We start from the raw sequence: 57,671 nt of genomic DNA on the forward strand, positions 1-57,671 counted from the left end.
GCGGCCGACTACGTCAAGGCGCAGAAGATGACGCGCTTTATCCTGCGCAACGTCGCCGGACCGAAACCGGACGTCTGCGACGGCAGCGTCAAGCCAAGCCGCGGCGGTTTCACCGTCACGCCGCGCCAGCTGGCCGAATTCCACAATGCCGTACAAGCCATGGCCGAGAACGAGCCCCTCGGCATTCCGGCGCTGTTCAAGGACAACCAGCGCAACCACTACAACAACGACCCGCGCTTCGGCATTTCAGGCGGCGCCGGCGCCTTCACCGAGTTCCCGCGCGAAGCGGGTATCGCGGCAGCGGCGCTCGGCACCGGGGACATGGCCCCGGTCCGCGCCCTCACCGATGTGATGGGAGCCGAGTTCCGCGCAGTCGGCCTGCGCGGGGTGTACGGCTACATGGCGGATCTCGCCACCGAGCCGCGCTGGTACCGCATTTCGGAAGCGTTCACCGAGAACGCCGACCTGAATGCCGACATCATGCGTGCCCTGGTCGGCGGCCTGCAAGGCGGTCCCCTGAGCCCGCGTTCCTCGGTCGCGCTGACGATGAAGCACTTCCCGGGCGGTGGACCGCAGGAGCAGGGGCTGGACCCGCACTATTCCTTCGGCAAGGGACAGGTCTACCCTGGCGGGAACTTCGGCTATCACCTCAAACCGTTCAAGGCGGCGATCGACGCCGGGCTGGAAGCGGTCATGCCCTACTACGGCGTACCGGTCAAGGTGACGTACGAAGGCGTGACCTACGACCAGCTCGGCTTCGCGTTCAACCGGCAGATCGTCACCGACCTGCTGCGCGAGAAGCTCGGCTTCAAAGGCTATGTGAATTCCGATACCGGCATCATCAACGAGCGTGCATGGGGACTGGAGGGCAAGTCCGTGCCGGAGCGCGCGGCGACGGCGATCAATGCCGGTGTCGACGTGCTGTCCGGGTTTAACGAGAACAAGGTCATCCTCGACCTGGTCGATCGCGGGCTGGTCAAGCAGGAGCGCGTGGACGAGGCAGTGCGCCGCCTGCTGCTGGTGCAGTTCCGGCTAGGCCTGTTCGAAAATCCCTACGTCGACGCCGCGGGTGTCGACGGCATCATCGGCAAGGCCGAGCACCGTGCGGCCGGGCTGCAGGTGCAGAAGCAGTCGATCGTGCTGCTGCAGAACCGGGAACAGGGCGCGGCCAGGCTGCTGCCGCTGGCGTCCGGAAAGCGCGTCTACACGATGGGGATGGGCAAGGCCGACGTCGAGGCTTATGGCTACAAGGTCACCGACGGCAATTACACGGCGCCCGGAGCGCGTCCGAGCGCGGCAGGCCACGACGTGGCGATCATCCGCGTCCAGGTGACCAATCCGATGAGAACCACGCTGGCTTACCGTACCAGGCAGATGGGAGCCGATGCGGGCAAGCTCAATCCGCGCACCGGCAAGGTGTGGGGCTTTGAAGATCCCTGCGTCAGCCATCCGGCGCACAACCCCAAATGCGTCGACGACATGGGGATGCTGTTCGGCGGTCCCTTCCCGTGGGAAGCCGACAGGCTCTCGTTCACGACCATGGCCGCCTCCGAGTCCTGGCAGATTTCCCCGTCGCTGGCGGACATCCAGGCGGTGATGCGCGAGGTCGGGGCGGAGCGCACGGTATTGGCGATCTATTTCCGCCAGCCGTATGTACTGGACGAGGCAAGCGGCTTCCGGAAAGCCGGCGCGGTGCTGGCGACTTTTGGCGTGACCGACCTCGCCTTGCTGGACGTCGTCAGCGGCAGGTTCAAGCCTCAGGGCAAGCTGCCTTTCGCGCTGGCCAACAAGCTCGAAGCGATCGTCAACAAGCAGTCGGATGTGCCGGGCTATCCGGCTGCGGATACCCTATACCCCTACGGCTTCGGCCTGGGTTACTGAGAGCGGCCATGGTTGACAGAAGAAGCCTCCTCGGCGCGCTTGCAGCGCCGGCATGCGCGTCTCCGCGGCCGCCGGTACCGCCGGGATGCGCGATTATTCTGTTGAACACGACTTTCCGGCCGATCCGATGGCCAGCATCAGCACCAGCTTGCATCATTTGAAACGGATCCTGACATGAGTTATCGACGCGTTTTCCACTGGGTTGCCGCATTGCTGGCGACCCACCTGCTTCTTGGCGCGGGCGCGCATGCGGCGCCGGTCGCCGGCGGAAGCCGGACCGCGACCCCGCTGGTCGAGGGCTGGCGCTTCGCCTTCGGCGCCCACCACACCGAGCAGTCCGATGCCAGCGGCTGGCAAGCCGTCACACTGCCGCACACCTGGAACCGGATCGGTGGCCATACGACCAAGGCGGCCGATGCCAACGACAGCCGCGGCCAGGGCTGGTACCAACTGAAGTTCCGCGCGGGGCAGGGGACGGGCAAGCCGCGCCGGAGCTGGCTGCAGTTCGACGGCGCCAGCATCGTCAGCGATGTGTGGCTCAACGGCGTGCGGCTGGGCCGGCACGCCGGCGGCGTGTCCGCCTTCCGCTTCGATGTCAGCGATGCGCTGCGTACTGGCGACAACCTGCTGGTGGTACGCACCGATAACACGGCGCCGGACACCAAGGGCTCCGTCACCGCCGAAACCCTGCCGATGGGCGGCGACTGGTTCATGTATGGCGGCCTGTATCGCAAGGTGTCGCTGATCACGACGGCGCCGGTGCACGTCGACCTGGGCGACCATGGGGGACCGGGCGTCTACGCCCGTACCGTGTCGCTCGAGCCGGGCCGCGCGCAGGTGGAAGTGGTGGCGAGAATACGCAACGATGCCGGCGCCGCGCAGGCGGTCAAGGTCCGCACTTCGCTGGTCGACGCCAAGGGCAAGGTCGTTGCCAGCAACACCCGGTCGCTCGAGATGGCGGCGGCGTCGCTGCACGAAGTGAAGACCAACCTGGACGTGGCGAAGCCGCGCTTGTGGAACGGCGTCGCCGATCCCTACCTTCACACTGTGCGCGTAGATGTGCTGGCCGGCGCTCGCACGGTCGACACGGTGGCGGAACAGTTCGGCATCCGCACGATGCGCTTCGATCCCGACAAGGGCTTTTTCCTGAACGGCAAACCCCTGGCCTTGCGCGGCGTGAACCGCCACCAGGAAACCGGGGCGAACGGCTGGGCATCCACGATTGCCGAGCTGGAGCGGGACTATGCCATCATCAGGGAAATCGGCGCCAACACCATCCGGCTCGCCCACTACCAGCACCCGAAGGAGGGCTACGCGCTGGCCGACCGGATGGGGCTGATCGTCTGGGCCGAAGTGCCCCTGGTGCTGCTGTCGGCCCCGTATGGCGAACCGGCGGCCACGCCCGGCTTCATCGCCAACGCCGAACAGCACCTGCGCGAGCTGATCCGCCAGAACTACAACCATCCGTCGATCGCGGTCTGGTCGATCGCGAACGAGCCGAACATCGCCAATGTCTGGATGCAGCCCAAGCCGCCCACCTTGCCACTGCTGGAGCGCCTGGCAGCGCTGTCGCGGGCGGAAGATCCGTCGCGTCCGCCGGTCCTGGCCAGCTGCTGCGGCACGCTGCCGGGAAGCCTGATGCCGACCACGCCGGGCAAGGGCCTCGATTCGCCGCCCGAGGCCGTCGATGTATTCGGGGTCAATGTCTATTTCGGCTGGTATTACGCCAACGTGGCAGACCTGAGCGCCTACCTCGACGAAGTGCACGCCTTCTACCCGAAGAAGGCGCTCAGCGTGACCGAGTATGGCGCCGGCGGCGCGCTGTCCCAGCATACCGACAATCCGCTCGGCGGCCCGATCGTCGCCGGCGGACGCCCCCATCCGGAGGGCTTCCAATCCTATATCCACGAGAAGACCTGGCCGCAGTTACGCGACAAGCCCTACCTCTGGGCCAGCTGGCTCTGGAACATGTTCGACTTCGGCACCGCAATCCGCATGGAGGGCGACCTGGTCGACACCAACGACAAGGGGATCGTCAGTTTTGACCGTTCGGTAAAAAAGGAATCCTTCTATTTCTACAAAGCGCACTGGAACCCGGAACCGATGATCTACCTGGCCGGGCATCGTTATCTCGACCGCGCCAGTCCCGTAGCCGACGTCAAGGCCTATAGCAACGCACCGAAGGCGCGGCTGTCCGTGAACGGCCGCGACCTGGGCAGCGTGGACTGCGTCGAGCGGATCTGCTTGTGGCGCAACGTGGTGCTGGCCAAAGGCGACAACGAGATCGTCGTGAGCGCCTCGCTCAAGGGTAAAGCCCTGCGCGATCGGGCCGTCTGGCGGCGCGCGGATGGCCCAGGCACCTACCGGGTGCTGGCAGGCCAGCTGGGCGTCATGCAGACCAGCGCCGGTCTTTACGGCTCGGACAACTTCTTCACGGGCGGGGAGGGCAAGCTGCTGAACGAGCCGGTGCGCCGCCCGCCGCCGCCGAAAGTCGTGCAGGGGGCCGCCGACCAGCAGATGTACCTGGGTTACCGTACCGGCCGTTTCAGCTACGAGCTGCCGCTGCCGGATGGCGAATATGAGCTGACCTTGCGTTTCGTCGAACCGGTCGACAAGCAGGAGGCGGGCAAGCGTGTCTTCGATGTGCGCGTGCAGGATCGCCTTGCATTGGCCGATCTCGACATTGCGGCAAGCGTCGGCAGCCTGACGGCGCTCGAGCGCACCGTGCCCCTGCGCGTCAGCGGCGGAAAGGCCCGGATCGATTTCGAGCCGAAAGCCGGCGAAGCAATCCTGTCTTCGTTCAGCGTGACCCCACGCTAAACGGCCCAGCGCCGGTCCCGCGCTTCAGCAGCGGTACCGGTACCAACATTCCCGAAGCGCGCTTTGGCCGCTGGTGCCCTCGCACACCAGCGGCGGTTCCGTTTTAGCGCATCCCCGCACGGTCGCTGTGCGCACAACTATCGGATTCCCCGATCTCGAGCATCCGGAATATCGATTGGACACGGCGAATGCACGGCGAATAGCATGACTCATCCGGTAATGGTACCGGTACCGAAGGAAAACGATGTCCAGTCCATCCAACGATATTTCCCGCAATGGCTCTCCGGTGGTCCGCGAGATGCGGGTGATCCCGGTCGCAGGCCGGGACAGCATGCTGCTGAATCTCTCCGGCGCCCACGGCCCTTACTTCACGCGCAACCTGGTGATCCTCACAGACAGCGCCGGCAATACCGGCGTCGGCGAAGTGCCAGGGGGCGAAGCCATCCGCCAGACCCTGGAAGATGCCCGTCCGCTGGTCGTCGGCCAGCAGGTCGGCAATGTCCATGCGATCCTCAACCGGGCACGCGCCGCCTTTGCCGGCCGCGACGCCGGCGGGCGCGGGAACCAGACCTTCGACCTGCGCGTCGCGATCCACGCCGTCACCGCGCTGGAATCCGCGCTGCTCGACCTGCTCGGCCAGTTCCTCGACCTGCCGGTATGCGCATTGCTGGGCGATGGCCAGCAGCGCGAGCAGGTGGAGATGCTGGGCTACCTGTTCTACATCGGCGACCGCAAGGCCACCGACCTGGACTACGTCTGCGACCTCGACAATGACGATCCCTGGTTCCGCCTGCGCCACGAGCAGGCCATGAGCCCGGAGGCGGTGGTAGCCCTGGCCGAAGCTGCCTATGCGCGCTATGGCTTCCGCGATTTCAAGCTGAAGGGCGGAGTGCTGCGTGGCGAAGAGGAAATCGCCGCCGTCACCGCGCTGGCCGAGCGCTTCCCCGATGCCCGCGTGACGCTGGACCCGAACGGCGGCTGGCTGCTCAAGGACGCGATCCGGCTGTGCCGCGACCAGCACCATGTGCTGGCTTACGCCGAAGACCCTTGCGGTCCCGAGAACGGCTATTCGGGGCGCGAGACCATGGCCGAATTCCGTCGCGCCACCGGTCTGCCGACCGCCACCAACATGATCGCCACCGACTGGCGCGAGCTCGGGCATGCGGTCCAGCTGCAGTCGGTCGACATCCCGCTGGCCGATCCGCACTTCTGGACCATGCAGGGTTCCGTGCGCGTGGCCCAGCTATGCAATGAATGGGGCCTGACCTGGGGTTCGCATTCGAACAACCACTTCGACGTCTCGCTCGCCATGTTCACGCATGTGGCTGCGGCGGCGCCCGGCAAGATTACCGCAATCGATACCCACTGGATCTGGCAGGACGGCCAATACCTGACGCGTAATCCCCTGCAGATTCAGGGCGGCAAAGTCGCCGTGCCGACGGCGGCCGGCCTCGGCGTGGAACTCGACATGGATGCCGTCGAGGCGGCGCACCAGGCCTACCGCAACATGGGCCTGGGCGCGCGCAACGACGCCGTCGCAATGCAATACCTGATCCCGGGGTGGAGCTTCGATCCGAAACGCCCTTGCCTGGTGCGATAGCGCACCGCGCCACCAACTAAAACTATTCAAACAGCAGCGCAATTGGAGGAGTCAACAATGAAGCATCATTCGTCCCGTCCCACGGTGAAGTGTTCGGTCATCGCCATCCATTCCGCACTGGCGGCGCTCGGCGCGCTCGCAATCTCTGTGCCGGTACATGCGCAGACCGAGGCAAGCGCTCCCGCCGCACCTGTCGAATCCCAGTCCCCTGCCGCCGTTCCTGCAGGGCCGTTGCCCGCGCCCGCCGAAGCCGCAGCCTCTGCAACAGGCGCGGTGCAATCGGTCGTCGTGTCCGCCTCCCGCATCGACCGAGCAGGCTATTCTGCCCCCACGCCCACGGTAAGCATTGGCGCTGCGGCCCTGGAACAGCGCGCCACCGTCAACATCGGCGACATCCTCAACGAGATTCCGTCGTTCCGGGGCAGCCAGACGCCTGCGGGCGGCGGGATCGGCAACACCGGCCAGACCCTTGCCGACCTTCGAGGCCTTGGCGCAACGCGAACGCTCGTCCTGCTCGATCGTCACCGGCTTCCGCAGACCAATAACGGCGCCGGGATCGACATGAGCATGATTCCAACCGTCTTGATCCGCACTGTCGACGTGGTGACGGGCGGCGCATCCGCCTCGTACGGGTCCGACGCTGTCTCGGGTGTCGTCAATATCGTTCTGAACGACCAGCTCCAGGGCGTGAAAGGCAACGTGCAATACGGCGCGACGCGCTACAACGACGCCAGGGACACCTTTGCCAGCCTTGCGTGGGGCGGCAGTTTCGCGGGCGGCAAGGGGCATGTGGTCGTTGGCGGTGAGTACAACAAGAACACCGGCACCGACATTTACAACGACGAGCGTGCGTGGGGCAGGGATAGCTACATCAACTGGGCGTTTCCCAATCGCGCGGCCGGCGTGCCTGCCAACATCATCGGCAAGAACGGGCTGGTGGGCAACGGCACGACCGGCGGTCTGATTCGCACCAACGGTCCTCTGCTGGGCCTGGCCTTCGTCAAGGCGCCGAATGGGGCCACGACGACTGCACGATTCTCGCAGGGTCAGTACGGCAATCTGCTCACGTCTCAGGATGTCTTCACCGATGAGGCCAGGGCCGCCAACGCGGCGGCCGGCATCACCCACCGGTATCCGCTCCAGCTTCGTCCGCAGCTGGAACGTGCCAACTTCCTGACCAAGGTAACGTACGAATTCAGCGATCGTCTCAGCGCCTACGTCCAGCCCCTGTTCTCACACACGCGAAGTGGCAATATCCTTATTGCACGACGTGATGGCGCCGGTGCCGGCCCTACGCTGCCCATCGCGCGCGACAATGCCTATCTGATGCAAGCCCTGACGCCGGCGCAGCTGGCACTCGTTCCTGCCACAGGTATTGCGATCGGCTATCTTGGCAATGACTTCGGTCCTGTGCAAAGGGACGTGTCCCACGATACCAGCTATATTTCGACCGGGCTCCAGGGTAAGTTCGGCGAGACTTGGGAATGGGACATTTCGTATCAGAATGGTCGCGACAAGGCTGATACAGAATATTCGAACAACATGATCAACGCCAACTTCCGGAACGCGATCGATGCCGTAACGGTCAACGGCCAGGTGGTCTGTCGCAACGCCGCGGCCCGCGCTGCGGGATGCGAGCCGTTGAACATTCTTGGCCAGGCGAGCGGCTCGCCAGGCGCGTTTAACTACATTCGGGGCACTTCAAGCGGCAGAACCGTTTCGCGCGTGAGCGAGTTCTCGGCCAACGTGCAAGGCGAGCCGTTCTCGAACTGGGCGGGTCCGGTCTCGGTCGGCGCCGGCCTCGAACGCCGCAAGGAATCGCTCGCGACGACGGTCGATCCACTTTCGCAGGCGGGCGGCTGGCTGACGGGGGCAGGGAGCAATTTGAATTCCGCGAGCGTCACCGTCAAGGAAGTGTATGCCGAGACGATCGTGCCCTTGCTGAAGGATAAGCCGTTCGCCAGGACGCTCGACCTCAACGGCGCGGTGCGCCGCACCGACTACAGCAGCTCGGGCATGGTCACCACGTGGAAGGGCGGCCTGAGCTGGGAGCCGAGTCCCGATTTCCGCCTGCGCGGCACCCGGTCGCGCGACATCCGTGCACCTAACTTGGTCGAACTCTACACGCCGGCTACGCCGAACCTGCCTTTGCCGGCCGATCCGCGCCCAGGCGTCGCGCCGATCACCAACGCGGCCGGGGTGACCGTCGGCGGAAATCCCGACCTGAAACCGGAAATTTCCAACACCCTCACGGTTGGAGTGGTGTTCCAGCCGACCTACCTGAAGCGCCTGAGTGTCTCGGCAGATTATTACCGCATCAACATCAACGGCGCGATCACCGCCACCCCCACCCAGAATGTGGTCAACAACTGCCTGCAGGGTGGCGTCTATAGCGGAAACGCGTATTGCTCACTGATCAGCTTCGCCAACAACGACACGGTGAGAGGCCAGATCACGGGGATTCGGGGAACGACCGCCAACGTGGCAGAGTTCCTGACCCGCGGCGTCGACATGCAGATGACCTACAGGCAACCGCTTGGCGAGTTGAGCTCAGCACTTGCCGGAACGCTCGCCGTCAATATCCAAGGCACGCGCGTCTTCGAGTACCGGACCTCGACGGATGTCTCGGCACTTTATCCGGAGGGGATCAATCGCGCCGGCCAGACCGGCGCCGGATTCGGAGGCCCGGCCGGCTTGCCGAAATGGATGTGGACGACGGCGCTCGACTACAAGTGGAAGCGTCTGTCGCTGAACGGCCAGGTACGTTTCATCAGCCGAGGGCATCAGAACAACGGATTCATCGGCCCGGACGAACCCGGCTACACCCCGGCAGCCGTCAACAGCGTCAACAACAACATGATTCCGTCCTACACACTCGTGAACGTGGGAGCGAGTTACGACTTCGGCGAGGATGCCGGACGCCGCGAGCTCTACTTCACCGTCAATAACCTGCTGGACCGCGCCCCACCGCCGCCGGCCAACCAGAACGCCTACTACGACCTCGCCGGACTGACGGTCAAGGCTGGTGTGCGGTTCAGCTTCTAGTCATCTAGCAGGGAGCCCGATCGTCAATGGTCGGGTTCCAGGCGATGGGATGTCGATACCAGGGACAGTAATTCAATCATGTCGTTAAGGTAGCTGGATGACGAAACCATTCAAGAAAATCCTGTTCACCGGCGCGGCCGGCAAGCTCGGCCAACGCCTGCGTGAACATCTGCATCAATTTGCCGACATCGTTCGACTGTCGGACATGGCCGATTGCGGTCCCGCTCGCCCGGGCGAAGAGATAGTCCAGTGCGACCTGGCCGACCGGGACGCAGTGTTCAGGATGTGCGAAGGCGTGGACGCCATCCTGCACTTCGGTGGTGTCTCCACCGAGCTCGAATTCGAGCCGATCATGCAGGCCAACATCCTGGGACTGGTCAACTTGTACGAAGCTGTCCACAAGCTGGGTATCCGTCGGGTGGTGTTCGCCAGTACCAACCATACCATGGGCATGTACCGGACTACCGATTCCGTCGACGCCACCATGCCCACCCGCGCCGACGGCTATTACGGGGTCTCGAAGGTTTTCGGCGAATCGCTATCGCGCTACTACTGGGACCGGTTCGGCATCGAGACCGTATGCCTGCGTATCGGCTACTGCTGGCCAGAGCCGACCAACTACCGGCAAATGGTGACCTGGCTTGGCCTCGACGACCTGGTGCAGTTGCTTCGCAGGTCGCTGATGACACCACGTGTCGGCCACACGATCGCCTTCGGCGTCTCGGACAATCCCGGCCGCTGGTGGGACGACCGGCACTCGCGCCATCTGGCTTACCGCCCGACGCAGAGTGCGAGCGCATTTGCCCACTTGATTCCCGAGGCCGTCGACTGGTCCGATCCACGCGACGTCACGTTGACGCACCAAGGGGGCGTGTTCCTGACAAATGGCCCCAGGTACAAGCCCACGTGATGACATCCGATACCAACAATCCGCCTGGACATGAACCCGGGCGCCGCCGCCGGCGTCACGGCGGCCTGACCCTACGCGATGTCGCCAAACTGGCCGGCGTGGCGCCAATCACGGCTTCGCGCGCGCTGAACACACCGGAAACCGTGTCGCCGGAGATCCTGGCGCGGGTGCGCGAGGCCGTCGAACGCACCGGCTATGTGCCGAACATCCTGGCCGGTGGCCTGGCGTCCCGCCAAACCCGGCTGGTGGCAGCGGTCGTGCCCACCATTTCCAGCCCGGTCTTCCTGGAGATGATCGAGGCCCTGACGCGCTCGCTCACCGCCGCCGGCTACCAGTTGATGCTTGGGCAGAGCGGCTACGCGGACTCGCATGAAGACGAACTGCTGGAAGCGATCATCGGGCGGCGCGCCGATGGCGTGGTCCTGACCGGGGTGATGCGCTCGCCGCTGGCCCGGCGTCGGCTGCTTGCCAGCGGCATCCCGGTGGTCGAGACCTGGGACCTGACACCGACACCGATCGATATGCTGGTTGGCTTCTCGCACAGCCGGCTCGGCAGCGCGGTCGCGGCCTACCTGCACGGGCGCGGCCGGCGCCGGGTGGCCCTCATCAGCGCCAACGACGAGCGCGCGCGCCAACGTAGCACCGCCTTCATCCAGACCGCGCAGGCACTCAAACTCGCAGGCCCGGATGGCCAGGTCCCGGCCTGCTATGTCGGGGCGCCAACGACGGTCGGGCATGGCCGCAGCGGCCTGCGCGAGCTGCTGGCGGCGCATCCCGACATCGACGCCGTATTCTGCAGTTCCGACATGCTGGCCATGGGCGTGCTGAACGAGGCGCACGCGCAGGGAATCGATGTGCCGGGACGACTCGGCGTGATCGGCCTGGGCGACCAGAGCTTCGCGCGCGACCTGCATCCGTCGCTGACCACGGTGCGCATCGACGGCAACGTGATCGGCGAAACGGCTGCGCATTTCATCCTCGAGCGTATCGCTGGGCGGCGCATTGCAGACCCCATCTGCGATATTGGATTCACGATCGTCGAGCGTTCCACTATTTAATTGAACCACATAACAGAAAGGACTCATATGCAGCGCTCGCCCAATGCTCTTTCCAGGACCATCCTCGCGGCGCTCGCGGGATTGCTCATCCTCAGCCCCGTCTGCGTCTTGGCGCAGACGGGCGGCACGCCGATCCCGGTGCCATCGGCGCCTACTGAAATCCGGCTCTATCCAGGTGTCGCGCCAGGATCGGAAGGCGCAACCCACACCGAACAGTGGACCCAGTTCGCGGACGGACGCAGGGCACGCAATGTCGTTGTTCCGATGCTCATTCCAGTGCTGCCCCCTGCCGGCAAGGCCAACGGGACGGCGGTCATCGTCGCGCCCGGCGGCGCGTTCCGACTGCTATCGATGGATAATGAAGGTCATCTGGTCGCGAACTGGCTCGCACAGCGCGGCGTGAGTGCCTACATCCTGAAATACCGCCTGGTGGAGACGCCGGCCAAGGAAGAAGACTTCATCCGGGCGCGGCAGCAGGGTGCGGCGTCAGGTAAACCCATCGGCACCTTTCCCCTGGCAGTCGAAGATGGCCGCCGAGCCGTGCAGCTGGTCCGCGAGAATGCCGCGCGCTGGGGGCTGCGTGCGGGGCGCATCGGGATGATCGGGTTTTCGGCCGGGGCAATGACGACGCTCGAGGTGGTATCGGGGCCCGGCGCCGCCACCCGCCCAGACTTCGCGGCGATGATCTATGGCCCGATGAGCGCACGGGAGGTCAGCGCCGATGCACCGCCGGTGTTCCTGGCGCTGGCGGCTGACGACCCCTTGTTTGCCAATGGCGATTTCGGCCTGGTGAGTTCCTGGAAAAAGGCTGGAAGGCCGGTCGAGCTGCACTTCTATGAGCGCGGAGGTCACGGTTTCGGGATGAAGAAGCAAGGACTGAGCAGCGATGTCTGGCCGGAGCAGTTCTGGACCTGGATGCGCATGCGTGGACTGGTCGACGGGTGAAACACTGGCCGGTGGGGCACGCCAGCCGGCCTTCGCGCCGACTGTTCAGGCGGACATGCGCTGGCGCGGCAGGGGATGGACCTGTCCTGCCGGCGCGGTCGCCATCGCAGTAGCCGACATGTTCCTGGCCGGTTCGGCGTCCGCGATCTCCAACAGCATCTTGCGCAGCCAGAGGTGGGATGGATCGCGGTCGAGGAAGCGGTTCCACTGCATGCACATTTCCAGCTTTGGAAACGCAATCGGCGGCGCAATCAGGCGGATCGGGTAATAGCAGGCCAGCATGCGCGCCAGGCGAGTGTGCATGGTCGCGATGCGATTGGTGCCGATCACGAAGTGCGGAATGCTGGTGAAATTGGTCGTCGAGACCTCGATCCGCCGGTCGTAGCCGCTGTCCTTGAGGAAGCTCTCTTCAAAGCTGGTCAGCGAAGTGCCGAAGCGTGAGGACACGTGGCCGAGCTGCATGTACTGGTCTACCGAAAGACTGTCACCGACCAGCTTGTTGCCGGTCCAGACGATGCAGGTGTAGGTTTCTTCGAACAGCGGTGCAGTCGGCTGCGACTCCGACAGGAACTTGCTTGGCAATATCACCAGTTCGACCTCGCCGCGCTCGAGCTGTTCCGCGGGCGTCGATGTCGTCGCCGAGATCTCGATGGAAATACCCGGTGCGTCTTCACTGATCCGGCGTCCGAGTTCGCCCAACAGGACGGTCGAGGCAAAGTCGGAGGCGAAGATGCGAAATTCCCGGGTGGCGGTTGCCGGGGCAAACTCCGGCTTGATCTCGATGGTCCGCTGGATCTGCAGCAATACGTCGCGCACCGGCTCGGTCAGGCTGACGGCCAGCGGCGTAAGAATCAGATTGCGGCCGACCGGCACCAGCAGTTCGTCCTTGAAATAGTCACGCAGGCGGGCCAGCACGCCACTGGTAGCCGACTGGCTCAGGTTCAGGCGCCGGGATGCACGGGTGATGCTTTTTTCGCTCAGCAGCGCGTCGAGCGCGACCAGCAAATTGAGGTCGAGGCGATTGAAACGCATGGTGTCTCCTTGTTCTCGGCGTGCGTGTCGTGCCGCAACGCTCTTGTTGGCCGATCATGCCACACTGACGAGGATACGTCACCGCTTTCTGCGCCCTGATCCTGGCCCTTGGGGCCGGTAGCGTCTTGGATTTTTCGATAGCAGCTATCGGCGCGGACGATGTGACACGGCGCCGGACTCGGTCTCGCGCAGCGCCAGCCGGTATTCCGTGGGCGAGACCCCCATCAGTTTCTTAAACAGACGGCTGAAATAGGCCGGGTCCTGGAAGCCCAGTTCGTAGGCGATGCTGGCCACGCCAGCCGGCACGTAGGTCAGTTTGCGGCAGGCTTCCAGTAGCAGGCGTTGCTGCGCAATCTCGAAGGCCGACTTGCCGGCCAGTTTCAGGCACAGGCGGTTCAGGCGGGTGGGCGAGATGTGCAGCACATCTGCGTATTGCCCGACCTGCCACTGTTCCTTGTAGCGGCGCTCGACCTCGGCGCGGAAGCGGCTGAACAGCTCGAAATCGTCGCGTCCGCCGCGGTCGGCGATGCGGTGCTCGGCCTGCACCCGTATCAAATTCAGCAGCACGCTGCGCGCCAGCCAGTCCAGCATCAGGGCGTGCCCGTGGCGTGGCCAGCTCGACTCCGCGACCAGGTGCTGCAGCAGCGCCTCGATCCGTGCGCGCATGTCGGGCGCGGCATCGAGGGCGATCGCGAGCGGCTGGACGAACAGTGAGGAGAACAGGTCGCCACCGTCGAACAGCAGGTTCTGGTCGATGGTCAGCACGTAACCATGGGCCTCTTCGGAGAAGTCGAAGCCATGTGCCAGCGACGGATGGATCGTCAGCGCCACAGGTCCTTCGCATTCCCACAGGTCGCCGTCGATGCTCGCCCTGACCTGGCCGCCCAATAAAAAAAGTACCTGAAACAGCCCCGCATGGATGTGGGTGCCGATATGCCAGTCGTACTGGCGGCTGCGCGTTTCAATCAGTTCCACGTGCACCCCTTCGGCATCCGCGCCCCGTGTGGACTCGCCGTACAGGGCGAAGATGGGAATCTCGGAAGGCGCAGCGTTGACGATCAGTGGCATGTGACGGTGACGGACTGAAAAATCGGCGTGTAAAAATAGTACAAGTATTTTCCGGTTTGATCCATTCTTGTCTGCGCAGACGAACACTACGATGGTCTCATACAACACACATCGGAGACATCGACATGCGTACCCAGGTCGCCATCATCGGCGCCGGCCCCGCCGGCCTTCTGCTTTCCCACTTGCTGCACCTGAACGGTATCGAATCGGTGGTGCTGGAGTCGCGCAGCCGGGCGGATATCGAATCCACCATCCGCGCCGGCGTGCTGGAGCAGGGCAGCATGGACATCCTCGACGAGGCCGGAATCGGCGAACGCATGCGCAAACAGGGCGCGCTGCACCACGGCTTCGAGTTGGCCTTTGGCGGCGGGCGCCACCGCATCGACCTGCTTGAGCTGACCGGCAAGGCCATCGCGGTCTACCCGCAGCACGAGGTGATCATCGACCTGGTGGCGGCGCGCGTGGCGGCTGGGGCGCAGCCGCTGTTCGAGACCAGCGAGGTGGCGCTGCATGACATCGATGGCGCGCGCCCCGCCGTCAGCTTCATGCACCAGGGCGAGGCGGGGCGCATCGAAGCCGACTTCGTGATCGGTTGCGATGGTTACCACGGCGTCTCGCGCCCGATGATCCCGCAAGGCGTGCGCGAGGAGTTCCAGCGGGTCTATCCCTTCGGCTGGTTCGGCATCCTGGTCGAGTCGGCGCCGTCCTCGAATGAACTCATCTACGCCCAGCACGAGCGCGGCTTCGCCCTGGTCAGCACGCGTTCGCCGACGGTGCAGCGCCTGTATTTCCAGTGCGATCCGAAGGACAAGGTCGAGAACTGGTCCGACGACCGCATCTGGAACGAACTGCATGCGCGCCTCGAACACAAGGATGGCTGGAAGCTCAATGAAGGCCGCATCTTTCAGAAGGGGATCATCGGCATGCGCAGCTTCGTATGCGCACCGATGCGCCACGGATGCCTGTTCCTGGCCGGCGACGCCGCCCACATCGTGCCGCCAACCGGCGCCAAGGGGATGAACCTGGCGATCTCGGACGTGAAGCTGTTGTCGCGCGCGCTGTCCGCGTTCTACCGCAGCGGACATCAAGGGCTGCTGGAGCGCTATTCGGAAGAGGCGCTCAAGCGGGTCTGGCGCGCCGAGTACTTCTCGTGGTGGATGACCCGGCTGCTGCACACCTTCGCCGACGCCACGCCGTTCGAGCGCAGGATGCAGCAAGCGGAACTCGAGAACCTGGTGGCATCGCGCGCGATGCGCACGGCGCTTGCCGAGAATTACGTTGGAGCGTTCTGACCTGGCTCCGGAGGCAGCAGGGCAGCCGGCGCCAGCCTGGCCAGCAGTTCCGCCATCGCCTTCTGGGTTTCGGTGGCGGGGCGGTGCGCGTGGGTAGCGATATACAGGCGCGAGGCAAGCCGTGGTTCGCCGATGCGGCGCATGGCGTAGCGTTCCGGATGCGCTGCCGTCAGCACGGCATGCCGGGTCAGGACGGCACAACCCGCGCCGTCGGCCACCAGGTCGAGGATCGCCGCCACACCGTCGATCTCCAGCGCGATGCGGGGCAGGACGCCCAGGTTGATCAATTCGTTTTCGACCTGCATGCGGATGGCATTCGGCCGGCTCGGGATGATCAAATGCAGATCCGCCAGTTCTGCCAGTCTGGCTGTCTTGCCTGCTGGTGCATCGGCGCGCCGCTGAACCAGCAACAGCTCCTCTTCCAGTAGCGGCACCAGGTGCAGGTCGGGCGAGGGTTGCGCATTGTGCAACAAGGCGATATCGAGCTTGCCGGACACCAGCGCCTGGGCCATCGGCGCGGACAGACCTTCCGTGATCGCCAGGGTCCCCTCCGGCATGCGGCTGCGAAATTCGCGCGAGATCGGCACCGTCAATACCTTGGACACGGTCGGCGGCAGCCCGAGCGCCACGCTGCCGGCCAGCGAACCACGGACCCGCGACAGTTCCTCGCGCAGGCGCTCGACCTGGTGCAGCACGCCGCGACTGTGCTCCAGCAAGACCTGGCCGGCCTCGGTCAGGGTCACGCCGCGGCCGTTGCGCACCAGGAGGTGCTGGCGCAGCTCGAGTTCCAGCATCCGCACCTGGCGGCTCAGCGCAGGCTGGGCAATGTCGAGCATCACGGATGCGCGCGAGAAACTGCCCAGTTCCGCGACCCGCACGAAGTAGGCGAGCTGTTTCAGGTCCATGCGAGCGTATCCATTAGTTCAAGGTAAGTACTGATGATATAGCAAAACGGCATAGCTGCTAGTGGATGCGGGCACTAGGTCCGGGCCGGAGCGAGGAGCACAATCCTTACCATCATGCAAAAGCCAATCCCTGCCTTGTTCATGCGCGGCGGCACCTCGCGCGGCCCTTTCTTCCTCGAGTCGGACCTGCCCCTCGACGGCGCCGGGCGCGACCGCGTGCTGCTGGCTGTGATGGGTTCGCCAGACCCGCGCCAGATCGACGGCCTGGGCGGCGCCCACCCGCTCACCAGCAAGGTCGGCATCGTGCGCAGGAGCGCGGTCCCCGGCGTCGACCTGGATTTCCTGTTCGCCCAGCTGCAGCCCGACAAGGACACGGTCGACACCACGCCGAATTGCGGCAACATGCTGGCGGCCGTGGTGCCGTTCGCGCTCGAGCGCGGCATCGTGCCGGTGCAGGGCGAGACCACGACCTTGCGGGTGCTGACCCTGAACACCGACATGCAGTGCGACATCACCGTGCAGACGCCGGGCGGCCGAGTGTCCTACGAAGGCGAGGCGCGCATCGACGGCGTGCCCGGAACGTCGGCGCCGATCAGCATCGACTTCCTCGACACCGCGGGTTCTGTGTGCTCTAGCCTGCTCCCGACCGGGAATGCGCGCGACACCATCGACGGCATCGAGGTCACCTGCATCGACAACGGCATGCCGCTGGTGCTGCTGCGCGCCGGCGACGTCGGGCGCAGCGGCTATGAAGACGTGGCGGAGCTGAACGCCGATACGGAACTGAAGGCGCGCATCGAGCGCCTGCGCATCGCATGCGGCCATGCGATGGGCCTGGGCGACGTCAGCAGCAAGAACTACCCGAAGATGACCCTGATCGCGGCGCCCCGGAGGGGCGGCAGCCTGGCCACCCGCAGCTTCATCCCGCACGTGTGCCACGACGCCATCGGCGTACTGGCCGCCGTTACGGTCGCCACCGCCTGCGTATTGCCGGGCACCGTGGCCGAGGGCCAGGCGGTGATGCCCGAGGGCGCCGTGAAGACCGTGTCGGTCGAGCACCCGACCGGCGAGTTCTCGGTCGAACTGGAACTCGATCCGCTTGACCCGCACAAGGTCGTCCGCGCTGCATTGCTGCGTACGGCCCGCCTGATCATGCGCGGTGAAGTGATGGTGCCATCGAGCCTGTTTTAATCGCTAAACAACAATCACATCCCATGAACAGCCCACTCATCATCGACATCCACGGCCACTACACGACCGCGCCCAAGGCGCTGGAAGACTGGCGCAACCAGCAGATCGCCGGCATCAAGGACCCTGCGGCCAGGCCGCGCGTCGCCGACCTGGTGATTTCCGACGACGAGCTGCGTGAGACCATCGAAGCGAACCAGCTGCGCCTGATGCGCGAGCGTGGCAGCGACCTGACCGTGTTCAGCCCGCGCGCCAGCTTCATGGCCCACCACATCGGCGACTTCGAGGTGTCCTCGACCTGGGCCGCGATCTGTAATGAACTGTGCTACCGCGTGAGCCGGCTGTTCCCGGACAGCTTCGTGCCGGCGGCGATGCTGCCGCAGTCGCCCGGCGTCGATCCGGCCACCAGCATTGCCGAGCTCGAGAAATGCGTGAAGGAGTATGGCGCGGTCGCGATCAACCTGAACCCGGACCCCTCGGGCGGGCACTGGACCTCGCCGCCGCTGACCGACCCGCACTGGTTCCCGATCTACGAGAAGATGGTCGAGTACGACATCCCGGCGATGATCCACGTCTCGACCAGCTGCAATGCCTGCTTCCACACGACCGGCGCACATTACATCAATGCCGATACCACGGCCTTCATGCAGCTGCTGTCGGGCGACCTGTTCGCGCGCTTCCCGACCCTAAAGTTCATCATCCCGCACGGCGGCGGCGCCGCACCCTACCACTGGGGGCGCTACCGCGGCCTGGCGCAGGAGATGAAGAAGCCGCTGCTGCAGGACCACCTGCTCAACAACATCTTCTTCGACACCTGCGTCTACCACCAGCCGGGAATCGATCTCTTGACGAAGGTGATTCCGGTCGAGAACGTGCTGTTCGCGTCCGAGATGATCGGCGCGGTGCGCGGCATCGATCCGGAAACCGGCCACTACTACGACGACACCAAGCGCTACATCGAGGCAGCCGCGCTGAGCGATGAGGAACGCTACAAGATCTTTGAAGGCAACGCGCGCCGGGTCTACCCGCGCCTGGACGCCGCATTGAAACAAAAAGGACGCTGAACATGACGACTCCCCACATCAACCTGCTTGGCATCGTCAAGCGCGCTATCACCCGCGCCGACCGCGCCGCCGCCGACACCCTCGGCCGGCTGGGCGCCGCCACCGTGCACGAAGCAATGGGGCGCGTAGGCCTGTTAAAACCCTATATGCGGCCGATCTACGCCGGCAAGCAGGTATCGGGCACGGCCGTCACCGTGCTGCTGCACCCGGGCGACAACTGGATGATGCACGTGGTGGCGGAACAGATCCAGCCGGGCGACATCGTGGTGGCGGCCATTACGGCCGAATGCACCGACGGCTATTTCGGCGACCTGTTGGCCACCAGCTTCATGGCGCGCGGCGCCAAGGCCCTGGTGATCGATGCCGGCGTGCGCGACGTGCGCGTGCTGCAGGAGATGGGCTTCCCGGTGTGGAGCAAGTCGATCAGCGCCAAGGGCTGCATCAAGTCGACGCTGGGTTCGGTGAACATCCCAGTGATCTGCGCCGGGGCCCTGGTCAACCCGGGCGACGTGATCGTGGCGGACGACGATGGCGTGGTGGTGGTGCCGGCAGCCGACGCCGTGCGCGTGGCCGAAGTGGCGAGCAAACGCGAGGCGCTGGAAGAAGAGAAGCGGACCAAGCTTGCGGCGGGCGTGCTGGGCCTGGATATGTACAACATGCGCGGCCCGCTGGAAGCGGCAGGTCTGCGTTACATCGACTGAACCATGAAGCAGGAAACCCTTTTCGAGAGGACGCCCGGCTGGCTGGACTGGTATTCCGGCCCGAGCAAGCCGGCCTACCAGCTGCCGGCGGGGGCAGTCGACGCCCATTGCCACGTGTTCGGCCCCGGCGCCGAGTTTGCCTACGCGCCCGAGCGCAAATACACCCCCTGCGACGCCAGCAAGGCGCAGCTGTTCGCGCTGCGCGACCACCTCGGTTTTGCCCGCAACGTGGTCGTGCAGGCCACCTGCCACGGCGCCGACAACCGCGCCATGGTCGACGCCTGCCTGGCATCGCAGGGCAGGGCGCGCGGCGTGGCCACCGTGCGGCGCTCGGTGAGCGATGAGGAATTGCAGTCCATGCACGATGCAGGCGTGCGCGGCGTACGTTTCAATTTCGTCAAGCGCCTGGTTGATTTTACCCCGAAGGACGAGCTGCTGGAGATCGCCGGGCGCGTTGCGACGCTTGGCTGGCATGTGGTGGTGTACTTCGAGGCCCAGGACCTGTCCGAGTTGTGGGACTTCTTCAGCGCGATTCCCACCACGGTCGTGGTCGACCACATGGGACGACCGGATGTGAGCAAGGACATCGACGGTCCGGAGTTTGCGCTGTTCCTGAAATTCATGCGCGAACACCCGAATATCTGGAGCAAGGTAAGCTGTCCGGAGCGGCTGAGCGTGACCGGGCCGAAGGCGCTGGACGGCGAGCGTGTCCCCTACCGCGACGTGATCCCGTTCGCGCGCCGCGTCGTGGAAAGCTTCCCCGACCGCGTGCTGTGGGGCACCGACTGGCCGCACCCTAACCTGAAGGACCACATGCCCGACGATGGCTTGCTGGTGGATTTCATCCCACACATTGCGCCAACATACGCGCTTCAGCACAAACTGCTGGTGGCGAACCCGATGCGTCTCTACTGGCCAGAGGAGACCGCCGATGGCGCTCGATAAACCCTACCGGGACGTCCCCGGCACCATCATCTTCGACGCCGAACAGTCGCGCAAGGGATACTGGCTGAACCAGTTCTGCATGTCGCTGATGAAGGCCGAAAACCGCGAACGCTTCAAGGCCGACGAACGCGCCTACCTGGACACCTGGCCGATGACGGAAGAGCAGAAGCAGGCCGTGCTTGCGCGCGACCTGAACTGGTGCATCCGCCTAGGTGGCAACATCTACTTCCTCGCCAAGATCGGCGCCACCGACGGCAAGAGCTTCCAGCAGATGGCCGGATCGATGACCGGCATGAGCGAGGAGGCGTACCGCAACATGATGATTGGCGGCGGCCGTTCGGTCGAAGGCAACCGCTATCTGGGCGAGGACGGCGACGCCCAGCCGCATCGCCAGCCTCAAGGAAAGAACTGACATGGCGCGCATTACCGCATCCGTCTATACCTCGCACGTGCCGGCCATCGGGGCCGCATTTGATCTCGGCAAGGACCAGGACGCCTACTGGCAGCCGCTGTTCGCCGGCTATGAATACTCGAAGCGCTGGATGGGAGAAAACCGGCCCGACGTGGTCTTCCTGGTCTACAACGACCACGCCACGGCCTTCAGCCTCGACATGATCCCGACCTTCGCGATCGGCACCGCCGCCAGTTACGGCATCGCCGACGAGGGCTGGGGCCCGCGTCCCGTGCCGCAGGTTGAAGGGCATCCGGAGCTGGCCGCCCACATCGCCCATAGCGTGATCCAGGAAGATTTCGATCTCACCATCGTCAACCGCATGGAAGTCGACCACGGGCTGAGCGTCCCACTATCGCTCATGTGCGGCCAGCCGCAAGCCTGGCCCTTCAAGGTCATTCCCTTCGCCGTCAACGTGGTGCAGTACCCGGTACCGTCGGGCCGCCGCTGCTTCGAGCTGGGCAAGGCGATCCGCCGCGCCGTCGAATCCTTCGATGGCAACCTGAAGGTGCAGATCTGGGGCACCGGCGGCATGAGCCACCAGCTGCAGGGCGCGCGCGCGGGCCTGATCAACCGCGAATGGGACAATGCCTTCCTCGACAAGCTGATCGCCGACCCGGCCGCCGCAGCAGCCATCCCGCACATCGACTACGTCCGCGAAGCCGGCTCGGAAGGCATCGAACTGGTGATGTGGCTGATCGCGCGCGGCGCCATGGCTGATGTGGCCGGGGGGCCGGCCCCCATCCTCCAGCACCGCTTTTACCATGTGCCGGCGTCGAATACCGCGGTCGGCCACCTGATTATGGAGAACCCAGCATGAAGACCATCAAGGTCGCCCTGGCCGGCGCCGGCGCGTTCGGCATCAAGCACCTGGACGCCATCGCCCAGATCGACGGCGTGGAAGTCGTGTCGCTCATCAGCCGCGACCTCGCCAAGACCCGGGCGGTCGCCGACAAATACCGCATCGCCCACGTGACGACGAATCTCGACGAGGCCCTGGCGCTCCCGGAGGTCGATGCCGTCATCCTGTGCACGCCGACCCAGATGCACGCGGCCCAGGCCATCGCTTGCATGAAGGCGGGCAAGCACGTGCAGGTGGAGATTCCCCTGTGCGACGCCTTCCGCGACGGCGAGGAAGTCGTGCGGGTCCAGAAAGAAACCGGCCTGGTCGCCATGTGCGGCCACACGCGCCGCTTCAATCCAAGCCATCAGTGGGTGCACAAGCGCATCGAAGCGGGCGAACTGAAGATCCAGCAGATGGACGTCCAGACCTACTTCTTCCGCCGCACAAACATGAACGCGCTGGGCCAGCCGCGCAGCTGGACTGACCACCTGCTTTGGCACCATGCCGCGCACACGGTCGACCTGTTCGCCTACCAGTGCGGCAGTCCGGTCGTGAAGGCCAATGCGATCCAGGGGCCGATTCACCCCGAGTTGGGCATCGCCATGGACATGTCGATCCAGCTGAAAGCGGCGAACGGCGCCATCTGCACGCTGTCACTGTCGTTCAACAACGACGGCCCGCTGGGCACCTTCTTCCGCTACATCGGCGACACGGGCACCTACATCGCCCGCTATGATGACCTGGTCAATGGCAAGGAAGAAAAGATCGACGTGTCGCATGTGGACGTGTCGATGAACGGGATCGAGCTGCAGGACCGCGAGTTTTTCGCAGCCATCCGCGAAGGCCGCGAACCGAATGCCAGCGTGGCCCAGGTGCTGCCGTGCTACGGGGTCCTGCACCAGCTGGAACAGCAGCTGAACGAAGCATGATGCAGCAGCGCAAGCTCGGCGGCTTCCAGGTCGGCGCGATCGGTCTGGGATGCATGAACCTGTCGCATGCCTATGGCCGTCCGCCAACGCCGGAGGAGGGCGCGCGCGTGCTGCTGCGCGCGCTCTACCTGGGCGTCACGCACTTCGACACGGCGGCGCTGTACGGCTTCGGCGCTAACGAGAGGCTGGTGGGTGAGGTGCTGGGGCCTTACCGCAACCGCATCACCCTGGCCAGCAAGTGCGGCGTGCAGGGCATCGCGGGCGCCGACGGCGTCAAGCGGCGCGTTATCGACGGCCGCCCGGAGACGATCCGGCAGACCTGCGAGGACGCGTTGCGCCGCCTGCGTACCGACGTGATCGACCTGTACTACCTGCACCGTTGGGACAAGGCAGTACCGATCGAGGAGAGCGTCGGTGCATTGGCCGATCTCGTTAGGGAAGGGAAGATCCGCGCAATCGGCCTTTCCGAGGTCCGTGCCGCCACCCTCCGGCGCGCGCATGCCGTGCACCCTATCGCCGCAGTGCAGTCGGAATATTCCTTGTGGACGCGCCATCCGGAGTTGGGCGTGCTGGAGGCCTGCCGCGAGATCGGTGCCACGCTCGTCGCCTTCAGCCCCTTGGGGCGCGGCTTCCTGGCCGGCGCCATCCCGGACACCGCCGCCGCCGAGGCCCTGCCGCAGTCTGACCTGCGGCGCGGCATGCCACGCTTCCTGGGTGTGGACCTGGAGGCCAACCTGGGGTGGCTGCCCGCGTACACGTCGCTGGCGAGGGAAGCGGATTGCACTCCGGCCCAGCTGGCGCTGGCTTGGCTGCTGCACAAGGCGCCGCATGTGCTGCCGATTCCCGGCACGACGCGCGTTGACCACCTCGAAGAAAACATAGCCGCGCTCGGCGTGGAGCCAGATGCTGGCCTGATGGCGCGATTGGAGATTCTCGTCAACGAGCAGACCGTTTCCGGACCGCGCTATCCACAGGCGACGCAAGCTGAAATCGATACGGAAACCTACACTTCAGGTTTCTAAGTGCTGCTGACCCATTTGGGTGGCTGGAGTGCGGTCACCCTGCCTGAGGTGATGAAACGGCGGGACGCCGCCGGTGTCCGATACGTGACGCTGGGGCAGGCGCAAGCTGATCCAGCCTATGCCAAACCCGGCGGTGGCAGTATGATCACGCGCGTAGCGCGAGAGCGGGGCATTAGCCTGTCTGGTAATAGGGCACCTCGAGGGCTGCGTTTCGATCCTAAGGCGCTCTGTTACTGAGGAGAGCTGTCTCGACAGTCGCTAACAAGCTTAGTCGCAGGCGTCTTCAGGAGCGTCAAAAGGAGGTTGTAGTGCAACTAAATGATTGTGTTGACGAGATACGGCCTGCAAAGCCGTCTGGACGGGTTCGACTCCCGTCCTCGCCTCCACTCTCCCTGCAGGTCGGCCATCTCGTGCTGATCTGCGCCTGAAACCCAGGATCCGACAAGACATCGCAGGGCGCCGGCGGGAAGCAGGCAATCATGCTTTATCCCCGCTCAGCACGACGCAATTCCGTCCCGCTTCCTTGGCCCGGTACAAGGCGACGTCGGCCAGCTGCATCAAGGCGTCCGGATCGCCGGCGTCCTGTGCCGCCTGGATCGCGACCCCGATGCTGATCGTCACCCGTCCCGTGCTCGCGTCGGCATGGGCGATGTCGAGCGCTTCGATGGCGCCGCGCAGCGATTCGCCGATATAGCATGCCTGTCCCGCGCCGGTATTCGGCAGTACGATCGAAAATTCCTCGCCGCCATAACGCGCCGCCAGGTCGCCGGTGCGGCGCGTGCCGGCCGCCAGCGCATGCGCGACGCGGATCAGGCAGGCGTCGCCGGCCTGGTGGCCGTAGCGATCGTTGAATTTCTTGAAGTAGTCGACGTCGAGCATGATCAGGGCGAGCGGTTGGCCGGCGCGGGCGGCGCGGGCGGATTCGCCGCGCAGATACTCGTCGAAACGGCGCCGATTGGCCAGGCCCGTCAGGCCGTCGGTGATGGACAGCGTCGCCAGCTTGCGGTTGGCCTCTTCCAGTTGCGCAGTGCGTTCGGCCACGCGCTGCTCCAGGCTGTCGTGCAGCTTTGCGCTGGCGATCGAGATCATGGCCTGTGCCCCGAGCATGCGCAGGAACTCCACACGCTCGTCGGTGAACGAGGCTTCGGTCAGGCGGTTTTCAAAATACAGGACGCCGTCGATGCTGCCCCCGTGCCGCACCGGCAGGCACATGACGGAACGCGGCCTGAATTTCCTCACGTAGGGATCGGCGGCGAAGCGCGAGCCCGCCGCAATATCGTCCTCGATGACCTCGACGCCGGTACGGATGACGTAGCGCAGCAGCGATAGCGGGAATTGCGGATCGCTATCGGCCTCGAGATCGATTCGGCGGGATTGCAGGACCGTGATGGCATCGCCATCGATATCCGCCTCCAGCCGGTAAGCGCCGTCGGACAGCAGCAGCAGGCGCGCCCCCTGTGCCCCGGCGTTTTCGCGCGCGACGGCAATCAGGCGTTGCAGGACCTTGCGCAGGCCGACTTCGTTCGCCACGGCCTGCGTCGCCTTGAGCAGCGAGGCCAGGTCGAGTGCGGCAGTGCGCCGCGTCTGCGTGCCGGCGTGCGATTGCATGGCGTCCGCGTCCGCCTTTGCCAGCAAGGCGCCATGGCGATCGCGCAGCTGCGTCACCTTGCCTTCTGCCCCCCACTGGGCGTAACACGCGATGGCGTCCTTGATGAACACCGCCGCCACCCGCGGCAGGTCCTGGTCGATCCAGCATTCGCCGCACAGCTCGTTTGCCAGGGCCTGGACGTTGACGTAAGCAGCCTGGCCGGCGGCGTCGATCGCCCGCTGATAGCAGCGGGTGGCCAGGGCCGGGTCCTGGCGGTAGCGTGCCATCTCCGCCTGCACCAGCGCGTGTCGGGCGTCGATATTGTCGGGACCATGTTCGGCCCACCTGGCGAGGCTGTCCTGCACGGCTTCGATCCGGGCCAGTACTTCTTCTGCATCGGCACGCGCGCGGTCGCGCCGCAAGGCGCGGATCCATATCAGCGCCGCGTAAAAACTGGTCTCGGGCACCTTGGCCTGGCCGCGCATCATCCGGGTGACGATCTCGAGCTGGCCGGCCAGGGCTTGCGCATCGTCGCTGTCGAACAGATACGCGTTGCGGATCTTCCCCTGGAGGTAGTAAGCATGAAACAGCTTCGAGCCGGCGTATTGCTCGAGGAAGGCGGCCTCGCTGAAGCTCGCGTCGTCGTAGCTGTCGCTGCGCGGGGTCAGGCCCATCAGGCATTTGATGGGCTGGATCACTGCGCCCACGCAGCAATCGGCCATCGACTGCTGTCCGTTGGCGCGCATCAGCGCCAGGTCGCGGCTGGTGGCGTGCATCAGGTCCGGCAGGTAATCGCCCAGGATGATTCGCTCGGTCGCGCGCACCGCCGCCACCACGCCGACCTGCACGAAATCGCCGAGTTCCAGTGCCCAGCCGAAAGCTTCCTCGTACAGCGCGTCGGAGATGCGCAGCGGCCGCGTCCAGTGGCTGACCAAGGCCGCGAACATCAAGGCCGTCTGGGTGCGCGTCTGCAGGTTGGCACGGCCCCTGGCCAGCGCCAGCGCCATTGCGCCGAAGCGGTGGCTGCGCGCGTGGTCGCCGTCCTGCAGCGCCAGGATGGACGCGTAGGCAACATAAGCGACGGCGCTGAAATCGCTGGTGCCCTGCAGCGTGGACAGGCGCGTCATCAGCAGCACCATCAGCTGGCACAGCTCCTGCTGGCCGGCGTAGTAAGCCGCCATCCACAGGGCATGCATCATCTGCAGCGCCGCCACTGCGCCCGGATCGACCATGTCGCCCGCCTCCAGCAGCTCGCTGGCGACCAGCTCGGGCGCGCGCGTGCCGTGCAGGCGCACGATGTCGGCAAGGATGTCGTCGAAGCGCGCGCGCTGTTGCGCGGCGTCGTGCGGAATGTCGAAGCCCAGCAGCGCCAATCCGTCGCGCAGCACGGTGATGGCGTCGTGCAGGCGGCCCTGCAACTGGTACTGATGCGCCTGTACGGTGATGCTGCGCGCCTGCAGCAGCGGAGCCGGACTGCGTGCCCGTAGCAGCGGGTAGATCGCCTCTGCGGCCTCGAACCGGCCGCACAGGTAGGCCGCTTCGGCCATGCCCAGTTGCAGGTCGTGCCAGAGTCCGGCGTGACTTTGCCATGCATCCGGCGGCAGCAGGTCGAGACCGATGCGCATGTGCTCGAAGGTAGCCATGAAGGCTGCCGAACGGCGTGCCTTGGCGCCGGCGCGCCGGTTCAGCTCCGCCAGCTGTATGCGTTCGGCGGCGTCGACGATCAGTGCGCGGCTGGCGTTGAGCTGTTCCACGACTTCGAACACCCGCTCGTCCTGCCTTTCCTGTGGCGTGTGCCGGATCAGGAGCCGGCCGATGCGCAGGTGGTTCATTGCGCGCGTGTCGGCATCCACGCTCAGATATGCGGCTTGCTGCACGCGGTCGTGCAGGAAGCGGTAGCCGACCGCGCTTTCGCCCGCATCGACGTCGACGTATTTGTAGCTGCCGTCGAGTGGCTGGATCAGCCCCGCGTCGAGCGCCGGCCACAGGGCCTGTTGCGTTTCCCAGGGACTGCTCTCGACGACCAGTGCGAGCATGTCGAGGGCGAAGCGGCTGCCGATCGACCCAGCCAGCTGCAGCAGGCGCTGCGTCGCGGCGGGCAGGCGGCGGATCTTGTCGACCAGCAGTTCGACGACGTTGTCGGTGTAGCCGGCCTGCCTGATCGCGTCCAGGTCCCCCTCCCAGCAATCATGGTCGGCGCGGTAGTGCAGGTGGCCGGCGTCGTGGATCGAGCCCAGGAACTGGTTCAGAAAAAACGGGTTGCCGCCGGTCTTGTCGAAGCACAGCCGGGTCAGGGCGGCGCAATCCGCCGGCGCCACGCGCATGGCGTCCGAGACGATGCGCCCCACCTGTGTCTCGCTCAGGTTGCCCAGCACCAGCGTGGACAGGGGCAGGCCGCCCGCGAGCAGGCTGTCGCGCAGCGCCATCAAGGGATGCAGGGCGTCGACCTCGTTGTCGCGATAGGCGCCGATGAGCAGCAGGTGGCCCTTGTCGCGCGATGCCATGAGCAGCTCGATCATGCGCAGGGTGGCCGTATCGGCCCACTGCAGGTCGTCGAGGAACAACACCAGCGGACGATCGGCGGACGCGAACACGTCGACGAAGCGGGGAAACACACGGTTCAGGCGGAGCTGGGCCTGTTCCGGCGTCATCGCGGGCAGCGCTTCGACGGGGCCGACGATGAGCGCCAGCTCGGGAATCAGCTCGACCATGACGCCCAAGCCGCTACCCAGGGCGGTGCGCAGCCTGGCGGCCCATCGCCGCATTGCCGCTTCGGGCTCGCAGAGCAGCTGGCGCAGCAGTTCCTGGAAAGCCTGGATCAGCGACGCGTACGGCAGGTCGCGCCGGAACTGGTCGGACTTGCCGGCCACGAAGCAGCCGCGCCGTGCGACGATCGGCTTGTGCACTTCGTTGACCACCGCCGACTTGCCGATGCCAGAATAGCCGGCCACCCACAGCATCGTGCGCTGCCCGGCGGCGCTGCGCTCGAACGCCTCCAGCAGGGCGGCGACCGCATCCTCGCGCCCGTGCAGGGCCTGCGGGACCATGAAGCGGCCATTGTGGCCGGATAGCCCGCGCCCCTGCACCGGCGACGGCGCGCGGCAGGATTCGAGGTCGCCGCGCAGTCCCTGCAGGCTCTGGTAGCGCAGCTCGGCATTCTTCTCGAGCAGCCGCTGGACGATCGCCAGCAAGCGGCCGGGCAGCCCGTCGAAGGCCGGATGCGAGCAATCGGGTGCGCGCGCAATGTGACAATGGACCAGCTCCATCTCGTCCTCTACCGCGAATGGCGGCTGGCCGGCGAGGAGTTCGTAGAAGGTCGCGCCCAGCGCATAGAAGTCGGCACGGTAGTCGACCCGCCGGTTCATCCGCCCGGTCTGTTCCGGCGCCATGTAGCGCAGCGTGCCTTCCAGTGCTGCGGGATCGACGATGCCCTGGTTCTCGTGCGGGAGCTCGCTGGCAATGCCGAAATCGATCAGCTGGAGCAGGCGCCGCTCGGCATTCCATACCAGGTTGGAGGGGTTGATGTCCTTGTGGATCACGCCCTGCCGGTGCACTTCCTCGAGCGCTGCGCACAGTTGCAGGGCGATCTCGAGGAAATCGTCCAGCGGCAGGCCGGGCTGCGCGCGTGCCTCGCCGCTTGCCGTGTGCGCACGCAGCAGCTTGTCGAGCGACAGGCCGCCGATATCCTCGTGCACCATGGTCCAGCGCCCGCGGTGCAGCTGCAGCCCGAGCGGGCGCACCACGCCCGGATGGCGGCAGCGGCGCGCGATCGCGTATTCGCGCTTGAACTGCGCCAGTTGCTCGAAGGAGGGGGCTGCTTGCCTGGGCAGCTTGACGATGAGTGTGGCGCCATCGGCGGCGCGGGCACGGTAGACCAGCGAGCGGGCACTTTCGTGCAGATGTTCGATGATCTCGTGATCGAAAAACGTGCTCATGGGCTGGACTTGCAATGTGCCGAGGGCAGATGAAAGGGAAAATCGGATTCGCCACATTACCTACTGGCAATTATTATAGCAAACGTGGGTGCGCTCACGCTTGGTACAGCATGGTCGACGAACCGGCAGCCGGATAGCGCTGCGCGCGCCGCAGTAATGTGATCCGCGTCCAAGGCTGCAGCGCGACATTCATGCTGATCGCCCTGGGTAAACAAAGATGGCATTGACGCCGCCCAATACCGAATCTGGCCCGTGGCCTAGAATTGGTCCTGGCGAGGTAGCAAAGAGGTTATGCAGCGGCCTGCAACGCCGCCAAGACAGGTTCGATTCCTGTCCTCGCCTCCAGAACCCAGGAATCCAGCCCGCATCGGGCTGGTTCATCCCTCACCCAGACCCCCATCTAGCCCCTCATCTAGACCACCGCGGCGCCGAACGACTCGGGCCGTCGCGCCAGCAGTTGCGACAGCCGCTGCAGGGCCGCCTGCAGGCGGGCGCGGTCCCGGGTGCTGCCCAGGGATATCCGGATCGCGTTTACCGAAGCAGCGCCGGTGGCGAAAGCCTCGGCCGGCGTCACCGCGATGCCCTCGCGGTCGGCCGCATGCGCCAGCTGGGACGGGTTCCAATACGCCGGCAACGCGAGCCAGACATGCAGCCCGTCTCCAGTGCCGCTGTAGCGGCCGGCGAGAATATCGCGCGCCATCCGGTGGCGCAGGCGCGCTTCCCTGCGCACGCCTTCCATCAATGCGCCGGCCGAACCGTCGAGGATCCACTGCGTGGCCAGCGCTGCGCTCAAGGGCGCGGCCATCAGCGCGAACGATCGCAGCGCGACCAGGAAGCGTTCCCGTTCCTGCGGATCGCGGACCAGCACGAAAGCGACGCGCAGGCCGGGCGTCAGGCATTTCGACAGGGTCGAGACGTAGTAGACCTGTTCCGGAGCAAACGTGGCGATGGGCGGCGGTGGGGCGTCGGCCAGGAGCCAGTACGGGTCGTCTTCGACGATGCGCACATTGCAGCGCCTCGCGACGGCGGCAAGTTCCTTGCGGCGGCGTTCCGGGAAGGTGACCGCGGTCGGGTTCTGCAGCGTCGGATTGAGGTAGACCAGTCCGGGCTGGTGCGCGCGGCAGGCTTGCTCGAGCAACTCGGGCAGCATCCCGTGCTGGTCCGCGCCGACGGCAACGACGCGCCGGCCGAACTGGCTTGCCGCGGTACGCAAGCCGGGATAGCTCGCCGGCTCGGCCAGGATGACGTCGCCGGGCTCGGTCAGCGCAAGGATCAAGGCGGCGATCGCTGCTTGCGCACCCGGACAGACCAGGACCTGTCCGGCATCGAGCTGCCCGAACATCGGTGCGAGCCATCTGGCGCCCGCCTTGCGGTCGGAATCGCTGCCCCCTCCCAGCTGGTAGGTCATCAGCAAGGCATTGTCCGCCCGCATCAGCACCTGGGCCAGGCCCTGTTTCAACATGTCGTCGAAGTCCACGCCATCCGGCGGCGGCGGGGTATTCATGCTCAGGTCGAGCACCGGGCTCAACTCGACTTTTGGCGCCGCGACATAGGTGCCGCGCGCACCGCGGCCCTCCAGCAGGTGGCGGCGCCTGGCTTCGTCATAGGCGCGGGTGACCGTCGTCAGGTCGACGTCCAGCTGGGCGGCCAAGCGGCGCTGCGGCGGCAGGCGGTCGCCCGGTTTCAGCGATCCGTCTGCCACTGCCGACTGCAAGGCATCCGCAATCTGCAGGAAACGCGGCCCGCCGTGCACGGCCAGGCGCGGCAACCAGATCGGCAGGTCAGCATCTTGGTTGGTTTTCAACTGGGACATTTTGTCTCAATGTATGGAAATTGCTTCGAAGTAGAATGCCTTGGAACGCGCAGCAACGCCATCCTTGCATGGCAGCTGCGGGCTTGCCTCCTCTCTCATCTGCATTGGTTCAACATTATGGATTGGTTTCCTATCGTCGCTGGTACGTTCAAGGTTCTCGCCTTGTGCACGGGCATGTTCTTCGCCATCAAGTGGCATTACGACCAGGGGAAGAAGGGGAAGCAGATGGACAGGCGCGCCCTGCTGGGAGCGGCCGGCAAGGTGGTCGCCATCTTCGTGCTGTCGCTGCTGGGACTGGGGCTCCTGACCTTCTACCTGGTCAGGAGGCTCGGCCTGGACATGGCCCTTCCATGATGGCCGCACGGCTTGCCTGTCCGCATGGAAAAGCCGGCTTCATACCGCTGTGATATGGTCGGGTCGCGTGTCGTGCGCCGATCCCGGCCATGGCGCCGGCTTGCACGGCGGACCAGCCATCCGCGCATGGTGCGCGCGATGGCGATGGATGCGGCCAAGGATGGCGTGCGGGTGAATGCGGTCAATCCGAGCTTTACGGCGACGGGCATGACCGAGGACATGCTGAGCGACCCGGAACTGGTCGCCAGGTTCAGGGAGCGCATGCCGCTCGGCGCGCCGGAAGATGCGGATGGCGTTGCGGCAGCGATGGCCTTCCTGGCCAGCGAGGACGCGCGCCTGATTACCGGCGTCAACCTGCCGGTGGATGCCGGCCTGACGGCCTAGAACGGCCAGCCGCACCAATAAGCACCGCTCCCGCGCCTCACTCGTCGTGGAACTCGTCGGCGTTCGCAAACAGGCTCCAGGCCGCGATGAACAGCGCCGCGATCACGGGACCGATCACGAAGCCGTTCAGGCCGAACAGCGCCATGCCGCCGATGGTGGACAGCAGCACCAGGTAGTCCGGCAGCTTGGTGTCCTTGCCGACCAGGATCGGGCGCAGCAGATTGTCGACCAGCCCGATCACCAGCACGCCGTAGAGGGCCAGGATGGCGCCTTGCCAGACCGCGCCGGTGAACAGGAAGTAGGCCGCCACCGGACCCCAGATGATGGCCGCGCCGACCGCCGGCAGCAGCGACAGGAAGGCCATCACCACGCCCCACAGCACCGGTCCCGGCACGTCCAGGAACCAGAAGATCAGGCCGCCCAGCGCGCCCTGCGCGACCGCCACCAGCACGTTGCCTTTCACGGTGGCGCGGATCACGGTGACGAAATTGTCGAACAAAGGCTTCTTGTAGTGTGAGCTCAGCGGCACCGCGCGCTTGATGCGCGCCGCGATGCGGCGGCCGTCGCGGAACAGGAAGAACAGCAGGTACAGCATGACGGTCACGCTGACCAGGAAATCGAGCGCATTGCGTCCGATGTTGAGGGTGTAGCGCGCCGCCAGCTGGCTGGCCTGGGCGATGCCGGCGCTGAGCTTGTCCTGCAGGGTGTCCATGATGGTCGACTCGTAGCGGTCGAACAGCGCGCCGGCCCAGCGCGGCAGGCCGGCCACCGCGCGCTTGAGCAGGGCGTCGAAGTCGAGCTGGCCGCCGCTGATCATGGCGTACAGGCCAAGCGCCTGGTCGACCAGCGCCGCAGCGATCAGGGTCACCGGCAGGATCACCATCAGGATGATCAGCATCAGGGTGACCAGGGCCGCGACGTTCTGGCGCTGGCCGAAGGCGGCGAACAGGCGGGCGTGCAGCGGGGCGAACACGATCGCCAGCACCACGCCCCAGAACACGGCGCCCGAGAAAGGCAGCAGGATCCACAGGAAGGCCAGGGTCACCAGGGCCAGCAGGACCAGGAAGGAGTTTTGCGTCAGGGTGAATTGTTTCATCGATAGTGAGGAGTAAAGGTCACTGGATCTTGATGATACTCTATCAATATTGGGAACCCGAACTTCCGCGCCGCTGCCCGGCCATTGCTGCAAAGGCCAGACTCCGCGATAATCCCTGCTGCTGTTTCGAGCCGCACGCAAACCCGATCCTTCCCTAGCACCCCGGCCGGTCGCATCGTCGATCGGCGCCCAACCGATGAAAAATCCGATGCCTACCCTGAAGCCGATGTCGTTCGCCTTGCTGGCCGCGCTCCTCGCCACCCCGGCCGCCCACGCCGCCGATCCTGCCGCGGCCGCGCCGAGCGCGGCGCCGGCCCGGATCGGCGTCGCCTCCTTCAACCTGGCCTGGGCCGGTTCGCAGCAGGATTTCGATCGCCAGAACGCGGTCTGCAAGACCGTGTCCTGGTGCGACACGCGTCCGCGCCGCCAGCCGGGGCAGGCGTCCATCACCGACGAGGCGGTGCAGGTGGCGCGCCAGTGCGTGGCCGATACCGAACGCCTGGCGGGCGGGCGCGCGCAGGCCGCCATGATGGCGCCGTGTAACGCCTACCAGGGCCGCGGCGCGCCGGTGGCGCTGACGAGTAGCGACTACGCCGCCAAGCTGGCCGGCCTGCAGGCCACCATCGACAGGCTGATCGAGACCGAAGGGGTGCGCGTGCTGGCCTTCCAGGAAGTGCGGTCGGCCGAAGTGGTCAAGCAGCTGCTCGGACGCCATGCCGCGCGCTTCGGCGTGTGCGACGCGCCGCACGACGGCTTCCAGACCCTGGCCTTCGCCTGGGACCGTGGCCTGGGCCAGGACGGCCGCTGCAGCGTGGACACCGGCATGGCGGTGGTCGACAACCCGGCCGATCCGGACGCGCGCAAGGTCCGTCCGGGCCTGGCGCTCGAACTGAAGGTGGCCGGCCGCCCGATCAGCTTCCTGAACGTGCACCTGAAGTCCGGCTGCGCCAACATCGTGCCGACGCCGGTGTACCAGGCGCGCCTGCTCGACGATCCGGCGCCGGCCTGCCAGGTCCTGAACCGCCAGGTCGCCCCGCTCGAGCGCTGGCTCGACGGCGTGGCCAAGCGCAGCCCCGACTACGTGCTGCTGGGCGATTTCAACCGCCGCATCGACGAAGAGGCGGCGGCGGGCATCCGCCCGGAACAGGTGCGCGCGGACGGCAGCAATCCGGCCGGCGTGCCGGCCCAGGACAAGGACGGCAAGGTGGCCACGCGCTACCTGTGGCAGGAGCTGAACGACGGCGGCAGGTCGCTGCAGCAGGTGCTCCTGACCGGCGTCGAGGCGGGCTGCAAGGGCTTCTCGGGCCTGGATCACATCGTGCTCAGCGGCGCACTGGCGGCGCGCCAGCCGGCCGATCTCGGCTCGCGCAAGACGGCGGTGGTGCGGGCGCCGGACCAGCGCATCGACACCAGCGATCACTGCCCGCGCAGTGTCACGCTGAGCTTCTGACGCACGGGGGACGGACGGGGCAGGGCCCGCGCGGGCGGCGTTCAAGGTCCTTGTTGATAGTAATCTATCAATAATGGATAATGCCGAGCTTTCCGCTCCGCAACTTCCTCTATGCCGAAACCCCTCAGCTCGACCGTCCTGCTGGCGCTGGTCGCGATGCCCGCCTGGGCCCAGACCGCCGTTCCCGCCACAGACCCGGCGGCAAAGGCGGCCGTTTCCGACGCCAAGCCCGGCCAGCGCGAAGCGCAGGGCCGCAGCGACGAAAACGCCGTGCGCCAGGCCGAGGATGCCTTCGGCACCAGCGTCGGACGCGAGTCGATCGGCCTGTACAACTCGTCGAGCGTGCGCGGTTTCTCGCCGGTCGCGGCGGGCAATGCGCGTATCGAAGGCCTGTACTTCGACCAGGTGTGGGGCCTGAGCTCGCGCATCCGGCGCTCCACCAACATCCGGGTCGGCATCTCGGCCCAGGGCTATCCCTTCCCGGCGCCCACCGGCATCGTCGACTACAGCTTCCGCAAGCCGGGCGAGCAGGCCAGGCTTGCCGTGGTGACGGGCGGCGACAGCTACGGCGCGGCCTATGCCGAGGCCGATGCCGAACTGCCGCTGCTCGGGCGCAGCCTGAGCCTGGGCGTCGGCGCCGCCGGCGGCACCAACGAATACCCCAACGGCACCGACGCGCGCTTTCGCAATGCCGCCCTGAGCCTGCGCTGGCAACCGGTGGCGGCGCTCGAGATCGTCCCGTTCTGGCACCGCGCCGAAACCTACGACGACGAAAAGGCGCCGAGCTACCTGCCCGAAGGCGGCAAGCTGCCGCCGCGGATTGCGCGGCGCCGCTTCCTGGGACCCGCGTGGGCCGACTACCGCAGCACCATGACCAACGCCGGCAGCCTGGCCACCTGGCAGGCCGGGGCGCACTGGGTGCTGCGCGCCGGCCTGTTCCGTTCGACGGTGGCCGACCACCAGGCCTTCACCCACCTCCTGACCGGCGTGACGCCGGACGGCCGCGCCAACCGGCGGCTGATCGCCGATCCCCCGGCGCAGAACGCGTCCACCAGCGGCGAGCTGCGCGCGACGCGCACGCTCGCCGAAGGCCCGCGCCTGCATCAGGTGCACCTGAGCGTGCGCGGGCGCGACCGCCAGCGCCGCTACGACGGCTCGCAGGTGTTCGACCTGGGGCGCACCACGGTCGACGCGCCCTACGAGGCGCCGCCGCCGGCCTTCGTGTTCGGCGAGCAGACCCGCGACCGCACCCGCCAGTGGACCGGCGGCCTGGCCTACGACGGGCGCTGGCGCAATGTGGGCGAGCTCGGCTTCAGCCTGCAGAAAACCGACTACCGCAAGCGCCTGCACAAGCCCGGCCTGCCGCTGGCCACCGCCGCGGACAAGCCGTGGCTGTACAACGTGTCGACGGCAGTCACCGTCACGCCGAATCTGGCGGTGTTCGGCAGCTTCACGCGCGGACTGGAAGAAAGCGGCGTTGCGCCGAGCAATGCGCTCAACCGCAACGAACTGCTGCCGGCGATCCGCACCACGCAGGGCGACCTCGGCCTGCGCTATGCCGTGGGCCCGGGCGTGAAGCTGGTCGCGACCGTGTTCGAGCTGCGCAAGCCGTATTTCAATTTCGATGCCGCCAACCGCTACGCCCAGCTGGGGGACGTGCAGAACCGCGGCCTCGAGCTGTCGCTGGCGGGCGCCCTGGGTCCGCGCCTGAACGTCGTGGCCGGCGCGGTCCTGTCGCGCCCGCGCGCCACCGGCGAGGGGGTGCGGCTGGGCAGGGTGGGCGCACGTCCGGTCGGCATGAGCCCGCGCAGCGTCGAACTCAACCTGGACTGGCGCACGCCCTGGGTCGAGGGCCTGTCGCTCGACCTGACGGCCTCGCACAGCGGCGCCGTCACCGCCACCGTCGACAACCGGGTCGCCCTTCCGGCGCGCACGCTGGCTGCGCTGAGCGGCCGCTACCGCTTCAAGCTTGCCGGGCGTCCGGCATCGCTGCGGGTGGCGGTGAGCAACCTGTTCGACACCTATGGCCTGGAACTGCGCGGAGCAGGGGCCTATGACGTCATCAATGGCCGGCTCGCCTCGGCCTACCTGTCGGTCGACTTCTAGACCAGGCAGCTTCCGGACAGAAGCAGGCCGGCGCAAGCCGGCCTTCTTTTTGCCCGTCCATCCAATGCAGCAGCGGCTCCACAGGCGCCTGGCGTGCTGTGTCTCATCCCCCCTTTCTTACCAAATCGCAACAATCTCGTGATCGGAGAACCGCGTTGTTCCTGCGCGGTTTCGTTTCGCGTAAATATTTGTTGCAATAAAGTGGCCGGACCAATTTATAATGCGGTCATATCAATTCTTAGAAAGCCGCTCTGGAGAGCCAGGAATTGAAGGTGAGGTACGCAGCTTTTCCAGCATGGTGGCCTGACCAGTTAGTAGTTTGGTCATATCAATTCTTACAAAAACATAGGAGACGTGAATGCACCAGTACTTTGTTCCGACCCCTCGCCGTGCGCAGCTCGCCAGCGCGGTCAGCCTGGCCCTGTTCCAGCTGACGGCGCAGGCGCAAGCCCAGGCCCCGGCCACTCCTGACGCGCCGCAGGTCAGCACCGCGCCGCAGGCCGTGGTCGTGACCGGCTCGCTGATCCGCCGCGTCGACGACGAGGGCACGACGCCCGTCACCACCGTCAAGGCGCAGGAACTGGAAGCGCGCGGCCATACCGAACTGAAGGACTTCGTGCTGGAACAGCCGCAGTCGCTCTCGCTCGGCACCAACTCGGGCGCGGCCGGTCCCGTGACCAACCTGCGTGGCCTCGGCCCGATGCGCACGCTGTCGCTGCTGAACGGCCGCCGCCTGGCGAACGAGCCGCTGCAAGACCAGTACGTCTCGGTCAACGTGATTCCGCGCATGGCGCTCGACCGCGTCGAGACCCTGAACGGCGGCGGCGCCTCGATCTATGGCGCCGACGCGATCGGCGGGGTGCAGAACTACTGGACCAAGCGCGGCTACACCGGCGCTTCGGTGAAGGCGGAATATGCGCGTCCGGAGCTGAGCGGCGGCGGCACCACCAAGAGCATCGGCGCGATCGCCGGCTGGGGCAAGCTGAACGAAGACGGCTGGAACGCCTACATCGCGGTCGACCACCAGAAGAAGGATGCGCTGTTCCAGGGCGACCGTCCGGAGCAGCACGACCCGGCCGTGCTGCGCACGCTGGGCCTGGGCATCACGCCGGACGCGCGCAACCCGAACCCGCTGGCCAACTTCGGCTTCGCCCGCAATGCCAACTCCAACTTCAACCCCAACTTCGCCAGCGGCTGCGCCTCGCCTTGGTCGCTGCCGACCCTCGGCAACGCCAGCCTGAACAATCCGCCGACCTATGCGCCGGGCTGCAGCCGCAACCCGCTGTTCTGGACCGCCGTCACCGACGGCAGCGAGATCACCACGGTCGCCGGCCGCGCCAGCTGGAACATCGCCGGCGGCCACAAGATCGACCTCGACGTGCTGCACTCCGAGTTCACCGTGCAGAAGTTCCGCGGCATGCAGGTGGCGGGGTCGAACCAGCCCTTCACCACCTATTCGCTGGCATCGACCAGCCGCTTCTATCCGGGCAAGGGCATTACCCCGCTGCCGAAGGTCGTCGGCAGCAATACCGGCGCCAACACCCCGGTCATGTACATCGATCCGGCCAAGACGCCCGGCGCGGTCAGTGACCTGAACATGAACAACCGCGCGATCTACTTCCAGTGGGGCCCGGGCGAACTCGGACCGGCCTACCGCAACGACGAGCAGCACAACGACCGCATCGTGCTGTCGGCCGAGGGCGAAGTGATGGGCTGGGACTACCGCGCCGGCCTGAATTACGGCCAGTCGAAGCGCGACACCCGCGTGGGCGAAGGCTACATCCTGTACTCGAAGGCCCAGGAAGGCTTCGACAAGGGCATCCTGAACCCCTTCGGACCGCAGGACGCGGCCGGCGTCGCCTACCTGCGCAGCATCCAGGCCGAGGACTACACCTACCGCCTGAACAAGGCCTTCAACAAGAGCGTCGACCTGACCGTCACCCGCCCGGTCTGGGAACTGGGCGGCGGCGACATGATCCTGGCGCTGTCCGCCGAACTGCGCGAAGACTCGGCGCGCACCTTCAACGCGCCGCTCGACTACGTGCTGAAGAAGGCTGACGGCAGCTACGCGATCGATGCCTCGGGCAACGTGACCCAGACCGACCTGGTGGGCGAAGTGCCGCAGGGCGTGGCCAAGAAGCTCAAGCGCCAGATCTCGTCCTTGGTGCTGGAAGTCGATGCCCCGATCACCAGGAGCTTCCTGCTCAACGGTTCGGTGCGCGCCGACCATTACGACGACCTGAAGCAGACCACGGTGAATCCGGCGCTGGCGGCCCGCTGGCAGCCGATGCAGCAGATGGTGCTGCGCGGTTCGGTGTCGAGCGGCTTCCGTGCGCCGTCGATCATGGACATCCAGAATCCGACCCCGGAAGTACGCACCCAGGTGATGGACGACCCGGTCCTGTGCCGCAGTACCCAGCCGCTGGTGGCCGGCACCGGCACCCCGTCGCCGGGCTATACCGCCGACCAGGTCTGCAACGTCCAGACCACCTATTGGACCAAGTCGCCGAACAACACCCACCTGAAGCCCGAGAAATCGCGCGGCTTCAACCTGGGCATCGGCCTGGAGCCGATCAAGAACCTTTCGCTGACCGTCGACTACTGGGGCTTGAAACTGCGTGACGTGCTGGGCGCGGTCTCGATCGCCGAAATCCAGCAGAACCCGGCGAAGTACGAGAGCTTCATCAACCGCCGCGCCGACGGCACCATCGACTACATCATCGCCAGCCAGGCCAACCGCGGCCAGACCCGCATCCGCGGCGCCGACTTCTCGGGCAGCTACCGCTTCCCGACGACCAGCATCGGCAGCTTCGATGCGAAGCTGGACGCCACCTGGTACCACAAGTACGAGTTCCAGAGCGAGCGCGGCGGCCCATGGATGAGCAACGTCGGCATCATCACCAACGACGGCCGCTACGGCAGCGCCGGTCCGAACTCGGGCCTGGCCGGCATGCCGCAGGTGAACCCGCGCTGGAAGTACACCGCCGCGGTCACCTACAGCACCGGCGACTGGAAGGCGACCCTGTCGCAGCGCTTCAACACCGCGCTGACCGACCTGACCCCGCGTGCCGGCTCGACCCTGACCGAGGTGGAATCGTACAGCCAGTTCAACCTGAACGTGCGCTACACGGGCATCAGGAACACCACCGTGTCGCTGGGCGTGAACAACATCACGGAAGAGTGGCCGCCGCTCACTGCCAACACCATCTACAGCGGCGGTTACCTGACCAGCCTGGCGGACATGATGGGCCGCGTGTACCGCGTGTCGGTCGAGTACAAGTTCTAAGCCGACAGGTGGTGTGCGCAGGGGTTTCCCTGCGCACGAGCGGCCGCGTGCAGCAGTGCCGCGCGCGGCCGCTTACTGCAGCAGTGCGGGCGTACGGGCGACCTTGAACTGGCCGACCAGGCGCGACAGCCCGTCTGCCTGCTCCTGCAAGGCGCCGGCGGCGGCGGCCGCTTCCTCGACCAGGGCCGCGTTCTGCTGCGTGAAGCCGTCCATGTGCGTCACCGCCCGATTGGTCTGCTCGATGCCGGCGCTCTGTTCGAGGCTGGCGACCGAGATTTCGCCGATGATTCCGGTGACACGGCCCACGCTGTCGACCAGGTCGCGCATGGTGTTGCCGGCCTGTGCAACCAGCTCGGTGCCGGACGCGACCTTTTCCACCGAGTCGTCGATGAGCGTCTTGATCTCCTTGGCGGCGGCGGCGGCGCGTTGCGCCAGGTTGCGGACCTCGGAAGCGACGACCGCGAACCCGCGCCCCTGCTCGCCGGCCCGCGCCGCTTCCACGGCCGCATTGAGTGCAAGGATGTTGGTCTGGAACGCGATGCCGTCGATGACGGCGATGATGTCGACGATCCGTCGTGCCGAGGCATTGATCGTTTCCATCGTGTCGACGACCTGGCCAACCAGGGAACCGCCTTGCTGCGCGATCGCGGAGGCCGACAGGGCGAGCTGCTTGGCCTGCTGCGCATTGTCCGCGTTCTGCCGCACCGTGGACGTGAGTTCTACCATCGACGATGCGGTTTCCTCGAGCGCGGCCGCCTGTTCGTTGGTGCGCGACGACAGGTCCATGTTGCCCATCGCGATCTGGGTGGCGGCCGACGCGATGACGTGGGTGCCCTGCTGGACTTCGCCGACGATCTTGACCAGGCTGCCGTTCATGTCCCGTAGCGCCGCCATCAGTTCACCGGTTTCGTCCCGGCTGGCGACCTCGATGCGGGCGCTGAGGTCGCCGGCGGCGACCGTACGTGCCACCTCCACGGCCCGGCCGAGCGGAGCGGTGATCGAGCGGGTGATCCACATGGCCATGCAGACGGCGGCGGCGACCGACACCAGCAAGACCGTCGCGATGATCTGTTCCGCAGTGTCGAAGCTGGCCTGCAGGTGCGTGACCGCCTCCCTGGTCTGCGCATTCTCTTCCTCGATCAGGGCATACATCTCGGCAAACCAGCGGTCCTGCGGCGCCTGCACCGAATTGCGCAGGAAACGCGTGGCTTCGGCGGCCTGGCCGGCGTCGACCATGGAAAACACCTGGTTGAAGAGCGGGCGCACGCTGTCGCGGAGCTGCGCCAGCGGTCCAAGGCGCTGGCGCTCCCGATCGGTCCTGGCGAGCCGCTCGAGTTCCGCGAACGCGCGGTCGAACTCCTGGCGCGCCTCGGCCACGCGTTCCCTCTGCAGCGTGCGCATGGCTTCGTCCTCGTACAGCAGGTAATTGCGGACTGCACGGGCGACGATGTTGAGATCGTCGATCATGCTGTTGAGCAGGGTGGTCTTGCGATCATTATGCTCCACGATCTGCGTGATATCCCGGTCGGCCCGGGTGAGCGAAGCCCAGCCCGTGAAGGCGGTAACGCAGATCAAGATAATGATGGATGCAAAGGCGCAAGCCAGGCGCGCACCAATTTTCAGGTTCTTGAATGCCACAGGTATGTCTCCTTACAAAAACAACGCGCTTCTCCAATATGGTAAAAATTGCCTAAAATGATAATAAATGATAATCTGCTTTCAATCTAGAAAGATGTTGAAACGACAAAATGCCTTTCAGCAATAACACCGTGTTTTGCACGACCCGCGAGGCCGCCCAGTTGCTTGGCGTGTCGCTCAGGACTGCCCAGTTGTGGGTCGAGAGCGGCTTGCTCGAGGCCTGGAAGACGGATGGCGGACATCGGCGCATTGCGCGCACCTCGGTCGAAAAGCTGCTTGCCGAGAAACCCGGCGCAGCTGCTGCACCCGCTGCGGAGCAGGGGCAGGCGCGCGTGCGCATCCTGGTCGTCGAGGACGACAATGTGCTGCTCAAGCTGTACAAGATGCGCATCGCATCCTGGCAGCTGCCGGTCAGCCTGGCCGTGGCCGGAAACGGCTACGAAGGCCTGCTACGGATCGGGCGCGAGACGCCCGACCTCCTGATCCTGGACTTGCACATGCCCGGCATGGATGGCTTCCGGATGTTGCAGACGCTGGCGTATTCGCCATTTCGTGAAGGCATGGAAATTGTCGTGGTCACCGGCCTGAGTCCCGAGGAAATTGCGGAGCGCGGCGGCGTGCCCCAGGGGATTGCCGTCCTGCCGAAGCCGGTGCCCTTCGGGCAGATCCGCGCCATGGTCGAGACCCTGCTGGCGAAGATGGAGCAAGTCGAATGCCTGAGCTGAGCCCATCCTTGCCGGCGAATGCGCCGAGCGTGCTGGTGGTCGACGACCACGTGGCCTTGCGCCGCCTCGTCGGGCTGGCCTTGCGCCGCCAGTACCGCGTGCGCGAAGCCGGCGATGCCGCCGAAGCGCTGGCGGCGATCGCCGCCGAGCGGCCCGACGTGATCATCCTCGACGTCATGATGCCGGGTGAAACCGATGGATTCGCACTGTGCCGGCGCATCAAGGCCCTGCCCGGGATGCAAGCCGTGCATATCGTCATGGTCACCGCGCGCGGGCAGCAGAACGATATCGCGCTGGGCAGCGCGGCGGGCGCCGATGCCTACTTCGTCAAGCCGTTCAGCCCGCTCGCACTGCTGACGCACCTGGACACGGCGTGCAGGGGAAGGGAGAAAACATGATGGTCGCTCCAGCAGTACACGGCGCCGAGGGCGATCGCCTGCCCGAGGCGACCTGGGACGAGGGCGGGGCCGCGGCAGCCCTGGCGGAGCAGGTCGAGCGCTTCGCCGAGGAATTCTCGGCGGTCGTTGCCGAGCTGTGGGCCCTGCGCAAGCGGGAGTCCTGGAGCAATCCCGAGCGCGCAATGGCATCGCGCCTGCGCGACAGCTTCGACAGCATGTTGCGTAGCCTGGGCAGTTTCGGTTTCTTCGTGCTCGACCAGGCCGGCCGAATCACCCACGCGACCGGCCAGTCGGAAAAGCTGTTCGGACTGCCTGTCGCCGCGCTGACGGGCAAGCCGCTCTCATCTTTCGTGCAGGTATCCGGCGACCGATGCATCGACATGGAACTGCAGGATTTGCTGGCTGGGATGGCCGGCCGTGTCGACCGGTTGCCGGTGCAGGCGCGCAGCGGACCGCATGCGCAGCTGATCCTGCATGCGCTGCGCGGGGATCATCCCTCGCCGGAAGCGATGTACTGCCTGCTGCGTCCTGCAGACCCCAGCGAGATCGAGCGCCCGGTCCAGCACATGCTGCTGGCGGACGTCTTCGCCGGCAGCAACGACGCATGGATGGTGGTGGACGGCATGCGCCGGATCCTGGCCGTCAACACCGGCTTTACCGCGGTGACCGGCTACGAGCCCTTCGAGGTCATCGGCAAGACACCGAAGGTCATCGGTTCGGGCCGGCATGACGCTGGCTATTATGCGCGGCTGTCGGAAGCGCTCGACACCACCGGCGAATGGCAGGGCGAGATCTGCAACCGCCGCCGCAACGGCGAATTGTACGAAGAGTGGTTGCATATCAGCGCCTATCGCGATGGCGCCGGCCGGACCTGCGGCTACGTGGCGCTGTTCTACGACCTGGTGTTCGCGCGCAAGGCCTACGAACGCATCGATTACCTGGTGCATACCGACGCCTTGACCAAGCTGCCCAACCGCGCCCTGTTCCTCGACCGCCTGGCGCAGGCGGTCAAGCGCGGGCGCGAGGCCGGGCGGCCATTCGGCATCCTCGCATTCGACATCGACCACTTCAGTGAAATCAACGATACCCTCGGCCACGATGCGGGCGACCGCGTGCTGTCGGTCGTCGCCGCTTCCCTCGACCGGCTGGCCGACGAGCGCATGATGGTGGCCCGCCTCGGTGGCGACGAGTTCGTCGTGCTGGCCGAAGACGGCGAGGTGGGCAGCCTCGAAGGCCTGGCCGCCCAGTTGCGCGGACTGCTGGAGCTGCCGGTGCTGCAGGAGGGGCGCGACATCCACGTCACGCTCAGCGGCGGCATCGCCTATTTTCCTGCGCACGGCGAGGATGCCAGCGCGCTGCTGCGCAACGCCGAGATCGCCGTCGACATGGCCCGCGAGCGTGGCGGCGACACCACCCAGATCTACCAGGACGAGTTCAGCCGGCGTCGCCTGGAGCGGTTCTCGCTGGCCAGCGCCATGCGCCATGCGCTGGAGCGCAGGCAGTTCTCGCTGGTCTACCAGCCCCAGGTCGACAGCGTCACGCGCGCAGTGACCGGGGTCGAGGCGCTGCTGCGCTGGCGCCTGCCCGAGCAGGGCGAGGTCTCGCCGGCCCAGTTCATTCCGATCGCCGAAGAGACCGGACTGATCGTCCAGATCGGGGCCTGGGTGCTCGAGCAGGCCTGCCGCCAGCAGGCGGAATGGGTGCGCCAGGGCTTGCGGCCGATCCGCATGGCGGTCAACATCGCCGGACGCCAGCTGCGCGAACCGGGTTTCTGCAGCATGGTCGCTGCGATCGTCGAGCGCTGCGGCATCGCGCCCCGGCTGCTCGAGATCGAAGTCACGGAAAGCGAGTTGATGGGGGAAGTCGACCAGGCGGCCAGGGTACTGGTGCAGTTGGCGGCGATGGGCGTGGGCATCGCGGTCGACGATTTCGGCACCGGGCATTCCAGCCTGGCCCGCCTCCACGCGCTGTCGGTCGACCGGCTCAAGGTGGACCGCTCGTTCGTGCTGGCGATGGGCGAGGGCGGCAAGGGTGCCGCCATCCCGCGCGCCATCCTGGCACTGGCGGAATCGCTCGGACTGGCTTCGGTCGCCGAAGGCGTCGAAACCGAAGCCCAGGCCAGCCTGCTGCAGGAATGGGGTTGCGGTGAAATGCAGGGCTACCTGTTTTCCCGGCCCGTGCCCGCAGCGCAGATCGCCGCGCTGCTGCGATGAGGCGCCGCACCGCGTCATGGTTGGCATGCGCCGGCCTGCTCCCGTTCGCCCTGCCGATCCGGGCCCGGGCGCAAGCCCCGGTCACGGTGGCGCTAACGGCCGAGTTCGGCCTGTCGGGCAGCACCTCCGCCCAGGCGATCGAACTCGGCCTGCGCATGGCCCTGGCCGACATCAATGCGGCCAGCGGGGTGCTGGGCGGTCGGCCGCTGCGGCTGATCGCGCGCGACGACCGTTCGATCCCGGCGCGGGCAATACGCAACTTCCAGGAATTCCAGCAGGCGCCGGACCTGGTGGCTATCTTCGGAGGAAAATTTTCTCCGGTACTGCTTGACCTGGCGCCACTGGCCCGCCAGGCCGGCATCCCGCTGCTCGCGCCCTGGTCCTCGGCAGATGCCTTGACCGACGACGACAGCACGCCCGCCGTGACCTTCCGCCTCGCGCTCAAGGACAGCTGGGCGATCGGGGCCATGGCCCGCTACCTGGCCCGGCGGCATGCGGTGCGCACCATCGGCCTGCTGGCGCCGACCACGGCCTGGGGCAGGAGCAGTGTGGAGGCGCTGCGCCGCCTTTCCGCCGCGACCGGAGCCGCGCACCAGGTACAGTGGTACAGCTGGGGCGAGCGGACCTTGCTGCCGCACTATCTGGCCTTGCGCGGGGCGGGAGCGGACGGCCTGATCCTGGTAGGGAACGAAGGCGAAGCTGCGCGCATGCTGCGCGAGATCGCCGCGCTGCCCGCGGCCCAGAGGCTGCCGGTCGCCCTGCACGGCGGCGCCACCGGCGGCGACCTGTTCGCGATGGCCGGCCCGGCGCTCGGCCAGGTCGACGTCGCCGTCGTCCAGAGCTTTTCGTTCGGCGACAGGTCGACGCCCGCGCGCCGGCGGGTACTGGCCAGGCTGGCCGCACGGACCGAAGGCATGCCGGTCGAGCGGGTCTCGAGCGCCGGATTCGCGCAGGCCTACGACTTGATGCACCTGCTGGCCCTCGCCATCGACCGGGCCGGCAGCACCGACTGCAAGCGCATCCGCATCGCCCTCGAAAACCTGCCCGCACATACCGGTCTGGTGAAGCACTATGCCCGGCCGTTCGCGCCGGGAAGACACGATGCATTGTCGCCCGATGACATATTCATGGCCAGGTTCACGCGCGACGGCCGCCTGGCCCGGCTGAGCGAAAGATAAGCAGGGATGAGGAAGAGCTTGTATGGCGGGCGGGCGCGTTGGCGTGCCGCCCTGATCTGGTTGAAGCATGTGCCCGGCAAGCCGGGCTTGGCGCGCCGCATCGTCTTGCGCGCCACGACGCTGCTGTTCGTCGTGCTGGCCCTGGGTGGTGGCGCCTCGTTCGCGCTCACGGCGGTGCTGATCAAGGAGCAGGTGCAAGGCAGCCTGCGGCATGAAGCGCGGCTCGCCGCGCAGCGGATCGAACTCGAGGTCGGCAACGTCTACCAGCATGCCTTGGCCATGGCCGAGAGTCCGCTGCTGAGCAGCAGCCTGACCGATACCGCGGCCGGGCGGGGCGCCTACCTCGCGCCCTTCCTGCAAAACGACGTGCTGGCGCGCCAGGGCGCTACCCTGGCCCTGCTCGACTTTACTGGCGATCCGGTCAGCGTGGCCCAGGCGGAACCGGGCGCGGTCGAGGTGCCGCCCTCGACGGTGGACGCCGTGCTCCTGCGCGGTGAAGTCTCGGCGACCCTGGTCCGAAGCAACGGACAGGGGCCTTACCAGCTGCAGATCCTGGTCCCGGTCAAGCTGCCCGATTCGCAGCAGGCCGAGGGCGTGCTGCTGGTGCGGGCCGACCTGGAGCAGGTCGCGGCCCTGATGCCGGACGAGCATTCGCACACGCTGCGCTTCCACCTCCTGCTGACCGACGCCGGCACCGTGCTGATCGGCGGCGAGCAGCGCACGGCGCTGTTCAGCGTGCGCGAGCCGGTCTACCTCGGCGCGCCGTTCGCGGATCGCCAGTTGTTCCTCGAGGTCGGCGTCGAAACCGCCGGGGTCCTGCACCTGCTCGGCCTGTGGCTGGCAAGTTATGTCGCCGCCGGCGTGCTGGTCCTGCTGCCGGTGCTGCTCGCGGTCCGGCGCATGGCGCGCAAGCTCACCGCGCCGCTGGCGCAGCTGACTTCGCGGGTCGACGACATCTGCGACAGCGGCCGCCTGGATTTCGCCTGGGAGTACCCGGCCAACGACGAGATCGGACGGCTGGGCCAATCGTTCCGCACCATGGTCGAACGTACCGCGCGGGTGCAGGGCGAACTCGAGCTGCGGGTCGCCGAGCGTACCCACGAGCTGCAGCAATCGAAGGAACAGCTGGCGCACTCGCTGCGGTTCGCGCAGTCCACCCTGGATGGCCTGACCGCGCATATCTGCGTGCTGGATGCGAACGGGGTCATCCGCTCGGTCAACAAGGCCTGGCGCGAGTTCGCCATCGCCAACGGCGCCCGTCCCGAACGGGTGGGCGCCGGCGTCGACTATCTTGCGGTGTGCGGCGCCGGCAGGGGACAAGCCGGCGCCGCCCAGGTGGCGCAGGGGCTGGGCAAGGTACTGCACGGTGAGCAGGAACTGTTCGAATGGGACTATGCCTGCCTGTCGCCGGATCGCCTGCGCTGGTTCCGCCTGCGCGCGAGCCGGCTGGCCGACGGGGTCGGCGGCGTGGTGGTCGCGCATGAAGACATCTCGGCCACCAAGCTGGCCGAAGCCGCCCTCCAGGACCGCAACGACCAGCTCGATACGCTGCTGTCGTCGAGTCCGGACGGCCTGTTGTCGGTGGACGCGGAGGGCATGGTCAGGTTCGCCAACGCCACCTTCCTGCGCATGACCGGCATCGCTCCGGCGGCGATCCTGAACCGGCCGGAAGCGGTGCTGGACGAATGCCTGCGCCGCATTGCCGACGATCCGACCGGCTTTCCCGGCCTGTCCTGCCTGCGCGGGGCCGGCGGACAGGAGGAGGCGCCGCGCCACCTGCTGACGCTCGCGGACGCGCGCCACAGCGTGCTGGCGGTAACCGGCGCCTGCAGCCGCGCCCGCAGCGTGCGCAGGCTGTACTACTTCCGCGACGTGACGCACGAGATCGAGGTGGACCGCATGAAAAGCGACTTCCTGGCCACCGCCGCCCACGAACTGCGCACGCCGATGGCCAGCATCTTCGGTTTTTCCGAGTTGCTGCTGGCCGACGATTTCGACGCCGATACCCGGCGCGACCTGCTGCAGACGATTCACCAGGAAACCGACAAGCTGGTCACCATCATCAATGAGCTGCTCGATCTTGCCCGCATCGAAGCCAGGCGCGGCAAGGATTTCCGCTTCCAGCCCGTGGAGCCGGCCGCGCTGGTGCGGCGCGCCTTGGGGGCGCTGGCCATCGACGCCGCGACCTGGCCGGTCGCCACCTTCGGCATGGACGGCGCGCCAGCCGTGTGGGGCGACCCGGACAAGCTGTATCAGGCGCTGTTGAACGTGCTGTCGAACGCCGTCAAGTACTCGCCCGACGGCGGCCCGATTGCGATCCGGATTATCAGCGGCGAGCACGCGCACGCGGGGGGCGTCGGCATCCAGGTGCAGGACGCCGGCATCGGCATTTCGGCGCCCGACCTGGCGCGCGTCTTCGAACGCTTCTTCCGTGCCGACACCTCGGGCAAGATTCCGGGCACTGGACTGGGCATGCCGATCGTCAAGGAAATCGTCGACCTCCACGGCGGGGAAGTCGTGGTCGACAGCGTCTTCGGCCAGGGCACCGTGGTCACGCTCTGGCTGCCTGTGAGGGCGTTCGGCGACCGGCCGGGCATGCCCGGCACGGCGCCGGCTGCCACGAACAGGCCGGTGCAGGCCAGCATCGTCTAGCGGCGCGTGGCGCCGCCCACGGAGGCGGCCTCACGCGCCTGGCCTTCAGGTGCCGGCGCTTTCCGGCGCGGCGCCGGCCAGGACCACGCGCTGCTGGCCGGCCGCCTTGGCCCGGTACATCGCCTCGTCGGCGGCATGCAGCAGTTCGCGGATATTGCGCCCATCGCGGGGATGGCAGGCGATCCCGATGCTGGCGCCGACCTCGACCTCGACACCGTCCAGCGCAACGGGAACCGACAGTTGCTCGAGGATCTTGGCCGCCACGACGGTGGCCGCGCCGGCGCCGGTAGCGGCCAGCACCACGGCGAACTCGTCGCCGCCCAGGCGTGCCGCGAAGTCGGCGTCGCGCAGGCTGGCGCGCAACTGGCGCGCCACGTGGACCAGCACGCGGTCGCCGGCCGCATGGCCGTAGCGGTCGTTGATGGGCTTGAAGCGATCGAGGTCGATGTACAGGATCGACAGCTCGCTGCCGTTGCGATTGGCCAGCGCCACCTGCTGCACGATGACTTCATGGAACAGCGCCCGATTCGCCAGCCCGGTCAAGGTGTCGTGGGTGGCCTGGTAACGCGCCTGCTCGAGCATGCCGGAAGCGCGCACCAGGGCCTTGCCGACCTCATCGGCCTCGGCCAGCGGCAGCGGCGGCACCGTGACCGTTTGGCCCTCGCCCAGGGCGGTGGCCGGTGCGATCAGGGCGGTGATGGCGGTGGCAATCCGCTTGCCCAGCATGCGCGCGCCCAGTACGCCGATGGAAAACAGGGCAAGGAAGGCGAAGAACAGGCCCGACAGGGTATGGCGCAACTGGCTGGCAACCCGGTCGGTCGGGATTCCGATCACCACGCTCCAGCCGCTCATCTCCGAGCGCTTGAAGCTGGCATAAGTATCGATGCCGTCGGGCGTCCGCCCTTCCAGCTGCCCTTCGGTGCGGCTGCCCAGCGCGGCGCGCAGTTGCGCCGTCACCGGCTTGCCAACCTGCGACGCCATGCCCCCGGTCCGGGCCACGACGATCCCGTTGCGGTCGACGACCGAGACGATCCAGGCCCGCGGAAACTCTTGTTGACGCAACATGGCATCGAACACTGCGGGAGACATGCCGGCGCTCAGTCCATACAGCACCTGGCCGGAGCGACGCACCGGCACCGCCACCGCGATCACCGGCCTGGCGGCGACCTTCCCCTGGAACAGGTCCGAGATGACGGCTTGCTGCGAGTCGCCGAAATGCCGGATGCGGATGCGTGACCCGTTTTCGGCCAGCGCTGCGCCGAACGGGCGCAGGGTATTCAGCAACTGCAGGCCGTCGGGGCCGGTGAGCACGACATTCGCGATTTTCTGGGTGAACAGCGATTCCTTGGCCTGCCAGTGGAAAGCGGCCAGGTCGCCGGTGGACAGCGATGGCGAAGTGGCCAGGGCGTTCAGGGTCGATTCCACGTTCGAGAAATGCTGGTCGAGCAGATGGGAAACCGTGCGCGCGGTGGTGAGCGAGTTTTCCAGTAATTGCTGCTTGTTCTGTTCGTAGGAATAAGCGAGCAGGGCCAGTGCGACGGTGGACGCCGGCAGCAGACAGGCTGCGACGAGAATCGCCAGGTTGGATTTGATGGAAAGCCGGAATTTCATGGAAGTGGACGATCGCCGTAATTTGGTAGTACGGCCGATAGCCAAAGAAAGAGGCATTTGCCAAACTTTCGATTCTAGCAAGCTTTCATATGCGTCATCAATAAAAGGCAATAGAGGCTAAGCAAAACGGTAGGGTATTCCCTGGCGCCGTCATCGACAGGCGCCGCGCACATCGCCGCTCGACCTGCAAGCTCCTACAGCGGCAGGGCCGTCTCGTACTTCACCTCGCGCAGCGCCACGCTGGTGTTCAGTTGCGACACCCCCGGGAGCTTGAGCAGCACGTTGTGCAGCAGGTCGTGGTAGGCGTCCATGTTGGCGACCATCACCTTGACGATGTAGTCCGAGGTGCCGGTCATTTCGTAACACTCCATCACTTCGCGGCAGGCCTTCATCTGCGCCTCGAAGGCCTCGACCACGCCGGCCTCGTGCCGGGTCAGGGACACATGCAGCATGCACACCAGCCCGAGGTCGAGCTTGCGGCGATCGAGGAGCGCGGCGTAGCGGCGGATGAAGCCGTGCTCCTCCAGCTCCTTCTGGCGCCGCCAGCAGGGCGAGGCCGACATGCCGACCCGTTCGGCCAGTTCGTTGACCGAGAGGCGGGCATCCTGCTGCAGTTCGCGCAGGATGCGGATTGACGCAGCGTCAAGGTTGAATTTTTCCATATCAGCCCAGAAATCGAAATGATTTGCCCATTCTGCACCAGAATCTGGTAAGTTAGAAAAGTTATTTCCTGTGCAGAGACTATCATCACCCACTATAAACAGGCCCTGGCTGGCCGCGATATCAATATAGTGGAGACAACAGATGGGAACGATGCATGAGGAAGTAGGCAGGCCCGCGCAGGATGCGGGCCAGGGCGGCCAGACGGGTTTGGCCGACCCTTCCTACCGGCTGGACGACAACCTGACGCGCGACCGGGGCCGCGTGTTCCTGACCGGCACCCAGGCCCTGATCCGGCTCACCCTCATGCAGCGGGCGCTCGACGCGCGCGCCGGCCTGAACACGGCCGGCTTCATCTCCGGCTACCGCGGCTCGCCGCTGGGCGCGGTCGACCAGGAAGTCTGGCGCGCCGCCAAGGTCCTGCAGCAGAATGCGATCGAATTCCTGCCCGCCATCAACGAGGAACTGGGCGCCACCGCGGTGCTGGGCACCCAGCAGGTCGGGAGCGATCCGAACCGTACCGTGGATGGCGTGTTCGCCATGTGGTACGGCAAGGGCCCCGGGGTCGACCGCGCCGGCGACGCGCTCAAGCACGGCAACGCCTACGGTTCTTCGCCGCTGGGCGGCGTGCTGGTGGTGGCCGGCGACGACCACGGCTGCGTGTCCTCGTCGATGCCGCACCAGAGCGACCATGCCTTCATGGCCTGGGGCATGCCGGTGCTGAACCCGGCCAATATCGAGGAATACCTGGAATTCGGCCTGTACGGCTGGGCCCTGTCGCGCTTCTCGGGCGCCTGGGTCGGCTTCAAGGCAATCTCGGAAACCGTCGAAGGCGGCGCGGTGGTGGAACTGCCCGAGGCGCCGGTCTACACCACGCCCGAGGCCTGGGTGGCGCCGGCCGACGGCCTGCACTACCGCTGGCCGGACCTGCCCAGCCTGGCGATCGAACAGCGCGTGGCCGACAAGCTGGACGCCGTGCACGCGTTCGCCGGCGCGAACTCGATCGACAAGCTGGTGGTCGCCGCGCCCGGCGCAAGCCTCGGCATCATCGCCGCCGGCAAGGCCTACCTCGACCTGCTGGAAGCCCTGGAACGCCTCGGCATCGGGCTGGGCAAGCTCGAGGAACTCGGCGTGCGCCTGTACAAGCCGGGCCTGACCTATCCGCTCGAGCGCAGCCGCCTGCACGCCTTTGCCCACGGCCTGGTTGAAGTGCTGGTGGTGGAAGAGAAGGGCGAGGTGATCGAAGGGCAGCTCAAGAGCCTGCTCTACAACCTGGCGCCCGAGGGGCGTCCGCTGGTGCTGGGCAAGCACGATGCGGCTGGCAGCCCGCTGCTCTCCAGCCTGGGCGAGCTGCGTCCCTCGCGCATCGCGCCGGCGCTGGTGCGCTGGCTGGCGCCCAAGTTCCCAGGCCTGCGCCTCGAGGAATTCCTGCCCCGGTTCTGCCGCGCCGAGCTGCTGTCGAACGGCGCCGACGCGATCAAGCGCACCCCGTACTTCTGCTCCGGCTGCCCGCACAATACCTCGACCCGGGTGCCGGAAGGCAGCCGCGCGCTGGCCGGCATCGGCTGCCACTTCATGGCCAGCTGGATGCAGCGCGACACCTTCACGCTCACGCAAATGGGCGGCGAGGGCGTGCCCTGGGTGGCGGCCTCGCGCTTCAGCCGCGAGAAGCACGTATTCCAGAACCTGGGCGACGGCACCTATTACCACTCGGGCTACCTGGCGATCCGCCAGGCCATCGCCGCGCGCACCAACATCACCTACAAGATCCTGTACAACGACGCGGTGGCCATGACCGGCGGCCAGCCGGTGGACGGCAAGCTCACCGTGCCGCAGATCGTCCAGCAGGTGCTGAGCGAAGGCGCGGCGCTGGCGGTGGTGGTCACCGACCAGCCGGAAAACTACGCGAAGCTCACCCTGCCGGCCGGCGTCACGGTGCACCACCGCAGCGAACTCGATGCCGTCCAGCGCCGCCTGCGCGAGCTGCCCGGCGTGACGGTGCTGGTGTACGACCAGACCTGCGCCGCCGAGAAGCGCCGCCGCCGCAAGAAGAACAAGCCGGACAACATCGTCTTCCCCGACCCGCCGCGCCGCATGGTGATCAACCCGGCGGTGTGCGAGGGCTGCGGCGACTGCGGCGTGCAGTCGAACTGCCTGTCGATCCTGCCGCTGGAGACGCCGCTGGGCCGCAAGCGCCAGATCGACCAGGCTTCCTGCAACAAGGATTATTCCTGCGCCGAAGGCTTCTGTCCGAGCTTCGTGTCGGTGATCGGCGGCAAGTTGAAGAAGCCTGCCGCGGCCACGCTGTCGCTGGCCCAGCTCGAAGAGATGCTGGCCGCCCATCCGCTGCCGCCGCAGTACGCCTTCGACAAGCCCTTCGAGATGCTGGTGGCCGGCGTCGGCGGCACCGGCGTGGTCACCGTGGGCGCCCTGATCACGATGGCGGCCCACCTGGAAGGCAAGGGCGCCTCGACCCTCGACTTCATGGGCTTCGCGCAGAAGGGCGGGGCGGTGATGTCGCACGTGCGGCTGGCGCCGTCGCCGCAGCAGCTGCACCAGGTGCGCATCGACCTGCAGCAGGCCGACGCCCTGCTGGCCTGCGACCTGGTGGTGGCCGCGATGCCGGACGCGCTGGCCGTGCTGCGCCGCGGCCACACCCGCATCGTCGCCAACGAGAACGAGGCGCCCACCGCCGAGTTCACGCGCGACCCCGACGCCGACATCCGCAAGGACGACTTGCTGGCCAAGATCGTGGCCGCCGGCGGCCCGGCCCTGCGCCTGAACGCGCAGCAGGTGGCCAGCAGCGTGCTGGGCGACCCGATCGGCGCCAACATCCTGATGATGGGCGCGGCCTGGCAGCTCGGCCTGGTGCCGGTCAGCCTGGAGGCCATCATGCGCGCGATCGAACTGAACAACGTGGCGGTGGAGATGAACAAGAAGGCCTTCCTGCTGGGCCGCCTGGTGGCCGCCGACGACAAGGCCGCCGCGCGCTTGGCCCAGCCGGCCAAGGTGGTGCAGTTCACGCCGCCCAGCTCGCTCGAGGAGCTGGTCGATTTCCGCGCCGGCTGGCTGACCGGGTACCAGCACGCCGCCTACGCGCAGCAGTACCGCGCGGCCGTGGCCGGGGTGGAAGCGCGCGAAGTCGAGCTCGAGGGACCGGCGTCGAAGCGCGCGGTCAGCAAGGCGATCGCCCGTTCGCTGTTCAAGGCGATGGCCTACAAGGACGAGTACGAAGTGGCGCGCCTGCATACGCAGACCGGCTTCCTCGAAGGCTTGACGCAGCAGTTCGAGGGCGACTTCCGCGTCGAGTACCACCTGGCGCCGCCGCTGCTGGCCCGGAAGAAGCCCGGCAGCGACATCCCGGCCAAGATGCGCTTCGGTCCGTGGATGCGATCCGCCTTCCGGGTGCTGGCGCCGCTGAAAGTGCTGCGCGGGACCGCCTTCGACCCGTTCGGCTACACCCGGGAACGGCGCGCCGAGCGTCGGCTGCGCGAAGACACCCTGGCGCTGGCCGCCATGCTGGCCACGGAGCTCACCGTGGAGAACCGCGCGGCGGCCCTCAAGCTGGCGCAGCTGCCCGAATCGATCCGCGGCTATGGCCACGTGAAGGCGGCCAACATGGCGCGCGCCGAGGCGGAAACGGCGCGTCTGCTGCAGGAGTTCAAACAGCCGCGCAAGCAGGCGCCGGACCGGCCGATGAAAGAGATTGCGCTGGTGCGCATGGATCGTTGAAACCGCGCAAGCCGGTGCGGGTGGGCCGGGCGCACCATGATGCTGTCAGGCAAATTCCGTGCGCCCGGTTATAATGCACTGCAACATAAGCTCCACATCGCCGGCCTCTGCCGGCGATTTGCATTTCCGGCAGCACTTTTTCATTTTTATCATTGCCATCCTGCGAAGACCATCATGGGCCACGACATCAAGAATCTCAAGGAAGCCATCGCGCTGCTGCAGCGCGCCTGGCGCGAAGCATCCGGTTTTTTCCTCAGCATCGAGCTCTGGCTCATGGTGCTGGCGGCCGCCGGCACGGTAGGCGGCGCCTGGCTGGCCGTGCTGGGCGATGCCTGGAGCCTGCCGGTGCTGGTATTCGCGTTCGGCTACATACCCGCGCGCATGGTGCTGCACCTGAAGCGCATCCTGGCCTGGCCCTTCATCTGAGCGCGGGCAGGGCCGCTACCGGGCGCCGGGCGTGGACGCGCACCACAGCGTCTGCCTTGCAGGAAACTTCATTCGTACAAATGCATTTATAATGGGCGCTCGAACCCACCGCGCCCGCCATGCCACCCGAACCTTCTGCCCACGACCTGCGCTCCGCATTCCAGCGCGAGTTCGTTTCCCCGGCTGTGCTGGTGCCGGATCTGCTTGATCGCCGCCTCGAACGCCTTGTCGTGCGGTCAACCGGGACGCCAGACGATGCGTCCCGGCATCCGGTTCAGGGGGCGGACAGGAAGGCTTTCATCTCGTCCTGGAAGCGCTGCGGCTGGTCCCACATGATGAAGTGGGCGCTGTCCGGAATGCGCTTGAGCGTCAGGTGCCTGAGCGGCGCATACGCGCTCCGGTACACGAGGTCGAACTGGGCGGGCGGAACCGGCACGCTCTTCGGCTGTATGTAGAGCACCGTTACCGGCTTGGTGATGTTCGGCAGTTCCGGAATCAGGTTGGTCACGATCAGTTCGCGGTAGGCGCGGCTGCTCACGTCCGGGTCGCTGGCGCGCGAGTCGGCGATGGCGCCGGCGCGCATCGACGCGGTGTCGACCATGCCGGCGATGGTGTCGTCGACCTGTTTGGCACGCTGCTCCGGGGTCGCGCTGCGGATGCCCGCCATGGCCGCATTCGCGATCGCCTCGACCTTCTCGGGCGCGGCGCCGGGGCCGGCGAACAGGCTGCCGAGATAGGGCACCATGTCGACCACCATCAGGCGCGACAGCAGGTCCGGATGGCGCGCCGCCAGCATCATGCCCATGGTGCCTCCCATCGAGTGGCCGATCACGGCCGGCTGCTTCAGGCCCGCTTCCCTGATGTAGCGGGCGATCTCCGCGGCCACCGGCGCGGCCACATTGCCTTCGGTGTTGCCCTGCGCCGGCTGGCCGGCGAAGCCCGCCACCTGCACCAGGTGGTAGCGGTAGCCCGGCAGCGCGGCCACGGTCGAGGCCCAGGCGCGCGGCGAGGAATTCAGGCCCGGGATCAGGACCACGTCGGGTCCCGAACCCTCGGTGCGCACGCTGATCCGGCTTGATTCGAAGGGCGCGGCGGCGGCGGCCAGCGGCAGGATGGCCGCCAGGGCTGCGGCGGCCAGCAGGGTACGGCGTGAAAACGGCGTGTGACGCATGCGGAAATCCCCTTGTTGTGATGTTGGACGTCGGGAATCATCATAGCAGCGCCCGCCGTGGCCGGCGGGCAGGCCACATACTTTAGCTGCGCCGCATGGCGGCGCGATGGGGTCTACCGGGGCGCCAGGCGGTAGCGCTGCTCGCGGTAGAGCAGCGAAGGCAGCATCACGTGCGCCATCGCCTGCTCGACCTGGGCCTGGGTCGGGGTGCCGGCGTTCGGGTCCAGCACGCCGGTGGCGGCGTCGTAGCGACCGAGCAGGGCCGATTGCCCGGGGCGCAGGATGGTGGCCGAGGAGCCTTCCAGCCAGGTAAACAGGTTGTTGAACTGGATCAGGGCGCGGCCCGGCGTGCTGCTGTCGCGCACGAAGTCGCGGCCAATCATCGGGTGCGTGCTCGATACGCCCAGCAGCGACAGCAGGGTCGGCGCCAGGTCGACCTGGCTGGCGATGGTGGCGATGCGTTTCGGCTGGACGTCGGCGCCCAGGATCAGGCCCGGGATGTGGAACTTCTTGATCGGCACCAGCGCGTTGCCGTAGACGCGGTTGTCGTGGTCGGCCACGATCAGGAACACGGTGTCCTTCCAGTAGGCTTCCTGCTTGGCCGCGCGGATGAACTTGCCGAGCGCATGGTCGGCATACTTGACGGCGTTGTTGACGGTCTGCTTGGGCTGCTCGTGCAAGGCGATCTTCCCGTCCGGGAACTCGAACGGCTCGTGGTTGGACGAGGTGAAGATCAGGCTGAAGAAGGGCTTGTCCTGCGCGTGCAGGTGCTTGAGACGCTCGAGCGACTTGTCGAACAGGTCTTCGTCCGAGGCGCCCCAGCTGCCGACGAAGGATGGGCGCATCTCCTTGATGTCCACCACCTTCTTGAAACCGTTCCCGGTGAAGAAGCTGCGCATGTTGTCGAAGTGCGCTTCGCCGCCGTACACGAACTCGGTGTGATAGCCCTGCTGGCCGAGACCCGCCGCCAGGGTGTAGAAGTTCTGCTGGGCCAGCGACAGCTTGACCACGCTGCGCGCCGGAGTGGGGGCATAGCCGGCCACCACCGCCTCGATGCCGCGTACCGAGCGGGTGCCGGTGGCGTACAGCTGCTCGAACCACCAGCCCTCGTTCTTGAGTTTTTCCAGTTCCGGCGTGACCGGCAGGCCGCCCAGCGATTCGACGAAGGTCGCGCCCAGGCTTTCCTGCAGCACGATCACCAGGTTCAGCGGGCGCTCACGCTGGATCGCCGCCTGCTGGCGATGCAGGGTCGGCAGCTCCGGGTTGTCGAAGCGGGCCTCGCGCAGCCAGGGCGCGGACCTGACCTGCTCGAACACCGTCGCGCGCGGGATCTTGCCGTAGATTTCGGAGGACACCGCTTCCTTGCGCATCGAACCGATCGCGTCCAGCACCGACCAGCCCGAGTTGATGATCAAGGAATTGACCATCGAGTCGCCGGTGAGCGCGAACAGGGCCGGGTTGGCCGGGCGGTGGCCGGTGGTCGAGCGTACCTGCATGAAGACCAGCACGCACAGCAGGGGCCAGAGCAGCAGCAGCCGGCGGGCCGGCCACATGC

39 protein-coding genes, 1 tRNA gene and 1 pseudogene (2 of these 41 only partly in view) are annotated in these 57,671 nt (G+C 66.5%); 30 read left to right on the top strand and 11 right to left on the bottom strand.

The features are described 5' to 3' along the window. The 8 genes from AB3347_RS20370 to AB3347_RS20405 form a co-directional block, all read left to right on the top strand. Positions 1–1,881, top strand: the 3' portion of a protein-coding gene (locus tag AB3347_RS20370; RefSeq protein ID WP_369093541.1) for a glycoside hydrolase family 3 N-terminal domain-containing protein. 369 nt of this gene lie to the left of the window's left edge; only the last 1,881 of its 2,250 coding nucleotides appear in the window; the start codon falls outside the window, past its left edge; it ends in the stop codon at positions 1,879–1,881. Between the two features lie 52 nt (positions 1,882–1,933). Next, positions 1,934–2,059, top strand: coding sequence for a hypothetical protein (locus AB3347_RS20375; RefSeq protein WP_369093542.1), 126 nt, complete (start codon positions 1,934–1,936; stop codon positions 2,057–2,059). Next, entirely contained in the window at positions 2,056–4,701 is a 2,646-nt protein-coding gene (locus tag AB3347_RS20380) for a glycoside hydrolase family 2 TIM barrel-domain containing protein (protein WP_369093543.1), read from the top strand. Before AB3347_RS20375 ends, AB3347_RS20380 begins: the two co-directional genes overlap by 4 nt. 244 nt (positions 4,702–4,945) lie before the next feature. Beyond that, positions 4,946–6,301: a glucarate dehydratase gene (gene gudD / locus AB3347_RS20385; protein ID WP_369093544.1), complete on the top strand. Its 1,356-nt coding sequence runs from the start codon at positions 4,946–4,948 to the stop codon at positions 6,299–6,301. A gap of 57 nt (positions 6,302–6,358) precedes the next feature. Beyond that, positions 6,359–9,346: a TonB-dependent receptor gene (locus AB3347_RS20390; RefSeq protein WP_369093545.1), complete on the top strand. Its 2,988-nt coding sequence runs from the start codon at positions 6,359–6,361 to the stop codon at positions 9,344–9,346. A gap of 97 nt (positions 9,347–9,443) precedes the next feature. Then, positions 9,444–10,256, top strand: coding sequence for an NAD-dependent epimerase/dehydratase family protein (locus tag AB3347_RS20395; RefSeq protein ID WP_369093546.1), 813 nt, complete (start codon positions 9,444–9,446; stop codon positions 10,254–10,256). Then, a complete protein-coding gene (locus tag AB3347_RS20400; protein ID WP_369093547.1) occupies positions 10,256–11,314 on the top strand; it encodes a LacI family DNA-binding transcriptional regulator in 1,059 nt (352 codons plus the stop codon). Before AB3347_RS20395 ends, AB3347_RS20400 begins: the two co-directional genes overlap by 1 nt. A gap of 27 nt (positions 11,315–11,341) precedes the next feature. Further along, on the top strand, positions 11,342–12,259 hold the full coding sequence (locus AB3347_RS20405) for an alpha/beta hydrolase (RefSeq protein ID WP_369093548.1): 918 nt from the start codon (positions 11,342–11,344) through the stop codon (positions 12,257–12,259). A gap of 45 nt (positions 12,260–12,304) precedes the next feature. Here AB3347_RS20405 and AB3347_RS20410 read toward each other — a convergent pair whose 3' ends face one another. Further along, complete coding sequence (locus tag AB3347_RS20410) at positions 12,305–13,291, bottom strand: LysR family transcriptional regulator (protein ID WP_369093549.1); 987 nt, start codon at positions 13,289–13,291, stop codon at positions 12,305–12,307. Positions 13,292–13,435: 144 nt separating this feature from the next. Further along, on the bottom strand, positions 13,436–14,359 hold the full coding sequence (locus tag AB3347_RS20415; protein ID WP_369093550.1) for a helix-turn-helix domain-containing protein: 924 nt from the start codon (positions 14,357–14,359) through the stop codon (positions 13,436–13,438). A gap of 125 nt (positions 14,360–14,484) precedes the next feature. On the opposite strand from AB3347_RS20415, the gene AB3347_RS20420 reads away from it, so the two are divergent. Beyond that, positions 14,485–15,651 carry a 4-hydroxybenzoate 3-monooxygenase gene (locus AB3347_RS20420; protein ID WP_369093551.1) on the top strand — a complete coding sequence of 389 codons (1,167 nt, stop codon included), beginning with the start codon at positions 14,485–14,487 and terminating at the stop codon, positions 15,649–15,651. Here AB3347_RS20420 and AB3347_RS20425 read toward each other — a convergent pair. Beyond that, complete coding sequence (locus AB3347_RS20425) at positions 15,633–16,556, bottom strand: LysR substrate-binding domain-containing protein (protein ID WP_369093552.1); 924 nt, start codon at positions 16,554–16,556, stop codon at positions 15,633–15,635. The two genes, AB3347_RS20420 and AB3347_RS20425, sit on opposite strands and share 19 nt — an antisense overlap. A gap of 114 nt (positions 16,557–16,670) precedes the next feature. Between AB3347_RS20425 and AB3347_RS20430 the strand changes: the two genes are divergently transcribed. The 8 genes from AB3347_RS20430 to AB3347_RS20465 are packed head-to-tail and all read left to right on the top strand — an operon-like array spanning position 16,671 to position 23,700. Next, complete coding sequence (locus AB3347_RS20430) at positions 16,671–17,747, top strand: 4-oxalomesaconate tautomerase (RefSeq protein WP_369093553.1); 1,077 nt, start codon at positions 16,671–16,673, stop codon at positions 17,745–17,747. Between the two features lie 23 nt (positions 17,748–17,770). Further along, positions 17,771–18,808, top strand: a complete 1,038-nt coding sequence (locus AB3347_RS20435) for an amidohydrolase family protein (RefSeq protein ID WP_369093554.1) — start codon at positions 17,771–17,773, stop codon at positions 18,806–18,808. 17 nt (positions 18,809–18,825) lie between these two features. Next, the gene (gene ligK / locus AB3347_RS20440; RefSeq protein WP_369093611.1) at positions 18,826–19,509 is read left to right on the top strand and encodes a 4-carboxy-4-hydroxy-2-oxoadipate aldolase/oxaloacetate decarboxylase; all 684 of its coding nucleotides are present in this window, start codon (positions 18,826–18,828) and stop codon (positions 19,507–19,509) included. 3 nt (positions 19,510–19,512) lie between these two features. Beyond that, complete coding sequence (locus AB3347_RS20445; protein ID WP_369093555.1) at positions 19,513–20,454, top strand: amidohydrolase family protein; 942 nt, start codon at positions 19,513–19,515, stop codon at positions 20,452–20,454. Then, positions 20,441–20,866, top strand: coding sequence for a protocatechuate 4,5-dioxygenase subunit alpha (gene ligA, locus AB3347_RS20450; protein ID WP_369093556.1), 426 nt, complete (start codon positions 20,441–20,443; stop codon positions 20,864–20,866). Before AB3347_RS20445 ends, ligA begins: the two co-directional genes overlap by 14 nt. A gap of 1 nt (position 20,867) precedes the next feature. Continuing rightward, positions 20,868–21,725: a class III extradiol dioxygenase subunit beta gene (locus tag AB3347_RS20455; RefSeq protein WP_369093557.1), complete on the top strand. Its 858-nt coding sequence runs from the start codon at positions 20,868–20,870 to the stop codon at positions 21,723–21,725. Continuing rightward, positions 21,722–22,678: a Gfo/Idh/MocA family oxidoreductase gene (locus AB3347_RS20460; RefSeq protein ID WP_369093558.1), complete on the top strand. Its 957-nt coding sequence runs from the start codon at positions 21,722–21,724 to the stop codon at positions 22,676–22,678. Before AB3347_RS20455 ends, AB3347_RS20460 begins: the two co-directional genes overlap by 4 nt. Beyond that, positions 22,678–23,700, top strand: coding sequence for an aldo/keto reductase (locus AB3347_RS20465; protein WP_369093612.1), 1,023 nt, complete (start codon positions 22,678–22,680; stop codon positions 23,698–23,700). Before AB3347_RS20460 ends, AB3347_RS20465 begins: the two co-directional genes overlap by 1 nt. Before the next feature lie 477 nt (positions 23,701–24,177). Here the strand turns inward: AB3347_RS20465 and AB3347_RS20470 are convergent, their stop codons facing one another. Continuing rightward, positions 24,178–29,223, bottom strand: a complete 5,046-nt coding sequence (locus AB3347_RS20470) for a diguanylate cyclase (RefSeq protein WP_369093559.1) — start codon at positions 29,221–29,223, stop codon at positions 24,178–24,180. 271 nt (positions 29,224–29,494) lie between these two features. On the opposite strand from AB3347_RS20470, the gene AB3347_RS20475 reads away from it, so the two are divergent. After that, positions 29,495–29,568, top strand: a tRNA-Cys gene (locus AB3347_RS20475). Positions 29,569–29,635: 67 nt separating this feature from the next. On the opposite strand, the gene AB3347_RS20480 is transcribed toward AB3347_RS20475, so the two are convergent. Further along, positions 29,636–31,036 carry a PLP-dependent aminotransferase family protein gene (locus AB3347_RS20480; protein ID WP_369093560.1) on the bottom strand — a complete coding sequence of 467 codons (1,401 nt, stop codon included), beginning with the start codon at positions 31,034–31,036 and terminating at the stop codon, positions 29,636–29,638. A 117-nt stretch (positions 31,037–31,153) separates the two neighbouring features. Here AB3347_RS20480 and AB3347_RS20485 point away from each other — a divergent pair, with 117 nt between their 5' ends. Further along, positions 31,154–31,390, top strand: coding sequence for a hypothetical protein (locus AB3347_RS20485; protein ID WP_369093561.1), 237 nt, complete (start codon positions 31,154–31,156; stop codon positions 31,388–31,390). A 132-nt stretch (positions 31,391–31,522) separates the two neighbouring features. After that, positions 31,523–31,774: pseudogene (locus AB3347_RS20490) on the top strand (SDR family NAD(P)-dependent oxidoreductase); the annotation flags it as partial. Between the two features lie 37 nt (positions 31,775–31,811). On the opposite strand, the gene AB3347_RS20495 reads toward AB3347_RS20490, so the two are convergent. Then, positions 31,812–32,870, bottom strand: coding sequence for an AI-2E family transporter (locus AB3347_RS20495; RefSeq protein WP_369093562.1), 1,059 nt, complete (start codon positions 32,868–32,870; stop codon positions 31,812–31,814). 208 nt (positions 32,871–33,078) lie between these two features. Here AB3347_RS20495 and AB3347_RS20500 point away from each other — a divergent pair, with 208 nt between their 5' ends. The 3 genes from AB3347_RS20500 (at position 33,079) to AB3347_RS20510 (ending at position 39,712) form a co-directional block, all read left to right on the top strand. Beyond that, positions 33,079–34,320 carry a hypothetical protein gene (locus AB3347_RS20500; protein WP_369093563.1) on the top strand — a complete coding sequence of 414 codons (1,242 nt, stop codon included), beginning with the start codon at positions 33,079–33,081 and terminating at the stop codon, positions 34,318–34,320. 111 nt (positions 34,321–34,431) lie between these two features. After that, the gene (locus AB3347_RS20505) at positions 34,432–36,426 is read left to right on the top strand and encodes a TonB-dependent receptor (protein WP_369093564.1); all 1,995 of its coding nucleotides are present in this window, start codon (positions 34,432–34,434) and stop codon (positions 36,424–36,426) included. 358 nt (positions 36,427–36,784) lie between these two features. Further along, positions 36,785–39,712, top strand: a complete 2,928-nt coding sequence (locus tag AB3347_RS20510) for a TonB-dependent receptor (protein ID WP_369093565.1) — start codon at positions 36,785–36,787, stop codon at positions 39,710–39,712. Positions 39,713–39,784: 72 nt separating this feature from the next. Here AB3347_RS20510 and AB3347_RS20515 read toward each other — a convergent pair whose 3' ends face one another. Continuing rightward, positions 39,785–41,350: a methyl-accepting chemotaxis protein gene (locus tag AB3347_RS20515; RefSeq protein ID WP_369093566.1), complete on the bottom strand. Its 1,566-nt coding sequence runs from the start codon at positions 41,348–41,350 to the stop codon at positions 39,785–39,787. A gap of 110 nt (positions 41,351–41,460) precedes the next feature. Between AB3347_RS20515 and AB3347_RS20520 the strand changes: the two genes are divergently transcribed. Genes AB3347_RS20520 through AB3347_RS20540 form a run of 5 tightly spaced genes read left to right on the top strand, consistent with a single transcriptional unit; the run spans position 41,461 to position 48,516 of the window. Then, positions 41,461–42,075: a response regulator gene (locus AB3347_RS20520; RefSeq protein WP_369093567.1), complete on the top strand. Its 615-nt coding sequence runs from the start codon at positions 41,461–41,463 to the stop codon at positions 42,073–42,075. Next, a complete protein-coding gene (locus AB3347_RS20525; RefSeq protein ID WP_369093568.1) occupies positions 42,063–42,473 on the top strand; it encodes a PleD family two-component system response regulator in 411 nt (136 codons plus the stop codon). The genes AB3347_RS20520 and AB3347_RS20525 overlap by 13 nt, the downstream gene beginning before the upstream one ends. Then, positions 42,470–44,686, top strand: a complete 2,217-nt coding sequence (locus tag AB3347_RS20530) for an EAL domain-containing protein (protein ID WP_369093569.1) — start codon at positions 42,470–42,472, stop codon at positions 44,684–44,686. Before AB3347_RS20525 ends, AB3347_RS20530 begins: the two co-directional genes overlap by 4 nt. Further along, positions 44,683–45,864: an ABC transporter substrate-binding protein gene (locus tag AB3347_RS20535; protein WP_369093570.1), complete on the top strand. Its 1,182-nt coding sequence runs from the start codon at positions 44,683–44,685 to the stop codon at positions 45,862–45,864. The genes AB3347_RS20530 and AB3347_RS20535 overlap by 4 nt, the downstream gene beginning before the upstream one ends. A gap of 6 nt (positions 45,865–45,870) precedes the next feature. Next, entirely contained in the window at positions 45,871–48,516 is a 2,646-nt protein-coding gene (locus AB3347_RS20540; protein WP_369093571.1) for an ATP-binding protein, read from the top strand. Between the two features lie 45 nt (positions 48,517–48,561). On the opposite strand, the gene AB3347_RS20545 is transcribed toward AB3347_RS20540, so the two are convergent. Both AB3347_RS20545 and AB3347_RS20550 read right to left on the bottom strand, forming a co-directional pair. Next, positions 48,562–50,127: a diguanylate cyclase gene (locus AB3347_RS20545; RefSeq protein WP_369093572.1), complete on the bottom strand. Its 1,566-nt coding sequence runs from the start codon at positions 50,125–50,127 to the stop codon at positions 48,562–48,564. A 194-nt stretch (positions 50,128–50,321) separates the two neighbouring features. Further along, the gene (locus tag AB3347_RS20550; RefSeq protein WP_369093573.1) at positions 50,322–50,789 is read right to left on the bottom strand and encodes an Lrp/AsnC family transcriptional regulator; all 468 of its coding nucleotides are present in this window, start codon (positions 50,787–50,789) and stop codon (positions 50,322–50,324) included. A gap of 151 nt (positions 50,790–50,940) precedes the next feature. Between AB3347_RS20550 and AB3347_RS20555 the strand changes: the two genes are divergently transcribed. Next, a complete protein-coding gene (locus AB3347_RS20555; protein WP_369093613.1) occupies positions 50,941–54,519 on the top strand; it encodes an indolepyruvate ferredoxin oxidoreductase family protein in 3,579 nt (1,192 codons plus the stop codon). Positions 54,520–54,693: 174 nt separating this feature from the next. Then, complete coding sequence (locus tag AB3347_RS20560; RefSeq protein WP_369093574.1) at positions 54,694–54,945, top strand: hypothetical protein; 252 nt, start codon at positions 54,694–54,696, stop codon at positions 54,943–54,945. 274 nt (positions 54,946–55,219) lie between these two features. Here AB3347_RS20560 and AB3347_RS20565 read toward each other — a convergent pair whose 3' ends face one another. Then, the gene (locus AB3347_RS20565) at positions 55,220–56,116 is read right to left on the bottom strand and encodes an alpha/beta fold hydrolase (RefSeq protein ID WP_369093575.1); all 897 of its coding nucleotides are present in this window, start codon (positions 56,114–56,116) and stop codon (positions 55,220–55,222) included. A 113-nt stretch (positions 56,117–56,229) separates the two neighbouring features. Beyond that, a protein-coding gene (locus AB3347_RS20570; RefSeq protein ID WP_369093576.1) for an LTA synthase family protein crosses the window boundary here: on the bottom strand, positions 56,230–57,671 show its 3' portion. It continues 559 nt past the right edge of the window; 1,442 of the gene's 2,001 nt are visible here — the last part of the coding sequence; its start codon lies beyond the right edge, outside the window; its stop codon occupies positions 56,230–56,232.

The organism is Massilia sp. X63 (assembly GCF_041023745.1).
In the GTDB taxonomy this organism is placed as follows: domain Bacteria; phylum Pseudomonadota; class Gammaproteobacteria; order Burkholderiales; family Burkholderiaceae_D; genus Telluria.

Excerpts from the sequence above, each read along its gene's own strand:
- AB3347_RS20565 (WP_369093575.1), bottom strand. The coding sequence starts at position 56,116 with ATGCGTCACACGCCGTTTTCACGCCGTACCCTGCTGGCCGCCGCAGCC.
- AB3347_RS20400 (WP_369093547.1), top strand. The coding sequence starts at position 10,256 with ATGACATCCGATACCAACAATCCGCCTGGACATGAACCCGGGCGCCGC.
- AB3347_RS20550 (WP_369093573.1), bottom strand. The coding sequence starts at position 50,789 with ATGGAAAAATTCAACCTTGACGCTGCGTCAATCCGCATCCTGCGCGAA.
- AB3347_RS20430 (WP_369093553.1), top strand. The coding sequence starts at position 16,671 with ATGCAAAAGCCAATCCCTGCCTTGTTCATGCGCGGCGGCACCTCGCGC.
- gudD (WP_369093544.1), top strand. The coding sequence starts at position 4,946 with ATGTCCAGTCCATCCAACGATATTTCCCGCAATGGCTCTCCGGTGGTC.
- AB3347_RS20500 (WP_369093563.1), top strand. The coding sequence starts at position 33,079 with ATGCCTACCCTGAAGCCGATGTCGTTCGCCTTGCTGGCCGCGCTCCTC.
- ligA (WP_369093556.1), top strand. The coding sequence starts at position 20,441 with ATGGCGCTCGATAAACCCTACCGGGACGTCCCCGGCACCATCATCTTC.
- AB3347_RS20545 (WP_369093572.1), bottom strand. The coding sequence starts at position 50,127 with ATGAAATTCCGGCTTTCCATCAAATCCAACCTGGCGATTCTCGTCGCA.
- AB3347_RS20445 (WP_369093555.1), top strand. The coding sequence starts at position 19,513 with ATGAAGCAGGAAACCCTTTTCGAGAGGACGCCCGGCTGGCTGGACTGG.
- AB3347_RS20525 (WP_369093568.1), top strand. The coding sequence starts at position 42,063 with ATGCCTGAGCTGAGCCCATCCTTGCCGGCGAATGCGCCGAGCGTGCTG.
- AB3347_RS20560 (WP_369093574.1), top strand. The coding sequence starts at position 54,694 with ATGGGCCACGACATCAAGAATCTCAAGGAAGCCATCGCGCTGCTGCAG.
- AB3347_RS20405 (WP_369093548.1), top strand. The coding sequence starts at position 11,342 with ATGCAGCGCTCGCCCAATGCTCTTTCCAGGACCATCCTCGCGGCGCTC.
- AB3347_RS20375 (WP_369093542.1), top strand. The coding sequence starts at position 1,934 with ATGCGCGTCTCCGCGGCCGCCGGTACCGCCGGGATGCGCGATTATTCT.
- AB3347_RS20415 (WP_369093550.1), bottom strand. The coding sequence starts at position 14,359 with ATGCCACTGATCGTCAACGCTGCGCCTTCCGAGATTCCCATCTTCGCC.
- AB3347_RS20505 (WP_369093564.1), top strand. The coding sequence starts at position 34,432 with ATGCCGAAACCCCTCAGCTCGACCGTCCTGCTGGCGCTGGTCGCGATG.
- AB3347_RS20410 (WP_369093549.1), bottom strand. The coding sequence starts at position 13,291 with ATGCGTTTCAATCGCCTCGACCTCAATTTGCTGGTCGCGCTCGACGCG.
- AB3347_RS20435 (WP_369093554.1), top strand. The coding sequence starts at position 17,771 with ATGAACAGCCCACTCATCATCGACATCCACGGCCACTACACGACCGCG.
- AB3347_RS20495 (WP_369093562.1), bottom strand. The coding sequence starts at position 32,870 with ATGAAACAATTCACCCTGACGCAAAACTCCTTCCTGGTCCTGCTGGCC.
- AB3347_RS20485 (WP_369093561.1), top strand. The coding sequence starts at position 31,154 with ATGGATTGGTTTCCTATCGTCGCTGGTACGTTCAAGGTTCTCGCCTTG.
- AB3347_RS20380 (WP_369093543.1), top strand. The coding sequence starts at position 2,056 with ATGAGTTATCGACGCGTTTTCCACTGGGTTGCCGCATTGCTGGCGACC.
- AB3347_RS20555 (WP_369093613.1), top strand. The coding sequence starts at position 50,941 with ATGCATGAGGAAGTAGGCAGGCCCGCGCAGGATGCGGGCCAGGGCGGC.
- AB3347_RS20460 (WP_369093558.1), top strand. The coding sequence starts at position 21,722 with ATGAAGACCATCAAGGTCGCCCTGGCCGGCGCCGGCGCGTTCGGCATC.
- AB3347_RS20510 (WP_369093565.1), top strand. The coding sequence starts at position 36,785 with ATGCACCAGTACTTTGTTCCGACCCCTCGCCGTGCGCAGCTCGCCAGC.
- AB3347_RS20530 (WP_369093569.1), top strand. The coding sequence starts at position 42,470 with ATGATGGTCGCTCCAGCAGTACACGGCGCCGAGGGCGATCGCCTGCCC.
- AB3347_RS20425 (WP_369093552.1), bottom strand. The coding sequence starts at position 16,556 with ATGGACCTGAAACAGCTCGCCTACTTCGTGCGGGTCGCGGAACTGGGC.
- AB3347_RS20455 (WP_369093557.1), top strand. The coding sequence starts at position 20,868 with ATGGCGCGCATTACCGCATCCGTCTATACCTCGCACGTGCCGGCCATC.
- AB3347_RS20395 (WP_369093546.1), top strand. The coding sequence starts at position 9,444 with ATGACGAAACCATTCAAGAAAATCCTGTTCACCGGCGCGGCCGGCAAG.
- AB3347_RS20480 (WP_369093560.1), bottom strand. The coding sequence starts at position 31,036 with ATGTCCCAGTTGAAAACCAACCAAGATGCTGACCTGCCGATCTGGTTG.
- AB3347_RS20420 (WP_369093551.1), top strand. The coding sequence starts at position 14,485 with ATGCGTACCCAGGTCGCCATCATCGGCGCCGGCCCCGCCGGCCTTCTG.
- AB3347_RS20520 (WP_369093567.1), top strand. The coding sequence starts at position 41,461 with ATGCCTTTCAGCAATAACACCGTGTTTTGCACGACCCGCGAGGCCGCC.
- AB3347_RS20390 (WP_369093545.1), top strand. The coding sequence starts at position 6,359 with ATGAAGCATCATTCGTCCCGTCCCACGGTGAAGTGTTCGGTCATCGCC.
- AB3347_RS20540 (WP_369093571.1), top strand. The coding sequence starts at position 45,871 with ATGAGGAAGAGCTTGTATGGCGGGCGGGCGCGTTGGCGTGCCGCCCTG.
- AB3347_RS20465 (WP_369093612.1), top strand. The coding sequence starts at position 22,678 with ATGCAGCAGCGCAAGCTCGGCGGCTTCCAGGTCGGCGCGATCGGTCTG.
- AB3347_RS20535 (WP_369093570.1), top strand. The coding sequence starts at position 44,683 with ATGAGGCGCCGCACCGCGTCATGGTTGGCATGCGCCGGCCTGCTCCCG.
- AB3347_RS20470 (WP_369093559.1), bottom strand. The coding sequence starts at position 29,223 with ATGAGCACGTTTTTCGATCACGAGATCATCGAACATCTGCACGAAAGT.